Raw genomic sequence first — 54,627 nt, forward strand, 5'->3', positions numbered from 1 at the left:
GTGCGGGATCGTGCCCGCCCTGGTCGCCTGCGAAGGCGCGGTCGCCGTTCCCCTGGCCGGCGCGGCCACCGACGTCACCATGACGTGGCGGCGGCGCGACGAACGGAAGCCGAACGTCGCCGCGCTGCTCGCCACCGCCTACGCGTTGTCCGGCAATGACAGCCCGAAGCCCGCGGTGGTCCGGCGGGCGATGACAACGGCTTGACCTGGTTGCCGCCTTCTCAAACGGCCGCCGATGTGCAAGGCTGCCGAACAGCCCGACAACGTTGTCACCTGGGAGGTGCGCGCCCCATGGGGTCGCCAAGCAGACAACTGATCGCCGCGGCGGCCGTGGGGCTCGTGGTCGCCGCCACGACCCAGGCCACCGCGCACGCCGCCGCGCCGGTCGATCCGGTGAGCCTGGTCAACCCGTTCGTCGGCACGCAGAACTTCGGGAACACCTTCCCCGGTGCCAGTGCGCCGTTCGGGATGGTGCAGGTCAGCCCGGACACCGGCGGGCAGGGCGGCTACGACTACCTGCAGAACTCGATCCACGGCTTCAGCCAGACACACCTGTCCGGCGTCGGCTGCGGCGTGATGGGCGAGCTGCCGATCATGCCGACGACCGGCGCTGTGGACAACGTTGACAAGAACGCCTACCGGTCCGAATACGGCCACGACGACGAGCACGCCGAGCCCGGCTACTACCGCGTCGGCCTCAAGAAGTACGGCATCGACGCCGAGCTGACGGCGACCGCGCGCACCGGGTGGCAGCGCTACACGTTCCCGTCGACCGGGCAGGCGAACGTCCTGTTCAACACCGGCCAGGCCAACCAGTCCGTCAAGGACTCCGAGATCCACGTCGTCGGCGACCGGACGCTCGAAGGGCGGGTCAAAGCCGGCGGCTTCTGCGCCGGCCACGACGAGCACACCGTCTACTTCACGGCGACCTTCGACCGGCCGTTCAGCTCGTTCGGCACCTGGCGCGGCTCGACGCGCACGCCGGGCGGCCGCGACGCCGCGGGCACCGGCGGCAACGGCGCCTGGGCGAGCTTCGACGCGACCACCGACCACGACGTCGTGCTCAAGGTCGGCCTGTCCTACACCGGGCTCGACGGCGCGCGGAAGAACCTCGCCGCCGAAACCAGGGACTACGACTTCGACGCCACCCGCGCGGCACTGCACCAGCAGTGGGCCGACCGGCTCGGCGCGATCAAGATCGCCGGCGGCACGACCGAGCGGCAGACGGCGTTCTACACCGCGCTCTACCACGCGCAGCTGCACCCGAACCTGGCCGGCGACACCGACGGCGCGTACACCGGCTTCGACGGCAAGGTGCACACGGCGAGCGGCTACACGCCGTACCAGAACTTCTCGCTCTGGGACACCTACCGGCCGCAGAACCAGCTGCTGGAGCTGCTGGAACCGCAGGTCGCGCGGGACGTCGCCCTGTCGGTCGTCGCGATCGGCCGTGACGGTGGGTGGCTGCCGCGGTGGGCGCTGGCCGAGAGCGAAACGAACATCATGACCGGCGACCCGGTGACGCCGTTCCTCGTCGAGGCGTGGTCGAAGGGCCTGCTCGCCGGGCACGAGGAAGAGGCGTACGCGCTGCTGAAGAAGAACGCGACGAGCACGCCGCCCGCCGATTCGCCGTACAACGGCCGCTCCGGCGTCAACTACTACAACGAGCGCGGCTACATCCCGAGCGGGCTGACGCTCGGCACGGACTGCGCGGCCAAGGGCGGCGACAACGACTGCGCGCACCCGGCGTCGGCGACCATGGAGTACGCCGCGGCGGACGCGTCGCTCGCGCTGATGGCCCGCGGGCTCGGCCACGGCGCCGACGCGCGGATGTTCGCCGACCGCGGCCAGTGGTACCGCAACCTGTGGGACTCCTCGATCGGCCAGTTCCGCCCGCGTACCACGGAGGGCACGTTCGTCACGCCGTACAACCCGGTCGACGCCGGCCACCAGTTCCACGAAGGCGGCGCCTACCAGTACCAGTGGCTCGTGCCGCAGGACCCGGCCGGGCTCGTGTCCCTGATGGGCGGCCGGACGGCGACCGAGCAACGCCTGGACTCCTTCTTCTCCTACGGCAACCTCTTGAAGGACCCCGCGGGGACCGCGCGGAAGGACTGGATCGCCAGCCCGTACGACTACTACGGCAAGGCGACGTACAACCCGAACAACGAGCCCGACCTGCTCGCGCCCTACATGTACAACTGGGTCGGCGCGCCGGCGAAGACGGCGACCGTCGTCCGCGCGGCGATGACGTTGTTCACGACCGGCCCCGACGGCATGACCGGCAACGACGACCTCGGCACCATGTCGGCCTGGTACGTCTTCTCGTCGCTCGGCCTGTACCCGACGATGAGCGGCGCGAACTTCCTCGCGCTGTCGAGCCCGCAGTTCGAGTCGGCGACCGTCCGGATCGGACAGTACGGCTCGGCGCAGGGCGGGACCCTGACGGTGTCGGCGCCGGGCGCGAGCGACGCGAACCGCTACATCCAGAGCGTGTCGCTCAACGGCCGGGACGTCCGGCAGACGTCCCTGGACTGGGCGGCACTGGCGCACGGCGGGACGCTTTCGCACAAGCTCGGCTCCCGGCCGTCTTCGTGGGGAACGTCCGTTTCCGCGGCGCCGCCTTCGGTGAACAACGCGGCGGGCGACCCGCGGCGGCACGTCGACGCTTCGTTGCGGCAGACGTCCGTGGTGATCCCGGCCGGCGCCGCCCAGCAGGTGCACCTCGACCTGGACGTGGTGGCGCAGCACCCGGGGCTGCAGCCGGTGACGGTTTCGGTCACGTCGCCGTGGAAAGCGCAGGTCCAGCCGTTGCTCGTGATCCGGTCCGGACGGCTGCCGGTGCAGAAGTCCGTGCCGATCACGCTGAACGTGCCGGCGGGCGCGGCCGTGGGGACGTACCCGGTGCGGGTCGCGGTGTCCGGCCTCGGTGCCAACACCGTGACCCGCTCGGCGAGCGTCGAGGTCCGGACGCCGTCGGCGTGCGTGTCGCCGGGTACGCACTGCGCGGTGGACCTCACCCGCGACCGCAACCACGACGGAACGGCAACCGTGGCCTCCTCGTCGGAAGGCAACTTCGACGGCGGCGGCTGGAGCTACGACGCCGCCCTGCTCCCACCGGCGGGCCCGGTGGCTTGGGACGGCGTCACGTACGCGGCTCCGGACCCTTCGGGGACGTCGCTCAACTTCGTCGAGGCTCGTGGGCAGTCGCTCCTGCTTCCGGCGGGTCGGTACTCGGCTTTGAAGCTGGCCGGGGCGTCGCACAACGGCCCGGTGTCGACGACGGTGACCGCGCACTACACCGACGGGACGAGCGCCGATCTGGCGTTGACGTTCGGCGACTGGGCCGGGTCCGGGAGCCCGGTGGTGCTCGAGATGCCGCACCGGATCAAGGCGGGGAGCGGGGTCGATGGGCCGCCGGTGCGGTTGTTCGGTCTTTCGGCGGGGTTGGACGGCGGGAAGACCGTGCAGTCGGTGAGCCTGCCGAACGATCCGCGGGTGGAGATCTACGCGCTCACCCTGACTTGAACACACTGAGCTGTCGACTGCTACCGTACGTAGCATGCTAATTGACATGTCAATTAGCATGCTGCCGACCGCGAAACACTCGTCGCCTTCGCGAATACGCGAGGTGGCACCCTGATCCTCGGCCGCTAGGGTGGCTCGATGTCGGTCGCGCACATGGCGGCCATGACGCAAGGCAGCTTCGTCCGAGTCGGCGACGGGGACCGCAGGCTCACCGGTTACGAAGTCCAGCTTTCCTGGCGAACCGCGGGCAACCGCGCGACGACGAAGCTCCCGTGCCCGGTACCGGCGTCGCCGACGCCGCCCGTATGCCTTCGGCGAGCTCGATGACATCGCGGCGCTGCGGCGGGCCAAAGCACCGGTCGTCGCCGAAAGCGGCGCTGTCGTCGCCAGCGTGGGCGTTCCCCCAGTTGATGTTGACCTTCGTCCACTACCCGACCGCGGAAGGCGCGAACACGGAAACCGGCGAACGCTTCGTGGACAACGTCGTGGCCGAGGGGCCGATCCCGGTGATGGTCCGAGATGCGCTACTGGCCGTCCGGAAGAACATGACACGACGATCGGTCGTGCGCGGGGCCGGCCGTGCCGACATCTGGCAGTATCCCGAGGCCGCCCTCCGTGAAGCCATCGTCAACGCGCTCGTCCACCGTGATCTCTCACCCGCCGCGCGAGGCACCCAGGTGCAGGTCGAGATGTATCCCGATCGGCTCACCGTCCGGAATCCCGGCGGCTTGTTCGGGCCGGTGACCGAAGAGCGGTTGGGTGAGGAAGGCGTTTCCTCGGCACGGAACGCAAGCCTGCTCCGGCTGCTGGAAGACGTGCCGTGGCCAGGAGTGTCAACGGCGTTTGCGAGAACCGCGGCTCCGGGATCCGGACGATGATCAATGCCCTTCGGGCGGCGCGCATGAGCCTGCCGGAGTTCAAAAACCGCGTGAGCTCGTTCAGTGTCACCTTTCCCAACCACACGCTTCTCGCGGAAGAGACCGTCGACTGGCTCAACTCGCTGGGCGAGCACGGCCTTTCGGAAAGCCAGTGCGTCGGCCTCGCGATCCTCCGGGAAGGCGGCCATCTCGACAACCAGACCTACCGGACGCCAGACCCGCGTCGACTCCCGCGTGGCGACCCAAGAACTCGGCGACCTGATTGCGCGGGAGCTGGTGGTGCAGACCGGCAATCGGCGCTGGGCACGCTATCGGCTCGCACCATCCGCGCTGCCTGCGGCCGGCGCGACCTCGGGTGTCAGTGCGCGTCGGGCGGATCGCCGCCGCGAAATCCTGGACGCCTTGGCGGAAGGCGAACGTTCTCGTGTCGAGCTGGCCGCAGCCACCGGCCTCACCGGCCAAACCGTGGCGCACTGGCTTCGCATCCTCCGCAGCGAAGGCCTTGTGGAAGCAACGGAGGAGAAGGTGCGGAACCCGGGCACCCGATATCGCCGGACCGGCAAGATCGCGCTGGGTGAAGACGGCGAAGCCTGAAATTCACCCGCGGACCTCGGGCGCCTGTGGCGGCCGGTCCAGCTTGCGGAACTCGACCCACTGGCGGCTGGTCTCCTCCCAGACGACCTGGTGCCGGGCGAAGAGCTCCTCGAGCCGTCCGCGGCTGAGCTCCGCCTCGGGTGTCGTGACGATGTAGTAGTCCAACTCGTCGCGGAGGCGGTTGAAGCGGTACCGCGTCTCCGTCATCAGCACCCAGCGCGAACGCCAGTTGAAGAACGTCTCGAGCCCGCCGAGCACCGTCACCAGCGCCACCATCGGCAGGGCGATCGACGCCCGGGCCGGGATCTCCGGGATGCCGAGCACCACCGTCGACGCCGCCGTGAGCAGGAGGGCGCTCACCCGCACGATCGACGCGCGGCGGCGGAACTGGCTCTTGCGGCTGTCCACCCATTCCATGTCGGCCGAGAGGAGGTCCCGGAACGCCAGCAGGGAGTCACGCAGTGAGCGGTCCGGATCCCGGCCGGCGACTTCGAGCAACCCGCGTTCGGAATCGACAGCGCGGCCTGGCGCCGGGCGTTTGAACGGCATCGGGCCAGGGTCGTGGAATCTCAGCACCCCGGCAAGGCCGTCAAGCGACGATCCGGGGCTCGGCCGCCAGCCGCGACAGGACGTGCGTCAGCCGGCGGGCCGCGACCTCCCACTCCTCCAGTGCGCTTCCCCGCCCGAGCGCCGCCGTGCGCAACGACCTGCGCAGCTCCGGGTCCGCGTACCAGCGGTGCAGGGCGTCCGCGAGCACGAACGGGTCGTCCGGCTCGACGAGCAGGCCCGGCATCTCGCCGTCGGCGTCGACGCCCAGTGCGTCGTACACCCCGCCCACCTCGGTGGCCAGCACCGGGATGCCCCTGGCCAGCGCCTGGGCCACGAACATGCCGGACGTCGCCGCGCGGGCCGGGAGCACCAGCAGGTCCGCCGCGTTGTAGGCCGCGCCGAGGTCGACCGCGTCGCCGGCGAGGGTGATGCGGTTGCCGAGGCCGAGGCGCTCGATCGACCAGCCGAGCTCGTCGACGAACGCCCGGTCCGCCTCCAGCGAGCCGGCGAACACGCACGACAGCGCCAGGTGGTCGACCTCGCCGAGGGCCTGGACCAGCACGTCGTGGCCGTTGCGGCGGGTCACGTCCCCCACGCAGAGCAGGCGGGACACGCCGTCCGCGCCCGCCGCCAGCGGGGCCGCGTCCGTGCCGGGCTTGGCGACGTACACCCGGCCCGGGTCCAGGTCGTGGCGGTCGATCAGCAGCCGGGCGAGCCACGGGCTGGTCGCGACGACCATCCCGGCCATCCGCAGCGTCTCGCGCTCGCACGCGTCCAGCTCCGCGGCGTGCGCGGGGGCCAACCCCGGCTCGTCGGCCAGGGCCTGGTGGACCAGCACGGCCAGGCGCAGCCGCCGCGCGTGCGGGACGACGATCTCGGGCACGCCGGAAGCGATCATGCCGTCGAGCAGCACGACCGTCCGGTCCGGCAGCGCGGCGAGCGACCGCGCCAATCTGCGTCTCGACGTCGCGTCGGGCTCCGGCCAGTCGCCGGCGATCGGCAGCTCCAGCACCGGCTGGCCGACGGCGGGCAGGTTCTGGCACATCCGCTTGTCGTAGGTGTCGCTGCCCGGCGGCGCGGCCGGGAGGATGAACACCATCGGGTCGGCGGGCCTCATCGCGCGCGCCGGGGCGAGGCGGTGGGTACGGGCACAGCTACCTCCAGCGTGGGTCGACGGCGGTGACGGCTCATACGTCACACGCACCCCAAGCCGGGACGGTTCAGCTCTGCGCGTCAATCATCCAGATGCCGTTCACCTGGACCATGGTGAAGGTGTCGTTCTCGCCCTGGGCCCCGTCGTAGGTGACGTGCGCCGTGACCCGGCCGGGCCCGACCTCCTTGACGTTGGTCGCCTGCACCGAGCGGTATTGGCTCCAGAAGCTCTTGTACCTGTCGTACGTCTGGTTGCGCGACGCCTTGAACTTGTCCGTGAGCAGGTTCCACGCCGCCTGCGGATTACCCGGGAGCAGCGAGTAGTAGTCGCTGAGGGCCTGGGCCGCCGTCTTCGACGAGGACACCGTCGAAACCGTCGGCGACGTCGCCGGGGTCGAGGGCGCCGACGTCGGTGCCGGAGAAGACGACGGTGTCGACGCCGGGGGCGGCGTCACGGATGCCGAGGCCGACGGCGTCTGCGACGGCGGGGCGGCGACGTTGTCCTGCGGTGGCTTCTCCCGCCCGATCAGCAGGATCACCACGACGACCGCCACGCACAGCAACGCCGCGCCCGCCCCGACGGCGATCAGGCCCTTGCGCGCGCCCGGCGATACCGCCGTGACCTCGCCCGCGGGCACGGCGACCGCGGCCGGCACGACCGGCACCGCCGCGGGCGCGGTTTCGGGCACCGTCGCCGCGAGCACCGACTCGCCGGGCTCCTCGCCCGGCAGCAGCGCCAGCAGCTCCTGCTCGACCTCGTCCATCGACGGGCGCTCGGCCGGCTCGGTGGCGAGCATCCGCAGCAGCAGCGGCGTCAGCCTGCCCGTCTTCTCCGGCGGCACGATCTCCCCGCTGGACGCCTTGTAGAGCAACGCGATCGGGTTGTCGGCGGTGCCGTAGGGCGACTGCCCCTCGACGGCGGCGTACAGCGTGGCGCCGAGCGAGAAGACGTCGGCCGCGAAGTCCACGTCCTCACCGCGGGCCACTTCGGGCGCGAGGTACGCGGGCGTGCCGGCGATCTCGCCGGTCGCCGTCAGCTTGACGTCACCGATCGCGCGCGAGATGCCGAAGTCGGTGATCTTGGCCGTGCCGTCCTCGGCGACCAGGATGTTGGCCGGCTTCACGTCGCGGTGCACGACCCCGGCGCGGTGCGCGCCCGCCAGCGCCGAGCTGATCTGCGCGCCGACGCGGATGGCTTCGTCCACCGTGGCCGGCTTCTCGCCCAGCACGACGGCCAAACTCTTCGACGGCAGGTACTCCATCACCAGCCACGGCCGGTCCTCCTCCTCGAGGACGGCGAACACGGTGATCGCGTGGGAATGCTGTAGCCGGGCGGCGATCCGCGCCTCGCGCATCGCGCGGTTCTTCGCCTCTTGCGTGCGTTGCTCGTCGTGGTCGTGCGGCAGCAGGAGTTCCTTGATCGCCACGGTCCGGTCGAGCTTTTCGTCCTGGGCCCGCCACACCGTGCCCATCGCGCCGCCGCCGACCGGCTCGAGCAGCCGGTACCGATCGCGGATCCGGCGACTTTCCACGAGCATCCACCATTCTCCGAAGTGGCCCACGAGATCCGGTCAGCATGCCAGGCTGGGCGGCCGACCGGTACCAACGTAACCGAAAACCTTGCGCGGACAGCGCAAACCAGCGCTGTGGCGCCGCCCACGGTGTACCCCGGAATCCTAACGAACAACCCCGTACGCGCGATCAAGTGCGTCCACGATCTCCTTGCGCAGCCCGGCGCCGACGGCGATCGTCGCCGCGGAACCGACCGTGTGCTCGCTGCCGTCGCGGTCGACGACGGCGCCACCGGCCTCGCGCACGAGGAGCACGCCGGCCATGGTGTCCCAGGGATTGTTGGACAGGATCAGTGCGGCGTCGAGCTTTCCGTCCGCCACCCAGGCGAGGTCGATGGCCGCCGTGCCGAGCATCCGGATCTTCTGCGCCCGCGCGCCGAGGTCCGCGAGGAGCAGCAGCCGCGCGCGGTTCTTCTCCTCGGCGAGCTCGCCGATCGCGAAGTCCCCGACGGCGATCATCGCGTCGGACATCTCGGTCGCGGTGGACGCGCCGATGCGCTCTCCGTTCGCGAAGGCGCCTTCGCCGCGCGTGGCGGTGTACGTGACGCCGAGGTACGGCAGCGCGATCGCGGCGACCGTGCTGTGTTCGCCGTCCACCAGCGCCAGGGAAATCCCGCAGAGTGGAATTCCGCGGGCGAAGTTCGCGGTCCCGTCGATGGGGTCGAGCGCCCACCACCGGCCGCCGCCGTCCCCGCTGCGGCCGCGCTCTTCACCGAGGATCCCGATCTCCGGCGTCTCGGCGGCGAGGAACTCCCGCAGCGCGTCCTCGACCGCGGTGTCGACGTCGGTCACCAGGTCGCGATCGCCTTTCGCGGAAACGGAAAAAGCCGGGCGCGACCTGACGATCTCCGTCGCCTTCGCCACGGCCTCGCGCGCGACGTCCAGTAGTGCGGCATGCTCGGTCATGCCACCAACCTAGTGAAGGGCCGCGCGCATGACCGATCTGTTCCCGCTCGCCACCACCGCCGACGAGCAGGAGCGGCGGGCGTCGGTCGCGGTGCTGCCGATCGGCAGCTTCGAGCAGCACGGCGCGCACCTCCCCCTGGCCACCGACACGGTGATCGCGGCCACCCTCGCCCGCGCGGTGGCCGCGGCGTACCCGGTGCTCCACCTGCCGCCGGTCACGATCTCGTGCTCACACGAACACGCGGGGTGGGCGGGGACGGTGAGCATTTCGGCGCGCACGCTGCACGCCGTAGTCACCGACGTCGCCGCGTCGCTGAAAGCGTCCGGCGTGAACCGGCTCGTGCTGGTCAACGGGCACGGCGGCAACTACGTACTGTCCAATGTGGTCCAGGAGGCGGCGGGCGCGATGGCGCTGTTCCCGGGCGTCGCGGACTGGCAGGCGGCGCACACCGCGGCCGGCCTGCGGACGTCGCTCGACGACGACATGCACGCGGGCGAGCTGGAGACGTCGATCCTGCTGCACGCCCACCCGCACCTGGTCCGCCCCGGACACGAACAGGCCGACCACGTCACCGACCGGGAGCACCTGCTGACGCTGGGCCTGCGGGCGTACACGGAGTCGGGCGTGGTCGGCCGTCCGTCGCTGGCGAGCGCGGCGAAGGGGCACGTCGTGCTGGACACGCTGGTCCAGCGCTTCGCCGGCGTGCTCGAGGTACTAGGCGCCTGAGAAGGCCTGGTCCAGGTGCGGCAGCAGGTGGGCCATCCGCTCGGCCTTCGTCCGCAGGTACCGCAGGTTCTCCGGATTCGGCGGAACCAGCAACGGGACCTGCTCGCTGATCCGGATTCCGTAGCGCGTGAGCTGTTCGACCTTCTTCGGGTTGTTGGACAGCAGCCGCACCGAGCGGATGCCGAGGTCGGTCAGGATGCCCGCCGCCGCGTGGTAGTCGCGGGCGTCGACCGGCAGGCCCTGCGCCACGTTCGCGTCGACCGTGTCCAGGCCCTCGTCCTGCTGCAGGCGCATCGCCTCGAGCTTCGCCAGCAGGCCGATGCCGCGACCCTCGTGGCCCTGGACGTACACCAGCACGCCCGAGCCCTCCTCGACGATCCGGTCCAGGGCCGCCGCCAGCTGGTCGCCGCATTCGCAGTGCGTCGAGCCGAAGACGTCGCCGGTCAGGCATTCGCTGTGCACCCGGGTCAGTGCGCCGAGCGGGGACACCTCGCCGAACACCAGCGCGACCTGCTCGGTGCCGGTGCGGTCGAGGTAGCCGACCGCGCGGAACGTCCCGTGCCGGGTCGGCAGCCGGGTCTCGACCACCCGCTCGACCACGGCCCGGCGCGGGAGATCCCCCACGAGATCGCTTGCTGTCATCGTCTCCACCTCTCTAAACCGCGGCTTTCACGTGAGGTCGTGCGGCGCTTTCACGTGAAAGCACCGTCCGGCGCACCCCAGCGACGCTCCGGACGAGCAGGACACCGGCACCCGGCAGGCTCGCGACCAGCGTGAGCACGCCGTAGACCACGGCGACGGTGACACCTTGGGCGGCCCCCAGACCGGCCGCGCCGAAGAGCAGGGCGCAGACGCCCTCGCGCGGGCCGAAGCCGCCGACGTTCAGGGGGAGGCCCATCGCGAGCAGCGCGAGGACCAGCAGGGGCACGAGCTGCCCCACCGGCGCGTCGACCCCGGCGACGCGGGCGGCGACGACGAACAGCGCGAGGTGCCCGGCCAGGGTCGCCACCGACAGGAAGCCGACGCTCGGCCAGGTCTCCCTGGTCAGCAGGCCCAGCCGGACGTCGGCGAGGCCGGCGGCGAAGCCGCGGCGCCACTTGGACCCGCTGTGGATCCAGCGCCCGCCGAGCACCCGGCCCACGACCAGCGCGGCGACGGCGGCGAGCACGACGACCACCCCGGCCACCACGACGACCTCGCGGAAGGCCGCGGGCACGACCGACGGCGACGCCAGCACGACGGCGACCGCGGACGCGATCAGCACGACCTGGCCGGCGGTGCGCTCCAGGACGACGGCCCGCACGCCGCGCGGCACGTCACCGCTGTCGCGGCCGTGCTGCACCGCGCGGTGGACGTCGCCGAGGACGCCCGCGGGCAGCACGCCGTTGAGGAACAGCGCGCGGTAGTAGCCGGTGACGGCGGTGCCCAGCGAAAGCCGCAGGCCGAGCCGGGTGGCGACGATCTGCCAGCGGCCCGCGCTGAACACCGTCGTCGCCAAGCCGATGACCAGGGCGGCGAGCACGCCGGGGGCGCTGATCCGGCCGAGCCCGTCGAGGAAGGCGGCACTGCCGAGCTGCCAGACGAGGACCGCGAGGATGCCGGCCGCGCCGAGGATCCGCAGCCAGGCCAGTGCGCGCTTCACGCCGCCGCCTCCAGGCTCGGCGGCAGGACCAGCAGGTCGGCGTGGTGGATCACCGCGTGCAGCTCGCCCGCCGCCGCCTGCTCGAGCCGTCGCCGCAGGTAGACGTCGGCGACCGGGCGCAGGTGGGGCAGCTGCTCGACGGCGGCGCCGACCCAGCCTTCGAGCCACTGCCGCTGCAGTTCCGCCTGGTCCGGGCCGAGCCGCCAGGCGGTCTCGGCACGGCGGACCGTGGCGCCGAGCCGGCGGAACTCGGCCGCGGCGACGTCCACCGCGTTCGGGCCGAGCAGCCGGCGGCCGTCTTCGGTGACCCGCCGCTGGTGCGCGTTGAACGCGGCGGCGATGGCCGGGTCGATCGGGTCGGCGGGCGAGAGCTCCACCCTGCCGGTCACCGAGAGCATCAGCAGCGCCACGCACCCGGCCTCGGCGATCGACGTGGCCAGTGCCGTGATCTCGGCCCTGGTCAGCAGGTCGAGCAGAGCGGACGCGGTGACCAGCGACGTCCCGGCGAGGTCCTCGGCGCGCAGCGCGGTGATGTCGCGCTGCTCGGCGACGGCGGTGACCGGGCTGCCGTCGAGCGCGGACCCCGGGAGGCTCCCCTGCGCGCGGGAGAGCAGTTCGGTGTCGTGGTCGTGCAGGATCCAGCGCTGGGTACCGGCCAGGCGGGCGGCCAGCCAGCGGCCGAGCGAGCCGGTGCCGCAGCCGAGGTCGCGGATGACGACCTCCTCGCCGGCCGGCAGGTGGTCCTGCAGCGGGTCGAGGAGTCCCGTGGCGCGGGCCGCGGCGTCCGCGGGTTCGCGCAGGTAGAGCCAGTCCGGCTCGAATTCACTCATGCCGCCGCCTCCTGCCGGAGAAGAATGTCGGCGATCCGGCGGGCGGTGTCGTCCCAGCCGGTCAGGGTCTCGCGGCGCAGCTTCGCCGACGCGCGCAACCGCGTCCGCAGCGCCGGCTCGGTGAGCCAGCGGCGCAGGGCCGCCCCGAGTGCCTCGGCGTCGTCGCCGGGCACGAGCATCCCCGGCACCGAGCCGTCCGGGGCGACGCCGACCGTGTCGGGCAGCGCGTCGACGTCGGTGGTCAGCACCGGCACGCCGCGGGCGAGGGCCTCGGTGACCACCATGCCGAAGGTCTCGGCGCGCGAAGGCAGCACCAGCAGGTCGGCGGTGTGGTAGGTCGCCTCGAGCGCCCGGCCGGTGCGCGGGCCGGTGAGCTTGAAGCGGTCGCCGAGCCGGTGCTCGCGCAGCCGCTCGACGTACTTGGTCTCGCGCCGGATGCCGCCGACGCATTCGCAGGTCCAGCGTAGGTCGGCGACCGTTTCGAGGGCCTGAGCCAGCACGCCCTGGCCCTTGCGCGGGGTCACGTTGGCGACGCAGACCAGCCGGGACATCCCGTCGGTGCCGACGGCCAGCGGCGCCGGGTCGACGCCCGGCGTCACCGAGTGCACGCGGTGCGGGGCCAGGCCGTGGTGGCCGATCAGCCGGCGCGCGGCCCACTCGCTGGTCGCGACGACCGAGCCGACCGCCCGCAGCGTCTCGCGTTCGAGCGCGTCGAGCTCGGCGGCGAGCGCGGGCGGCAGGCCGGTCTCGTCGGCCAGCGGCAGGTGCACCAGCACCGACACCGACAGCCGCCGCGCCTGCGGGACGACGACCTCGGGCACCCCGCAGGCGACCAGGCCGTCGAGCAGCACGGCCGAGCCGGTCGGCAGCGCGGAGAGCAGGTGGCCGAGGACCGCGCGGGCCTCGGTGTCCGGCCGCGGCCAGCTGCCGGAGACGGCGATCTCGTGCACGTCGAAGCCGGCGTCGGCGAGCCTGTCGCACATGCGGCGGTCGTAGGTGTTGCCGCCACTGGGGACGGACGTGTCGTCGACGTCCCCGGGCAGGACCACGTAAAGAGTGTTCACAGTGCACGCTCGTAACTCGCCCAGGCGACGTGCGATTCGTGCAGCGAGACGGCGATCCCGTCGAGGCCTCGCGCGCCTTCGCCGAGGCGTCCGGCGTGGACGGCGTCGGCCAGGCGGTCGGCGATGACCTTCGCGAGGAACTCGGTCGAGGTGTTGATCCCCTTGAACTGCGGCTCGTCGTCGAGGTTGCGGTAGTTCAGGTCGCTGAGCACCGCCCCGAGCTCTTCCGTGGCCTTGCCGATGTCGACGACGATGTTGTCGTCGTCGAGCTCGGTGCGGCGGAACGTCGCATCCACCACGAATGTCGCGCCGTGCAGGCGTTGCGCGGGTCCGAAGACTTCCCCGCGGAAGCTGTGGGCGACCATCACGTGGTCACGGACGGTGATGCTGAACACCAAGACCTCCGATGCGTTCGGGTGGACGTGGTCACTGCGGCTGATACATGACACGGAGGCACAGGGCGGAAAGTTCATTCGCGACCAGCCGGGGTAACACGGACGGCAGATCTTCAAACATGCACTCGCCGCTGACCAGCGCTTCGAAGGCGGGATCGGCCAGCAGATCGAGCGCGACGGCGAGGCGCTGGGCGTAGCTGCGGTCCGGGCGCGCGACGGTCCCGACCTGGCTGCTGCGGATCACCAGCCGTCGCGAATGGAAGTTCTCCCCGAGCGGGACGCTGACCCGGCGGTCGCCGTACCAGGACAGCTCGACGACCTCGCCTTCCGGCGCGAGCAGTTCCAGGGCTTTGGCGAGGCCTGCTTCGGACGCGCTCGCGTGCACGACGAGGTCGCAGTCGCCAAGCGCTTCCTCCGGCGTCGAGAAGCCGACACCGAGCGCGGCGGCGATGTCCGCTTTGGCCGGATCGACGTCGACCAGCTGCACCCGCGTCGCGGGGAAGCCGCTGAGCAGCTTGGCGACGCTCGCGCCGACCATCCCGGCGCCGATGACGGCGATCCGGTCGCCGAGCCGCGGGCGCGCGTCCCACACGGCGTTCACCGCCGTCTCGACCGTGCCGGCGAGGATCGCCCGTCCGGGTGGGACGGAGTCCGGCACCGGAGTCACGGCGGACGCCGGGACGACGTACGCGGTCTGGTGCGGGTAGAGGCAGAAGACGGTCTTGCCCTCCAGGTGCGCCGGCCCTTGTTCGACGACGCCGACGTTGAGGTACCCGTACTTGACCGGGCCGGGGAACTCGCCCTCCTGGAAGGGGGCCCGCATGACGTCGTGCTGGCTCGCCGGGACACCGCCGCGGAAGACGAGGGTTTCGGTGCCGCGGCTCACCCCGGAGCACAGCGTCCGGACGAGCACGTCGTCCGGCCCGGGCGTCGGCAGCCGCTCCTCGCGCAGCTGTCCCGAGCCGGGACTTTGAACCCAGAAAGCCTGTTCCACGTGTTTCTCCTCAGCGGGCGACCGGAGGCTGGTGTCGCCACCCTATGAGCAATTCGCGGAGTCGACGATGATCAAACAGGACCTTCTCCTGCGCGCGGTGGTTCCGGCGCCGGTGCTCGCCGCGGGGGTCTTCGCGGGCGGTTTCTCGCCGCTCGCCTGGGCGACCGGCGTCGTCTACGTGCTGGCGCTGGTGCTGCTCACCGAGTGGGGGCTGCGCCGCAGCGGCCGCGGCGCCTTCGGGCCGGCCGACTGGATCACGTTCGCCCGCGCGCTCCTCGTCGGCTGCGCCGCGGCGCTGATCGCCGAGGGTGGTTTTTCCCTCGGCTGGCTGGTCGGGCTGGTCGGCGTGGCCCTGCTGCTGGACGGCCTCGACGGCCAGGTGGCCCGCCGCACGGGAACGGCGTCGGAGTTCGGCGCGCGCTTCGACATGGAGGTCGACGCGTTCCTGATCCTGCTGCTGTGCATCCAGGTGTCCCGCACGCTGGGGCTGTGGGTGCTGGCGATCGGCCTGATGCGGTACGTCTTCGTCGCCGCCTCGTGGACGATGCCCTGGCTGACGGCGCCGCTGTACCCGAGCATGGCCCGCAAGACGGTCGCGGCCGTGCAGGGCGTCGTGCTGGTGGTCGCGGTCTCGGAGCTGCTGCCGTCCCCGGTGACGTTCGCCGCGGTCGCGCTGGCGCTGGCGTCGCTGGTGTGGTCGTTCGGCCGCGACGTCGTGTGGCTGGCCCGGCACCGCGTCGAGCACCGGCCGGCCCGGATCGTCGCGCTCACCCGCGCCACCCTGCGCCGCCCCCTCGGCTACGGCCACAACCAGGCCGCCTGACCCAGCTCGCCCCAAGCGCCCCAATGTGGCCTTGGTTGCGCTCAACGCACCGAAGGCCACATTGGGTGCGTTCAACGCACCGAAGGCCACATTGGGGCGCTCCCGTTACGCGGAGTCGCCTGACTCGCGGGCCGCGCGGGCCCGGCGCTTGCCCTCGTGCATCGCGACCACCCGGGCGATCGGGATCGTGTGCCCCTCCTCGACCAGGTCCGCCGGCAGCACGAACGGCTCCGGCATCTCCGCCGTCCACGGATCGCTGCCGGCCAGCAGGTCCGGGACCGTGTGCACGGTGAAGTCGGCCGGCTGGACGCCGTCGAGGTCGGCCCACGCCACCGGGAACGACACCGGCGTGCCCGGGCGGTGGCGCGGGCTGTAGACCGAGACGACCGTCGCGCCGCCGGCCCGCGTCGAATCCAGGAACACCTTGCCTTCCCGGCGTTCGACCACGAACTCCGTCGTGCCCAGCGCCGGGTCGATCCGCTCGGCGCGGGCCGCCACCGCGCGGGTGGCCGCCGCGATGTCCTCCGTCGGCTGCCCCGGGGCGAGCGGCACGAAGACGTGGACGCCCTTCGAACCGCTGGTCTTCACCGCGCCGTCGAGACCGTCCTTGCGCAACGCCTCCCGCACCAGCTTCGCGGCGCCGACCGCCAGCGAGAACGGGGCGTCCGCGGGCGGGTCGAGGTCGAGGATCAGGTGCGTCGGCCCGGTCGCGGGCTCGCCGCGGAACAGCGACGTGTGGTACTCGATCGCCCGCTGGTTGCCGAACCAGATCAGCGTGCGCAGGTCGTTGCAGAGGGCGTAGGTGACTTCGCGCCGGGACCGGTCGGCCCACAGCGCCCGCCGCGCCACCCACTCCGGGGTGTACTTCGGCAGGTTCTTCTGCATGAACGGCCCCTGGCCGCGCAGCACGCGCACGACGCTGAGCAGCCGGTCGCGCAGCTCCGGCAGCATCCGGCCGGACACCGCTTCGAGGTAGTCGAGCAACTCCCGCTTGGTGACGCCCGCGTCGGGGAAGACCTCCTGGTCGAGACTGCTCAGCTTGACGCCGTGCCGCACTTCGTCGCCGCTCATCGACCCACCCTCGCGTTCCCGCGCGAAGCGGTCAACTCTCAAACGAGCGGACGTCCGGTGCGCAGCCGCCACCGCAGATCGCCCAGGCAGGCGTTGAACGGGAACCGCCGCAGCGGGCCGGGCAGCACGCGGACGACCCGGCCGAGCGCGCCGAGGAGCGCGTCGAAGCGGCGCTGGTCGGCGGTGGTCCACGGCAGCCGCATTTCGTCCCGGAAGCGCTGCGGGAGGAACCCGGTGGTGACGAACCGGTGGAACCGCCGTCCGGGCACGGCGAAGACCGGTGGCAGGAACTCCAGGTCGACGATCCGGGTGAGGTAGCGGCGGACGTCGTCGTCGAGGCGCACCTCGGCCAGCCCGCGGGCCCAGTACTCCGCGAAGGCCGCCCGGTCCGCGGGCCACATCTCGGGACGCACCTGCAGCGTGGTGCCGAGCGACGCGGCCTCGGCGTAGAACCGCTCCGGCTCGCCGCCGGCGAAGGCCAGGTAGACATCTTCGAAGCCCTTGTACAGGCAGGCCGCGACCCACAGCTGCAGGTCCGTGTCGAAGGCGTCGTAGGCGACCGGGCTGGCCGCGGTCGCGTGCACCTGCGCGTGGGCCCGGTTGACGCCCTTCCGGTAGGCGGCGCGCTCGGCGTCGGTGCCCATCGTCGCGACCGCGAGGTAGGTCAGCGTGGTCCGGGTCCGCTTGACCGGGTGGCGGAAGAGGTTGCCGCTGTCGACCCGGCTCTCCAGGACGCCGTGCCCGACCGGCGCGCGGGACAGCTGCATGATCACGTTCGCGCTGCCGGCCAGCAGCCCGGCGCCGATGACGGCGTCGCGAAGGGCGGTCTCGGTCATCATCCGAGGGAACGCCGCTGTTGACGATCTGTCAAGAGTGCTGGGCCGCCCGGGCGAACGCGATCAGCGCCCGCGCGGCCGGGCTCAGTGGCCCGGCCGTCCGCCACGCCAGCGCCAGCATGCCCCGCAGTCCCGGGCCGCGGAGCCCGACGACATGCAGCTCCGCCTGGTGGTACCGGGCCAGCGACTCCGGCACGATCGCCACCCCGAGGCCGCGCATCGCCAGTTGCACCAGGAAGTTCGGGTCGGCCGCCTCGAACGCGATCCGCGGTGTCAGGCCTGCCCGCGCGAAGGCCGCGTCCAACGCCGTGCGCAGGCCCGTCCCTTGGGGCAGCGCCATCAGCGGCAGGCCGTCGAGGTCGGGGATCTCGACCTCGACGCGGCCGGCGAGGGGACCACCCGGAGCGGTGATGGCCAGGAACGGCTCCTCGAGCAGCACCTGTGTCGCGATGCCGGGCGGCGGGGCGGTGGAGATGCCGACGACGGCGAGGTCGAGCCGTCCCTCGCGCAGCGCCGCGAGCATGGTGTCGGAGTCGGCTTCCGAGAGCGTGATCTCGACCGCCGGGTACCGCTCGTGGAAGCCGGCCAGCAGATCGGGCAGGCCGATCGGCCCCACCGACGTCACCATGCCGATCGCCACCTGCCCGCGGACCAGCCCGGCGAGCTCGTCGACGGCTTCGCGCACGCCCTGCACCGCCGCTAGCGCGGCCCGGGCGTGCGGGAGGGCCGCGGCGCCGACGTCGGTGAGCCGGACCGTCCGGCCGGAGCGGTCGAGCAGTTCCTGCCTCAGCTCTCGTTCCAGGCGTTTGACCTGCGCACTCACGCCGGGCTGGGCGACGTGCAGCCGTTCTGCCGCCCGCGTGAAGTTGCCTTCCTCCGCGACGGCGACGAAGTACGCGAGCTGATGCAGTTCCATAAGCACTGATTCTAGTTGGTAGAAAAACCAGATCTTGGACTTCTGATCGCGGTCGCTCGAAGCTGGAGGCATGAACCTCCTCCACCCCGGCCAGGACGGGTACGCCGAAGAAGTCGCCGGATTCCAGACGGCGGTGCCCAGCACGCCCGCGGCCGTCGTGGCCGCCGAAAGCGCCGAGGACGTCGTCGCGGCGGTGCGCTACGCGACCGAGCACCGGCTGGCCGTCGCGGTCCAGGCCACCGGGCACGGCCTGACCGCGGGCACCGACGGGCTGCTGATCAGCACTCGCCGGATGACCGGCGTCGAGATCGACGCCGCCGCCCGCACCGCCCGCGTCGAAGCCGGTGCCCGGTGGGAAGCGGTGATCGCGGCCGCCGGCGCGCACGGCCTGGCACCGCTCAGCGGCTCGTCCCCGGACGTCGGCGTCGTCGGCTACACGCTCAGCGGCGGGTTCGGGCTGCTGGCCCGCCGGTACGGCCGCGCCGCCGACCACGTCCGCGCCCTCGACGTCGTGACCGCCGACGGCGAGCTCCGGCGCGCCGAGCCGGGCTCGGACCTGTTCTGGGCGCTGCGCGGCGGCCGGGACGGCTTCGGCGTCGTGACGGCGATCGAGTTCGGCCTCCTGCCGGTCGCCGAGCTCTACGGCGGCAGCCTCACCTTCGACGGCGCCGACGTGCCGGCCGTGCTGCGCGCCTGGCGGACGTGGTCGGCGGCCGCGCCGGACACGCTGACGACGTCGCTGGCCATGATCCGGTACCCCGACCTGCCGATGGTGCCCGCGCCCGTGCGCGGCCGGCACGTCGCCCAGGTCCGGGTCGCCTACCTCGGCGAGGACGGCGACGACGTCGTCGCGCCGCTGCGGGCCGTCACCCCCGCCCTGGCGGACACGCTGCGGCGGCTGCCGTTCACCGAGTCCGGGTCGATCGCGGCCGAGCCGCGGCAGCCGCACGGCTACCACGGCACCAACGCGACCGTCTCGCAGCTGAACGACGCCATGCTCGACGCGATCGTCGAGCACGCCGGCCCGGGCGCGGCCGCGCCACCGGTGCTCATCATCGACCGGCTGGGCGGCGCGCTCGCCCGGACGCCGGAGACGCCGGGCGTGGGCTGGGACTCCTCCGCCGAGTTCGTCGTCCGGGCGTTGTCACTGGTCGGCGACGACGGCGTCCCGGCGATCCGGCGCGCGCACGCGAAGCTGTTCGACGCGCTGGCGCCGTGGACGACCGGCCGGCTCCTGCCGTTCGTCTATGGCGAGCACGCGCCGGAAGAGGTCGCGGAAAGCGTCTTTCCGGCCGCCGACCTGCGGCGGCTCCGCGAGCTGAAGCGCAGGTACGACGCGGGGAACGTCTTCCGGGCGGGCTGAGGCGGCGAAATGGCCCGGAATCGGGAGCCATATACTCGGCCGGCCTGATCACACCGATAGGGGAACCGTCTTGCGCACGATGAGCCACGAGGACTACCTCGGCATGCGGCGGTTCCCCGGGCTCGACGGCCTGCGGGCGCTCGCCGCGACGATGGTCATCTTCTTCCACTTCGGCGGGCCGAACTGGACGTGGCTGTCGGGCTGGGTCGGCGTCTACCTCTTCTTCGTGCTGTCCGGGTTCCTGATCACGACGCTGCTGCTGCGCGAGCAGGACCGCACCCACCGGATCTCGCTGTCGAACTTCTACATCCGGCGCGTGTTCCGGATCCTGCCGCCGTACCTGGTGATTCTCGGCGGCATCGTCGCGTTCGTCGTCCTGCGCGGCGAGTTCTATTCGCGCGACTTCCCGCAGGCGCTGAAGTACTACCTGACGTTCCTCAACGAGTTCCTGCCGGCGGCCACCACCGGCGCGGACAACTTCTTCAGCGGCTCGTGGACGCTGGGGATCGAGGAGAAGTTCTACCTGGTCTGGCCGTTCCTGCTGGTCGCGATCGGGATCGGCGCGGCGAAGCGCAAGTTCCTGCTGGTCGGCGTGGCGATGGTGGCGCTGCTGGCGCTGGTCCCGCTGACGACCGGCGGCTTCGTGCTCGAGTACTCGCAGACGGCGATCTACCGCTCGACGATCCACTACTTCATCCTGGCGGGCGGCTGCCTGCTGGCGATCCTGCTGCACTACCGCCGCGGGTACGAGCTGCTGAAGCCGCTGACGCACCCGCTGGCCGCGATCCCGATCGTCGCGGCGTTCGCGCTGCTGCACACGAACTTCGACCGCCTCTGGCAGGAGACCCGCAACAACCTCTGGCTGCTGGTCGCGTACGCGGCGATGACGATGCTCCTGCTGATCGTCCTGGTGAGCCCGGGCCCGCTGCGGTGGCTGCTGAGCACGGCCCCGATGCGGTTCGTGGGCGAGCGCTCGTACTCGCTGTACCTGCTGCAGGGGCCGGTGCACTTCGTCGTGGTGCAGGCGGTGCCGGGCCTCGCGCCGCATCGGACGGCCTCGGCACTGACGGTGTTCATCGTCGGCCTGGCGATCGCGGACCTGATCCACCGCTGGGTCGAGAAGCCGCTGATCGACGTCGGTAAGCGGCTCATCGCCCGCAAGGAGGCCCGGCGCGCGGAGCGGCAGGAGCCGGAGCGTCCTGCCGAGACACGCGCCGAGCCCGCGGCGGTCGGGTCCTAGCGCTCCAGGACGACGATCGGGATGAGCCGGTCGGTCTTCTTCTCGTAGTCCGCGAAGCCCTCGGCGTGCGCCACCATGCCCGCGTACAGGCGGTCGCGCTCGGCGCGGTCGGCGATCACGGTCGCCGTGGCCTCGAACTTCTCGCTGCCGACCTCGACCGTGACCTTCGGGTTGGCCACCAGGTTGTGGTACCAGGCCGGGTTCTTCGGCGCGCCGCCCATGGACGCAGCGACGACGTAGCGGTCGCCGTCCTTGGTGTAGACGAGCGGGGACAGGCGCTCCGCGCCGCTCTTCGCGCCGATCGTCGTGAGCAAGAGCACGTTCTTGCCCTCGAAGTAGTTGCCGACCTTGCCCCCGTTGGCACGGAACTCCTCGACGACCTGCTTGTTGAAGTCGTTCATTTCGGCTGGCGTGGTCATGGGACCCCCTGTTTCTGGCCGGTAGGCTCGACCGGACGCGAGTAGGCTCACAAGTGTTTGCTTTGCAAACAAAGCTACCGACGGGAGGTGAGTGGTGTCAACGGAGGCCGGACCGACCGTCGAGGACGGCGTGCGGCAGTTGTTGCTGCTCATGCCACGCCTGGTCGGCCGCGCGAAGCGCACACCGGTGCCGGCCGAGCTGGACGGCTGCGCACTCGCGCCGAGACACCTTTCGCTGCTGTCCTACCTGCTCTTCGACGGCCCGATGACGGTCACCGAACTGGCCACCCGCCTCCAGGTCGCGCCGACGACGGCGAGCCTGATGGTCGGCGACCTCAGCCGTCAGGGCGTGCTGAACCGCGACGAGGACCCGGCCGACCGCCGCCGCACGATCGTCAGCATCGCCGAGGACAAGCGCCCGGCCGTCGACGCCTGGCTGGCCCGCGGCGCGAAGGCCTGGAGCGACGCCCTGACGCCGTTGACCCCGGCCGAGCGGCAGCTGGTGATCACGACGCTGGAAGCCTACGAACGCGGCACCTGCGACGGCCCGGCCTGCTAGCGCCCCAATGTGGCCTTGGTTGCGTTCAACGCACCGAAGGCCACCTTGGGTGCGTTCAACGCACCGAAGGCCACATTGGGGCGCTTGGGTCAGGCGTCGTCGCGCTTTTCGCGGGCCAGCTTGCGCTGAGCCTCCGCGCGCTCCCGGCACTGGCGGAGGAATTCCTCGTCGTCCGCTGGGCTCGTCGCCGCGAACCGGCCCGGCCGGTCGTACTCCGGGAACGCCGATGCCTCGCGCTCGTACGGGCCGCGCGCCCGCGCCACCCGCTCCGGCCGGCCCGCCACCAGCCAGATGATCGAGCCGACCAGCGGCACCACGAGCACGAGCAGCAGCCACAACCCCTTCGGCAGGTTGCGGCACGAAGATTCGTCCGTGGTGATCACGTCGACCAGGCAGAAGATCCACAACCCGAGCGTGACGATGCCGAGCAGGCCGTTGAAGTACAGCAATTCCCCACCTTCCCCCGAGAATGAATGCGGTAAGTCTTAGCAGAACCCACCGGCAGTTTCACCGCGGGTCACCCGCAGTACCGCGGGCATCCGGAGATTCGGCGCCGAAAGCCACGAGATTTCCGTTTCTGTCAGGCGGAAACCGCGCAGCGCCTCGAGAACGCCGGCCGCGAGGGCGAGCGCGTGCCGCGACCCCGGGCACGCGCGCGGCCCGGCCCCGAACGGCGTCCCGGCAAGGGACACCGTGACGTCTGAGCCGTCGACCCGGCGGCGCGTGGCGAGCACCGGTTGCCCGGCGGGTTTTCCGGTCAGCGACGCGAAAAGCCTGTTGCCGACGAGGCCCGCGGTGGCGTCACAGGCCTGGACGAGCAGGCCGATCCGCGCCGCCGCGAGTTCGGTCGGCCCGCCGCACACCGCGATCAGCCGCGTCAACGCCGCTTCGGCGGCCGCACCGGGCGAAACGTGCGGGTGGTACGCCGCCGCGACTGCGGCGACGTCGGCCGAGACGTCCGGCAGGCCCAGCGCCTCGGCGAGCACCCCGACCGGCACCGGCCGCGCGATCCGGGCCATCACCTCGACGACGTCGAGTTCGGCCACGATCCGCCGGGTACGCGTGAAAGCGTTGCGCTGCAACGAGTCCGCGTCGACCGAAGCCAGCAGGTCCACCGCGAGCGCCCGCCGCCGGACGTGGTCGGGGCCGTTGCTGAAGCGGGCCACGGACGCGCGCAACCAGGCGACGCTCCCGAGCGGAACATCGGCGGGCACGGGCGGTACCGGAGCGGAAAGCGAAGTCATGCGGCGAAGTTAGCCGCGGAAAACGTCGGCGCGGACCGAAGCTTTCAGAACACGGAAGACGCCGGAAACCACGTCGCCTGCGGACCGCCGCACTGCGTCGGCCTCGGGACGTCGTGCTGGAACCACCACGCCTCGGTGACCCGGCCGTCCGGCAGCCGGTACGTCGGCGGGCCGGCGACGCGGACGAGCCCGGCGGCCTGCAGCGACCGCGCGCTGGCGACGTTGCCGACCTCCGCGCCGGCCCGCACCCGCGCCAGGCCGAGGTGGTCGTGCGCCAGCGTCAGCCCGGCCGCGAAGAGCACCCGGACGTAGCCGCGGCCGCGGTAGCCCGGCGCCAGGTAGCCGCCGGTCTCCGGACCGCCGTCCTCGCCGGTGTGCACGCTCACCAGCCCGGCGCAGCGGTTGGCCTCGACGTCGATCATCACCAGGTCGACGGACTGCGGATCGGGTGACGCCCAGTCCGGCCCGGTGCCGGGCACGACCCGCAGCGCGTCGGCCCGCGCCGGCTCGGCGACGATCGAATCGCGCTGCCAGCCCAGCCACCGCTGCGCGCCCGGATCGCTGCCCCCGGCCACGGCGGCGGCGTACTCCCACGCGGTCGGCGTGCGGAAGAGGAAGCGCCCACTGCGCAGCACGTGGCCCTGCCGGTCGCAGGTCCGCTTGGTCATCAGGCGGCCGCGGCGGGTGAGCCGGTCGAAGATCCCCTTGGTGGCTGGCAGCATCGCGGCGAAATCGTAGCGGAGCGATCCGGGCGGGAGTTGCTATCGTGGCGCGATGACGGCCGTACCCGAGGCAACCGAACTGGACGGCTCCGGCCGCTCCGCCCAGCCTCGCCAGCTCATCGTGACGGTGTACGGCCTCTACTCGCGCACCGAAGGGGGCTGGCTCTCGGTCGCGTCGCTGATCGACCTGCTGGCTGCCGTCGGCGTCGACGAGCCCGCCGTGCGCTCGTCGATCTCCCGCCTGAAGCGGCGCGGGATCCTCGAAGCGGTGCGCCGCGACGCGACGGCGGGCTACGAGCTGTCCGCCGAAGCGCGCGAGATCCTGCGCGAGGGCGACGAACGGATCTTCCGCCGCGAGCGCGCGACCCCGGCCGACGGCTGGCTGCTCGCGGTGTTCTCGGTGCCCGAGACCGAGCGCCACAAGCGCCACCTGCTGCGCACCCAGCTCGCCCGGATGGGCTTCGGCACCGCGGCCTCCGGCGTCTGGATCGCCCCCGCCCACCTGCACGCGGCGGCCGAGGAAGCGCTCACCCGGCTCGGCCTGGCCGGGTACGCCGACCTGTTCCGCGCCGACCACCTGGCCTTCGGCGACGTCGCCGCGAAGGTCCGCGACTGGTGGGACCTCGAGCGGCTGGACGAGCTGTACACGACGTTCCTCGACGAGCACGGCCCGGCGCTGCGCCGCAAGTCCGTGACCGACGAGCAGGCCTTCGCCGACTACGTCCGCGTGCTGACCGGCTGGCGGCGGATGCCCTACCTCGACCCGGGCCTGCCCGCCGAGTTCCTGCCGCGCGACTGGTCCGGGATCCGCGCGGCCGAGCTGTTCTTCCAGCTGCACGCCCAGCTGGAGACGCCGGCCCGCGCGTACGTCGCCAAGGCGATCAACCTCGGCTGAGCACCGCGAAGCCCTGGACCTCGACGAGCGCCTCCTCGTCCCACAGCCGGGCCACGCCGATGCCCGCCATTGCCGGGTACTCCGTGCCCGCGAGCCGCTTCCAGACACGGCCGATCTCGCGCGCGTGGGCGCGGTAATCCGCCATGTCGACGATGTAGATCGTCACGCTGCACAGATCCGATGGTGTCCCGCCCGCCGCGCGCAGCGACGCCAGCAGATTGCCCAGCGCACGCTCGAACTGCTCCACGACGCCGTCGCCGACGATCTTGTTCGACGCGTCCAGCGCGGTCTGCCCGGCGAGGAAGACGACCCGGCCCTCGGCCACCACCGCGTGCGAGAACCCGGACGGCTTGCCCAGCTCCGGCGGGTTGATGCGTTCCATGCGGGACACCGTACGCCATCTTTCGCGTTATTGACGGTCGTAGTCACCACGACATACCCTGGACGGCGTGCGAATCGCGGTCATCGGTGGCGGCCCGGCGGGTCTGTACTTCGCCGCGCTCGCGAAACAGCTCGGTCCCGGCCACGAAATCACCGTCTGGGAACGCAACGCGCCGGACGACACCTTCGGCTTCGGCGTCGTGTTCTCCGACGAGACGCTCGGGGGCATCGAGCACGCCGACGCGGCGGTGCACGAGGCCATGAAGGCCGAGTTCGCCCGCTGGGACGACATCGACGTCCACTACCGCGGCACGGTCACCACCTCGGGTGGGCACGGCTTCGCCGCGATGAGCCGCAAACGCCTGCTCGGCATCCTGCAGAGCCGCTGCGGGGAACTCGGCGTCGGCCTGCACTTCCGGGAGGAAGCACCCACCGACCTCGCCGGGTACGACCTCGTCATCGCCGCCGACGGCGTCAACTCCGCGGTGCGCGCGCGGTACGCCGAGACGTTCCGGCCGAGCGTCGAGACCCGCCGGTGCCGGTACATCTGGCTGGGCACGGACCTGGTGTTCGACGCCTTCAAGTTCTACGTCCTCGAAACGCCGGCCGGGATCATGCAGATCCACGGCTATCCGTACGGCCGCGACGGCAGCACGTTCATCCTCGAGGTCTCCGACGACGTCTGGCAGCGGACGTTCGGGCCGATCGCGGCGACCTCGCTGAAGCCCGGCGAGAGCGACGAGAAGTCGATCGCGCTGATCCGCGAGCTGTGCGCCGACGTCCTCGACGGCCACCAGGTGATGGCGAACAACTCGAAGTGGGTGTCGTTCGGCACGGTCCGCTGCGAGACGTGGGTGCACGAGAACGTCGTCCTCCTCGGCGACGCCGCGCACACCGCGCACTTCTCGATCGGCTCCGGCACCAAGCTGGCGATGGAGGACGCGCTCGCGCTCGCCGCGTGCCTGCACGAGAACGACGGCGTCGCGGCGGCGTTGAAGGCCTACGAGCTGGAACGCCGACCGGTCGTCACGTCGACACAGCGCGCCGCGCAGGCCAGCCTGGAGTGGTTCGAGAACATCGCGCAGTACGCCCACCAGGAGCCGCCGCAGTTCGCGTTCAACATCCTCACGCGCAGCCGCCGCGTCACCTACGACAACCTACGCCTGCGCGACCCCGAGTTCGCCGCCGAACTCGACCACTGGTTCGCCCGAAAGCTCGGGACGACGTCGCGGCCGCCGATGTTCCAGCCGTTCTCCCTGGGCGGGCTGGAGCTGCCCAACCGGATCATCGTGTCCCCGATGGACATGTACTCCGCGGAAGACGGCGTGCCGGGCGACTTCCACCTGGTGCACCTGGGCAGCAAGGCCCTCGGTGGCGCCGGGCTGGTGATGACGGAGATGGTCTGCGTCTCCCCCGAAGGCCGGATCACCCCGGGCTGCGGCGGGCTGTACACGCCGAAGCAGGAAGCGGCGTGGAAGCGGATCGTCGATTTCGTGCACGCGCAGACGCCGGCCCGGATCGGTGTCCAATTGGGACACTCGGGGCGCAAGGGTTCGACGAAGCTCATGTGGGACGGCATCGACGAGCCGCTCCCGGACGGCAACTGGGAGATCTGCGCACCGTCACCCCTGCCGTACTCGGACCGGAACCAGGTCCCACGTGAACTGTCCACTTCGGAGCTGTCAGAAATCCGCGATCAGTTCGTCGCCTGCGCGGAAGCGGCCGCACGCGCCGGGTTCGACGTCCTCGAACTGCACTGCGCGCACGGCTACCTGCTGTCGTCGTTCCTCTCGCCGCTGACGAACCACCGCACGGATGCCTACGGCGGCTCGCTGGAGAACCGGCTGCGGTTCCCGTTGGAAGTCTTCGACGCCGTGCGTGCCGTCTGGCCCGCTGAGCGGCCGATGACCGTCCGGATTTCGGCGACCGACTGGTGCGAGGGCGGCATCGACGCCGATGACGCCGTCGAGATCGCGCGGGCCTTCGCCGCGCACGGTGCCGCGGGCATCGACGTCTCGACCGGGCAGGTCGTCAGCGAGGAGCGTCCACAGTACGGCCGCAGCTACCAGACACCGTACGCCGACCGGATCCGCAACGAAATCGGCGAGGAGTACGGGATCGCGGTGATCGCGGTCGGCGCGATTTCGTCGTACGACGACGTCAACTCGCTGATCCTGGCCGGCCGCGCGGATCTCTGCGCGCTGGGCCGGACGCACCTCTACGATCCACAGTGGACGTTGCACGCGGCGGCCGAGCAGGGCTACCCGATGGCGTGGCCGAAGCCGTTCGCCGCGGGCAGCCGCAAGCCGCAGACGGGCCGCTCCGACGGGCCGGAGCCGCGTCTCGGCCTCGTCCGGTCCGGGCCCACCGGAACCGCCCATGCCCGCTGGCGACCGGGAGCGTCCTCATGACTTTCACCCTGGATTCCGCTCAGCGGGCCTTCGCCGCCGAGGTGCGGCAGCTGGCGACCGAGCAGCTGCTCCCCCTCGCCGAGTCTGGTGTGGAGGGTGTGGTCAACCGCCCGCTGCTCAAGGCGATGGGCGCGCTCGGCCTGCTCGCGCGGCTCTTCCCGGGCGTTGCTTCGGGCACGCCGTCGCGGCAGGCGGCCGCGACGGACCTGTGCATCCTGCGCGAGAACCTCGCCACGGTGAGCACGGAGGCCGAGACGGCGCTGGCGTTGCAGGGCTTGGGAAGTTACCCGATCCTCCAGTCCGGGCAGGACGAGCAGGTGGCGCGGTGGCTGCCCGCGGTGGCGGCGGGCGACGCGGTGGCGGCGTTCGCGCTGACCGAGCCGGACGCGGGTTCGGACGCGGCGGCGCTGTCACTGGCGGCGGAGCCCGACGGCGACGGCTGGCGGCTGACGGGGTCGAAGATGTGGATCTCGAACGCGCCGGAAGCCGACTTCTACACGGTGTTCGCCCGCACCACACCGGGCGCGGGCGCGCGCGGGGTGAGCGCGTTCGTCGTCCCGGCCGACCGGCCGGGCCTGGGCGGCGAGCACCTCGACCTGGTGAGCCCGCACCCGATCGGCACGGTGACGTTCGACGGCGTCCCCGTGCGGCGCGAGGAACTGCTCGGCGAGGAGAACCGCGGCTTCGCCGTGGCCATGCGAACGCTGGACCTGTTCCGCCCGAGCGTCGGCGCGTTCGCCGTCGGCATGGCCCAGGCGGCGTTGGACGCCACGGTGTCCCACACGAGTTCCCGCGAGGCCTTCGGCGGCCCGTTGATCAAGCAGCAGGCGGTGGCGCACACGCTCGCCGATATGGCCACCCGTACGGAAGCGGCACGGCTCCTGGTCTACGCGGCGGCGGGCGCGTACGACGCGGGCGAGCCGAACCTCGGCGGCCGGGCGGCCATGGCCAAGCTGTTCGCCACGGAGGCGGCGCAGTTCGTGGTCGATTCGGCGGTCCAGCTCCACGGCGCCCGCGCACTGCGGCGCGGGCACCTGCTGGAGCACCTGTACCGGGAGGTCCGCGCACCGAGGATCTACGAAGGCGCGTCGGAGATCCAGCGCACGATCATCGCCCGCTGGCTGGCCTCGGCTTCGGCTTCCGGTCAAGCCACCACTGGCTGAGCAGCAGCAGGGTCAGGACGCTCATCGTGCCGGACAACGTCGACGCCGCTTGGATGAGCACGTCCTCGTCCGGGTACCACGGGCCGAGGCCCAGGAACGCGAACGGCGCATAGACCCGGCTGAGCAGGGTGTTCATGGTCATCGCGAAGCTGCGGATCATCCATTTCCGGTGGTCGGCGAACCGGCGCTGCCGGACCGCCCGCCACCCCGCGATCGTGAAGCCGAGCCACAACAGTGCGGCAGCGACGTTGAGTACGCCGGCGGCGGGCCCGAACGGGCTGAACAAACCGATGGTCAGCGCCATCAGCGCCGACGGGATCGCCCCGGCGAAGACGTAGACGCGGCCGATTCTGCGGTGCACTACGGGGTGCGTCCGCCGCAGCCACGGCCAGACTTGCAGGATGACACCGACGATGGCGACGCTGCCGAAGAGGATGTGCCCGACGAGGAACCAGTAGTGCGCGGCGAACCCGGCAGGCGCGGGAACCCTCGACTGCGCCGGGTCCAGCGTGAGATAGGGCGGAACGGAGTAGGCGAGAAAGACGGCGACGACCAGAGCGAGCGGCACCACCCAAGGGCGTCGCCACCACTGCGTCGTCGTTCCGGCAGGTCTCACTTCGGTCTGAACGCTCACGGCTTCCCCCGGGATCGGCTTTTCCTTCCGACGTTAGGGAAAGCCCCGGGAGGGAGCCATGGGGTGAGCCACCAGCACCATGGTGGGGCCCACCCCACCACCGACGGCGTTCGCGCGCCGGACCGGCGTGACTCAGCTCCCCCGCACCCGCCGGACGGTGTCGCGGTAGAAGTACCCGCTCTGCTTGATCGTCCGCTCCTGCGTCTCGTAGTCCACCCGGATCAACCCGAACCGCTTCGCGTACCCGTAGGCCCACTCGAAGTTGTCCAAAAGGGACCAGGCGAAATAGCCCCGCACGTCCACCCCGGCCTGCCGAGCCACCGCCACCGCCGCGATGTGCGAAGCCAAGTACGCGGTCCGCCCGTCGTCACGCACGAATCCCGACGAGTCCGGGTCGTCGTCGAAGGCCGAGCCGTTCTCCGTGATGTACATCGGCAGGCCCGGGTAGTCGCGGCCCAGCCGCGTCAGCAGCTCCGTGAACTTGCCCGGCAGGATCTCCCAGCCCATCGCCGTCGTCGGCTCGCCGAACGGGATCACCCGCGAGGCCGGCGCGCCGTCCGCGTCCACCGACGACCCCCGCTCGTCCACGCCCGAAAACTGCTGGCCGAAGTAGTAGTTCACGCCCAGGAAGTCCAGCGGAGCAGAAATGACCGAGAGGTCGCCGTCCTGGATCGGGAGACGCACGTCGCGTGCGGCCAGGTCCGCCACGACGTCCGCGGGGTAGTGGCCGTGCACCAGCGGGTCCAGATAAATGCGGACGCCGAGACCGTCCGCCTGACGCGCGGCCCGCACGTCTTCCGGTGAGTCCGTCGCCGGGTCGGCCGTGCACATGTTGAGCGTGATGCCGAACTGCGTGTCCGCCGGGGCCGCCTCGCGCATCCGCTGCGTCGCCAGCCCGTGGCCGAGCAGCAGGTGGTGCACCGCGTGGAGCCCCGCCGCGTAGTCACGACGGCCCGGCGCCATCACGCCGTGCACGTACCCGTGCATCGCCGAGCACCACGGCTCGTTCAACGTCGTCCAGTGCCGGACGCGGTCCTTCAAGGAATCGAACACCAGCATCGCGTAGTCCGCGAACCGGTACGCCGTGTCGCGCGCCGGCCAGCCGCCCGCGTCCTCCAGCTCCTGCGGGAGGTCCCAGTGGTACAGCGTCAGCCACGGCGTGATGCCGCGGCCCAGCGTCTCGTCCACCAGCCGGTCGTAGAACCCGATGCCCGCCTCGTTGACGCCGCCGCGGCCACGCGGCTGCACCCGCGGCCACGAAACGGAAAACCGGTAGGTGTCCGCCCCGAGCGCGCGCACCAGCTCGATGTCCGACGGCATCCGGTGGTAGTGGTCGCACGCCACGTCGCCGGTGTCGCCGTTGTCGATCGCCCACGGCTCCCGGCAGAAAGTGTCCCAAATGGACGGTGTGCGCCCGTCTTCCGCGACCGCGCCTTCGATCTGGTACGCGGCGGTCGCCACGCCCCAGCGGAAGTCCGGCGGCAGGGTGTCGATCAGCGCCTGCTGCTCGGCGGTCGCGGCGGTGGTCTCGGTCAAGGCGGCTCTCCTCCAGAGGTACGGTCAGGAAGTTGCGACGGGGTGGAGCCAGCACGCCACCTCGCGCGCCGGGTCGCCGGGTGTGCCCAGCAGCGGCACGCGGTCGGGGCACGGCTCGAAGGCCTTCGGGCACCGCGGGTGGAACGCGCAGCCGGACGGCATCCCCCGCGTGTCCGGCGGCGAGCCGGGGATCCCGGCCAGCTCGCGCCGCGGCCCCCGCAGCGCAGGGAACGAGTTCAGCAGGCCGTGGCTGTACGGGTGCAACGCGTCCCGGTAGAGGTCCGCCGCCGGCGCCTGCTCGACGATCCGGCCGCCGTACATGATCGCGATCCGGTCCGAGAACTCCACCAGCAGCGAAAGGTCGTGCGTGATGAACAGGACCGAGAAGCCCAGCCGTTCCCGCAGTTCCACGAGCTGGCCGAGGATCTGGCGCTGCATCACGACGTCGAGCGCGGTGGTCGGCTCGTCCATGATGACGATCCGCGGTTCCAGGGCGAGCGCCATCGCGATCATCACGCGCTGCCGCATCCCGCCGGACAGCTGGTGCGGGTACGCCTCCAGCCGGTCGGCCGAAATGCCGACGAGCTTGAGCAGGTCGCGGGCCCGCGCGACCCGCCCTGCGCGGGTGGTCCGCGGCTCGTGCGCCTTGATGACGTCGACGAGCTGCGTGACCACCTTGTGCACCGGGTTCAGCGAGTTCATCGCACCCTGGAACACAATGGACGTTTCGGCCCACCGGAAATCCCGAAGCTGCTTGTCGGTCAAGCGAAGCACGTCGTACGGCTCGCCGTCGGCCGGGTGGTAGATCACCTCGCCGCCGCGGATCACGCCCGGCGGCGCGAGCAGCCGCGTCAGCCCGTAGGCCAAAGTGGACTTTCCGCTGCCGCTTTCCCCGGCCAGGCCGAGGACTTCGCCGCGATGCAGCGTCAGGTGCACGTCCCGGACCGCGCGCACGGCTTCGTCGCCGACGCCGTAGTCGACGTCCAGGCCCTTGATCTCCAGCACCGGGTCCATCATGGCTTTTCCTCTCGCCCGAGCACCGGCGTGAAGCCCACGCGCATCCGATGCGTCCGCCCGTCGGCGCCCTTCACGCGCGCCTTGCCGCTGCCGCGCAGCCGCGGGCTGACGAACTCGTCGATGCCGAAGTTGAGCAGCGACAGCGCGGTGCCGAGGATGGCGATCGCCAGCCCGGCGGGCACGAACCACCACCACGCACCCTGCGCCAGGGCCTGCTGGCTCTGCGCCCAGAACAGGATCGTGCCCCAGTTCCAATTGGACAGTCCGGAGACGCCGACGAACGCGAGCGTGATCTCCGACATCACCGCGAAGATCACTGTACCGACGAAACTGGACGCGATCACCGCGGTCAGATTCGGTAGGATTTCGAAGAAGATGATCCGCCACGTCGATTCGCCGGTCGCCCGGGCTGCCTCGACGTACTCGCGCCCGCGCAAGGAAAGCGTCTGTGCTCTGAGGACTCGCGCTCCCCACGCCCACGACGTGAAGCCGATGATCACCGCCACCAGGATGTCGCCACCGGTGGGCACCGCGCTGCCGATGATGATGATCAGCGGCAGGGCCGGGATCACCAGGAACACGTTGGACAGTGCGGAGAGGCCCTCGCCCGGCGTGCCGCCGAGGTACCCGGACGTCACGCCGACGATCACCGCGAGGATGGTCGCCACGATCCCGGCGGCCAGCCCGACCAGCATGACGCTGCGCGTGCCGACCACGACCTGGCTGAAGATGTCCTGGCCGAGGTGGGTGGTGCCGAACCAGTGCCGCGCCGACGGTGCTTCCAGCAGGTCGCTGCTGCGCGCCGACGGGTCGTAGGGCGCGATCCAGTCCCCGATGACGGCGATCACCAGGAAGAAGCCGATGACGGCGACACCGGTGACGGTCTTGCCGCCGGAGAGGAACCGGAAGCGGCGCCGGCGCGCGACCGCTTCGAGCGGGAGGGCCTGGGCGGCCTTGACGTCCGCCGCGGGTACGGCCATGTCAGCCCTCCTTCCGGGTGCGCGGGTCGAGTGCCAGGTAGGCGACGTCGGCGAGCAGGTTCGCCGCCAGCACCGACAGCGTGATGATGAGGAAGATGCCCTGCATCAGCGGGTAGTCCTGCGAGCCGACGGCCTGGAACAGCTGGTAGCCGACGCCGGGGTAGGAGAAGACGATCTCCACCAGCAGCGTGCCGCCGACGATGAACCCGAGGGCGAGCGCGAAGCCGGACACGCTGGGCAGCAGGGCGTTCCGCGCGGCGTACCCGACCATCACCCGGCGTTCCGGCAGGCCCTTGGCGTGCGCGACGGTCACGTAGTCCTCCGACGCGACGGTCACCATCATGTTGCGCATGCCCAGGATCCAGCTGCCCATCGAGCTGATCAGGATGGTCAGCGCGGGCAGCAGGCTGTGCTGGATCGCGCTGCCGATGAACGCACCGTTCCAGCCCGGCACGGTACCCGGGTCGTAGCCGCCGGACGACGGGAAGAAGCTGCCCGGGCCGGCCAGCAGCGTCAGCGCGATCAGGCCGAGCCAGAAGTACGGGATCGACGAGAGGAACGTCGTCACCGGCAGCAGGCCGTCGACCCACGAGCCGCGCTTCCAGCCGGCGACCACGCCCAGGCCGGTGCCGATCGCGAAGCCGACGACCGTGGTGATACCGACCAGGATGATCGTCCACGGCAGACTGTCTCCGAGCAGTTCGGACACCGGCGTCGGGAAGAACGTGAACGAGATCCCGAGGTCGCCGCGGAACAGCTGGCCCCAGTAGTCGAAGTACTGGGAGATCAGGCTTTCGTTCTTGTCCAGTCCGAACAGGACGTAGAGCGACTCGATCGCGTCCGCGCTGATCATGCCCTGGTTCTTGGCGATCAGCGACTGCACCGGGTCGCCCGGGATCATCCGCGGGATGAAGAAGTTGATGGTGACGGCGGCCCACGCGGTGAAGGCGTAGAAGCCCAGCCGTTGCAGCAGGTACCTCATCGGGCGGCCCCGTCGTACAGCCAGCACGCGGCCCAGTGGCCGGGTGCGTCGCCGACGTCGAAGCGCGGCGGCAGGTCGGTCTTGCACCGGGCCAGCGCGACCGGGCAACGCGGGTGGAACCGGCAGCCCGGCGGCGGGTCGATCAGGCTCGGCGGTTCTCCACCCGCCGCTTTCACGGGAAGGTGCCGGTCCGGGTCGGGAGCGGATTCGATGAGCAGCCTGGTGTACGGGTGGGCAGGTTGCTGGGTGACGGATTCGCTGTCACCACCTTCGACCATCCGGCCCGCGTACATCACCATCGTCTCGTCGGCGAAGTAGCGCGCGGACGCGATGTCGTGCGTGATGTAGAGGATCGCCAGGTGCATGCGTTCCTTCAGGTCCCGCAACAGGTTCAGCACGCCGAGCCGGATCGAGACGTCCAGCATGGACACCGGCTCGTCGGCCAGCAGGGCCTCCGGGCCGGCACCGAGCGCCCGCGCGATCGCGACACGCTGGCGCTGACCGCCGGACAGCTCGTGCGGGAACTTGTCGATGTAGCGCTCGGGCGGCGTCAGCTGGACGCGGGAGAGCAGCTCGTGCAGTGACTTCTCGAGGTCGTCGCCGGCCCGGCCGTGGATCTTCAGCGCCCGGGTCAGGTGGTAACGCACGGTGTGGACCGGGTTCAGCGACGCGAACGGGTCCTGAAAGATCATCTGCACCTGGCGGGCATAAGCTCGGAACGCCTTCCCGTGCTTGACGTTCACCTTTTCGCCGTGCAGCCGGATGTCGCCGCCGGTGCGCGGGTGGAGGCCCGCGAGCAGTCGCGCGACTGTCGACTTGCCCGAACCGGACTCGCCGACCAGCGCGGTGACGCGGCCGCGCCGGAGCGTCAGGGTCACGTCGTCGACTGCCTGGATGGTGCGGCGTGCCCGGCCGCGGCGCCGCACCGGAAAGTGCTTGGCGAGGCCCGCGGCTTCGAGGACCACGGGGAGGTCCCCCTCCGACCCGACGGCGACGGGGTCGGAGGGGGACTGCTCGGTCGTCACGGCTGAGTCCGCCATCGTCAGACCGCGGGCTTGAGGTGCAGGACGATGTCGAGCGCGTTGCGCAGCGTCGGCTGGGCCGGCGCGTACGGGTTCGCTTCGTCCGGCCAGCCGACCCAGTTCTTCGTGCTGTACTCGCCGCCGGAGTTGGCCGCCGACGTGGGGATCATCGGCTGCTGCTCGATCATGATCCGCTGCAGCGTGGCCATGGCCGCGGTGCGGGCACCGTCGTCCTCGGCGTTCGCGTAGGTCTCGAGCGCCTTGGTCGCCTCGTCGTTCTTGTAGCGGCCGTAGTTGCCGTTGATGCCGCCCTGGCCGGTCGGCTTGTAGCGGTTGCCGTCCATGACGTCGCGGTACATGTCGTACGGCGTCGCGCCGTCGTTGGTCCAGTGCATCAGGCCTTCGAAGTCACCGGTGTCGACCGACTTCATCCACGCGTCCTGGTTCATCTTCTCGACCGTGGCGGTGATGCCGATCTGCGCCAGGTTGTCCTTGATGATCTCCAGGTCGGTGACGTAGTCCGACCAGCCGGACGGGACGGTGAGCTTGATGGTGACCGGCTTGCCGCTCGGGTCGGCCAGCTTGTCGCCGGTGAACTTGTAGCCCGCGCCGGTCAGCAGCGACTTCGCGCCCGGGACGTCGAGCTGGACCGACTGGCCCTTGTACTGCGGCGCGATGAACGGGTCGCCCGCCGGCGTCGGGATGCCGGTGACCTGGTCGTTCTTCGGGTAGAAGTAGCCGGCCTCGCCCTGGTTGAAGATGTCGTCGCGGTTGATCACCTTGTTGATGGCCTGGCGCAGCTTCGGGTCGTTCCACGGCGCCTTTTCGGTGTTGAACCACAGGCCGTGGATGGCCAGCTGCGCGGGGAACCACAGCTTGTAGTGCTGCGGGTCCTTGCTGGTGTAGACGGCCTTGTAGTTCGGGATGAACACGAAGCTCCACTCGGATGCCCCGTTGACCAGCGCGTTGACCTGCGCGTTGTTGTCGGTGTAGGAGGTGTAGCGGATCTCCTTGACCTTCGGCGCTTCCTGCCAGTAGCCGCTGTCGCGCCGCACGACGATCATCGTCTGCGAGGTCGCCGACTTGAGCGTGTACGGGCCGGTGCCGATCGGGTTCTTCACGAGGTCGAGCGCCGGGTCCTTGATGCCCTGCCAGACGTGCTTCGGCACGACGAGCGTCTGCAGGATCTTGACCTGGTTGACGAACTGGGACGTGTCGAAGCCCAGCGTCACCTGGTTGCCGGCCGGGGTGATGTCCTTGTACGGCACGGCGTCGACGTTCAGGGCCTTGTTGTCGCGCAGCAGCTGGAAGGTGTAGGCGACGTCTTCGGCGGTCATCGCCTGGCCGTCGGAGAACTTCACGCCGTCACGGACGGTCAGGACCAGCTTCTTGTAGTTGTTCGACCAGTCCCACTTCGTGGCCAGCCACGGCTTGCCCGGCTCCTGCGGCTTGACGCGGTTGAGCATGACGAGGGGCTCGTAGATCATCCACCGGTAGCCCATGTTGGACAGGGCGGACGTCTCCAGGAACGGGTTGTTGTTCTCCGCCTGCGGGCCGTCCGGCTTGCCGACGTTGAGCACGGCGTCCGGGTTGCCCGGGGCGGCGGTGGAGCTCCCGCCCGAGCACGCGGTGAGCCCGCTCAAGGCCGTGACGGCTATCAGCGCTGCGGCGATGGAGCGCTTGACTCGCATCGGTTCCTCCTGGTCATCGACGACTTTCGTGCTGTCGACTGGTAGCGAGCCCCGACCGCCGGCGACCGAACGACGTCCGCAGTCAACCCGGGTGACTCGGGTCACGTCAATAACACGGCGGTAACGTTTTGTACCTAAGTTTAAGTACTGAAAGAATGGGCGGTCTGGACCTCTTGATCGACCTACTCCTTGCCAGGCAAGGGTTTCAGCCGGTGCGGCCACCGTTCGCGAGCAGCTGCGCGATCGGCAGGGTCGCCGCGCCGAGCGCCACCGCCTCGGGCCCGAGCCTGCCGAGGACGACCTCGGTGCGCTCGGCCAGGTAGCCGAGCGCGTGCCTGCCCACGGCGTCACGCACCGCGGGCAGGATCGCCGGTCCCATGATCGCCCCGGCCGAGCCGGCGAGCACCACCCGATCGGGGCTGAGCAGGTTGATCAGGTTCGCGATGCCGATCCCCAGGTACTCGCCGGTCTCGGCGAGCACGTCGGCGGCCGGGCCGCCACCCTCGGCTTCGGTCACGATCCGCGCCAGCTCGACGTCGCTTTCGTCCCCGATGACCGGTTCCGTGCCGACGCGTCCGGCGTAGCGGCGGACGACCGCCTCGACACCGACGTAGGCCTCCAGGCAGCCGTGGGAGCCGCACCGGCAGGCCGCCCCGGCCGCCTTGACGACGGTGTGGCCCCACTCGCTGGTAGTGATGCCGGGGTGCGAGCGCCCGGCCGTCGCGACGGCGGCCCCGACGCCGACGCCGAGGAGCGCGACGATGGCGCGTTCGGCGCCCCGGCCGGCCCCGCGCCAGGTCTCGGCCTGGCCGAGGGTGCGGGCGCGGTTGTCCAGGTGGAGGGGCGCTTGGATGTGCGGGTGGATCAGCTCCGCGAAGTTCACACCCCGCCAGCCGAGGGTGGGCGCGTGCACGATGCCGCCGTCTCGGACCGCGCCCGGGACGCCGATGCCGACGCCGAACACCGTGTCCGGATCGCCGCCTTCGAGCACTTCGGCGATGCCGGTGCGCACCAGGCCGGCCACTTCGTCGGGGTCGAGCCGGGTGCCGACGAGCGGGTGGCGCACGGTGCCGAGGGTACCCAGCGCGCAGTCGAAGAGGCCGACCTCGACGTGCGTCTCGCTGACGTCGACGCCCACGACGTGCCCGAAGTCGGCCCGCACCGCCAGCAGCGTCCGCGGCCGCCCGCCGTCCGATTCGACCGATCCGGCCTCGGCGACGACGCCGTCCGCGATGAGCTCGGAGACGACGTTGGTAACGGTGGCGGCCGACAGTCCCGATTCAGCTACCAGTTCCAGTCTGCTGACGGGACCGCGGAGGTAGAGCGAGGAGAGCAGCGCCGCGCGGTTGTGCCGCCTGAGGTCACGGGTCGTCTGGCGCACCACCTGGGTCACCGGGAGGATTCTGCCAGACACACCCGGTTCGGGCCTTAGTTCACTACTTAATACATAGCCACAACTTACGGCGATCAGGCATCCTGTCAGTGAGCCGGTAAGAAGTTAGATGGGTTGCCCATGGCGAGCAAGCGCACCACCGTCCGTGATCTGCGGCGGCACAACCGATCCCTGCTGCTGTCGAAGCTGTACTTCGACGGCCCGCTGTCGAGGCACGAACTCAGCCAGCTCACCGGATTGAGTGCCGCCACGGTGAGCAACGTGACCGCCGAGCTGGGCGAAGAGCGCCTGATCACCGAAGCGGGCCAGGTCGAATCGGACGGCGGCCGGCCGCGCGTCCTGCTGCGCGTCGACCCGGCGTACGGGCACGTGGCGGGCGTCGACATCGGGGAGACCGGGGTCAAGGTCGAGCTGTTCGACCTGGCGATGAACCGCCTGGCGACGGTCGAGCACCCGCTCCCGAAGGCCCCCGACCCGGCGACGGCGGTGGAGCAGGTGACGTCCGGCCTGCGCGAGGTGTTCGCGAGCGCGGGCATCGAAGAGCCAGGAGTGCTGGGCGTCGGCATCGGCGTACCGGGAGCGGTCGAGCAGGGCGAGCAGGTGCTGGTCCACGCCCCGACGGTGGGCTGGGACGGGGTGCCGTTCGCCGCGCTGTTGTCGGACGCCGGCGTCCGGTTGCCGCTGTTCATCGACAACGGTGCGAAGACCCAGGGCCAGGCGGAGATGTGGTTCGGCGCGGGCCGCGGAGCCAAGCACGCGGTGATAGCCCTGATCGGCTCGGGCGTGGGCGCGGCGGTGGTGACGGACGGGACAACGTACCGGGGCTCGACGAGCAGCGCGGGCGAGTGGGGCCACACGACGATCGCGTACGGCGGTCAGAAGTGCCGCTGCGGGGCCCGAGGGTGCCTGGAGGCGTACATCGGCGCGGGGGCGGTGCTGGCCCGCTACCGCAGGGCACGCGGCAAGGACATCACGGGCGAGGACGAGCAGGCCCGGTTCGCGGCCCTGCTGGCAGCGGCGGCGAAGTCCAAGACGGCGGCAAAGGTGCTCGACGAAACGGCGGGCTACCTCGGCGCGGGCATCGCGAACTTGATCAACTTGTTCAACCCCGAGCGCATCGTGATCGGCGGCTGGGCCGGGTTGGCGTTGGGCGAGCAGCTCCTGCCGAGCATCCGCGCGGCGGCGGGCGAGCACGCCCTGCGGCACCCGTTCAGCCAGACATCGATCCAGCTGGGCTCGCTGGGCCTGGACGCGGTGGCGACCGGTGCGGCAACGCTCCCGGTGGCGGACCTGCTGGAGCAGGGAGCGACGTCGCGGATCGCCAAGCCGGGAGCACCCGACTCCGACGCGGCTTAGCTCCAGGAGCACCGCCGAGAACCCAGCCCTCCCCCGCACCCCGAAGGCCACAGCCGAACCAGTCCCGGACGCCGTCGGAAGCCCGTGCCCCGCTGAGCGGGAACCACCGTCCACGCCTTAATTCGGGTTGAAAAAAAATGACCGCCCGACGGTTGCCCGGCTTGTCTGGACCATGCATACTTTGTTGCCAGGCACAACAAAGCGCCGGCCAAGTCCGCCCGCCACGGACCGCGGCCGATCGGTCGCGCCTGCCGCCGCCCCGGCACGCACGGCCTTCTCCCCTTCCCCGCGTTCCGTGCTGCGCGCGGAACGCCGGTCCCCACGGTGAAAAGAGGCGACAACGATGTCCACCTCAAAAAAGAACCGCTGGGCGGCACTCCTCGCCGCCTGTTCACTGCTCCTCCTCGGGCAGCAGGCCATCACCCCCACCAAGGCCGAAGCAGCGGCCACCTTCACCGACGACTTCAACGGCCCCGCGGGCGCCGCCGTCGACGGGTCGAAGTGGCAGCTCGAAACCGGCGACAACGTCAACAACCACGAACGGCAGTACTACACCTCCGGCACCAGCAACGCCCAGCTCGACGGCCAGGGCCACCTCGTCATCACCGCCAAGAAGGAGAACCCCGGCAACTACAACTGCTGGTACGGCCGCTGCGAGTACACCTCCGCCCGGCTCAACACCGCCGGCAAGTTCAGCCAGGCCTACGGCCACTTCGAAACCCGCATGAAACTCCCGCGCGGGCAAGGCATGTGGCCCGCCTTCTGGATGCTCGGCGGCGGAAACTGGCCCGCCGACGGCGAAATCGACATCATGGAGAACGTCGGCTTCGAGCCGAACACCGTGCACGGCACCCTCCACGGCCCCGGCTACTCCGGCGCCGGCGGCATCGGCGCCGCCTACAGCGGCCCGAACTTCTCCGACGACTTCCACACCTACGCCATCGACTGGGCCCCCAACCAGATCAAGTGGTACGTCGACGGCAACCTCTACCAGACACGCACGCCGGCGGACCTGAACGGCAACCGCTGGGTCTACGACCACAGCTTCTTCCTCATCCTCAACCTCGCCGTCGGCGGGTACTGGCCCGGCGATCCCAACAGCAGCACGCAGTTCCCGCAGCAGCTGATCGTCGACTACGTGCACGTCACGAACACCTCGAGCAGCGGCGGCGGCCGGACCGGCACCATCACCGGCATCGGCGGCAAGTGCGTCGACGTCGCCGGCGCGAACAGCGCCAACGGCACGCCGATCCAGATCACCGACTGCAACGGCAATGCCGCGCAGAACTGGACCGTCGGCACCGACGGCACCCTCCGCGCCCTCGGCAAGTGCATGGACGTCTCCGGTGCCGGCACCGCGGACGGGACACCGGTGCAGCTCTACGACTGCAACGGCACCGGCGCCCAGCAATGGGTCGTGACCGGCGCGAAGGACATCGTGAATCCCAACGCGAACAAGTGCCTCGACGCCACCGGGAACTCCAGCGCGAACGGCACCCGCCTGCAGATCTGGACCTGCGGTGGCGGCGCGAACCAGAAGTGGACCACTCCCTGAACCGATGAGGAGAATCAAGTGCGGCGAATCCTCGTCGCGCTAATGGGGTGTGCCCTGTTAGCGCTTTCCCTCACCACCGGCTCGGCCCAGGCCGCGGTCGAAGCGGGCCCCTCCGCGAGCCAGCTCCTCGCCAAAACCCAGAATTGCCAACAAATTTCCAACGGCAGATATTCCTTCGACGAAGGCGGCGCGGCCACCGTGCCCGTCTGCCAGGCCAACGGCGCGGTCTTCTTCACCGCCGACATGGACATCGACTGCGACGGCGTCCGCACTACGCAGTGCAACGAGAACACCGACTGCTGTTTCTACCCCGACACCGCGTTCCACACCTCGACCGACCAGCCGCTCAACGCGGCCCAACTGCCCTTTGTGGTCCTTCCCCAGCCGACGTCCACCTGGGACTACCGCAACTACGGCATCGACGGCGGCTCGGTCGTGGCGGTGATCTACCACAACCAAGTCACCTACGCCGTCGTCGGCGACACCGGTCCGGCGAGCATCATCGGCGAGGCCTCCTACGCCACCGCCGTCAGCCTCGGCATCGACCCCGACCCGAAGACCGGCGGCACCGAAGGCCCGGTGACCTACATCGTCTTCCCGAACACGCACGTGAACCCCATCGAAAGCCACGCGAACGCGGTCAGCCTCGGCGAACAGGTCGCGACGCAGTTCGCCGGCGGCACCACACCCACGACCGCCGGGCCGATCACGGGCATCGGTGGCAAGTGCGTCGATGTCGCCGGCGCGAACAGCGCCAACGGAACCGCCGTCCAGCTCTACGACTGCAACGGCACCAACGCTCAACAGTGGACAGCCGGCACCGACGGAACCCTGAAAGCCCTCGGGAAGTGCCTCGACGTCACAAGCGCGGGTACCGCCAACGGCACGACGACGCAACTCTGGGACTGCAACGGCTCGGGCGCCCAGAAGTGGTCGGCGAACGGCTCACAGAACCTCGTGAACACCGGATCCGGCAAGTGCCTCGACGCCACCGGCAACTCCAGCGCCAACGGAACCCGGCTCCAGATCTGGACCTGCGGGTCCGGCGCGAACCAGAAGTGGACGCTCCCATGAGAAAACGCGCTCTCCTGGCGATGATCGGGGTGACCGCCGTCGCCGCGGCCACCCTCGCCGCCCCGGCGCAGGCCGCGGGCGAGACCGTGAACATCTGGCTCACCACGACCAGTGACTCCGGCGGCCGCACCGTCACCCGCGGCCTGCAGCAGCAGACGCCGGTCACCTTCGCCGCGGGCACCGGCAGCGGCGGCGTGACCATCAACGTCAACGAGAACACCACCTACCAGCAGTTCGAAGGCGGTGGAGCGTCCTTTACGGACACCGCGGCGTGGCTGATGAACTCCAGCGGCGCGTTGAGCCAGGCCACCCGCGACGACACCATGCGCAAACTGTTCGACCCGAACAGCGGCATCGGGCTGAGCTTCATCCGCAACCCGCTCGGCGCGTCCGACCTGGCCCGCTACAGCTACACCTTCGACGACATGCCGGCCGGTCAGACCGACCCGAACCTGACGCGTTTCTCGATCGCCCACGACCAGGCCGACGTGCTGCCGCTGACCAAGCAGGCCAAGCAGCTCAACCCGCAGGCCAAGGTGATGGCGTCGCCGTGGACCGCGCCGCCGTGGATGAAGGACAACGACAGCTACCTGCTCGGCTGGGTCGAATCGCAGTACTACCCGGCCTACGCGCAGTACTTCGTCAAGTACATCCAGGCCTACCAGGCGGCCGGCGTGCCGATCGACTACGTCTCGATGCAGAACGAGCCGACGTGCTGCGCGAGCTACCCGTCGACCAACTGGAACGGCGCCGGCCTGGCGTACTTCGCGAAGAACAACCTGCTGCCCGCACTGCAAAACGCCGGACTGTCCACGAAGGTCATGGCGCTCGACTGGAACTGGGACACCTACGCGGCCTACGGCGCGCCCACAGTGGACGATCCGGCCATCCGCAACCACCCGAACTTCGGTGGCATCGCATGGCACGGCTACGGCGGCGACGTCGCGCAGCAGACGACCGTCCACAACCAGTACCCGAACGTCAACGCCTACTCGACCGAGCACTCCGGCGGCACCTGGATCTCGAACCAGCAGGCCGAGGACATGAACAACATCGTGGACTACACCCGGAACTGGTCGAAGAGCTTCGTGAAGTGGAGTCTCGGCGTCGACCAGAACATGGGCCCGCACAACGGTGGCTGCGGCACCTGCACCGGCCTGATCACCGTCCACAACGGAGACTCCCGCAGCGGGCAGGTCGACTACACCGTCGAGTACTACACGATGGGTCACCTGACGAAGTTCGTGAAGCCGGGCGCGTACCGGATCGACTCGAACGACAACCCGACCGTCCGCAACGTCGCCTGGAAGAACCCGGACGGCTCGAAGGCGCTGATCGCGTACAACTCCAGCACCGGCAACCAGAGCGTCCGGGTCAACTGGGGCGGCTCGTCGTTCACCTACACGCTGCCCGGCCACACGTCGGCGACGTTCACCTGGAGCGGCAACCAGGGCAACAGCGGCGGCAAGACCGGCCCGATCACCGGTCTGGGCGGCAAGTGCGTCGACGTCGCCGGTGCGAGCAGCGCCAACGGAACGGCGGTCCAGCTCTACGACTGCAACGGCACCAGCGCTCAACAGTGGACAGTGGCCACCGACGGAACTCTGAGGGCACTCGGCAAGTGCCTCGACGTCACCGGTCAGTCCACTGCGGACGGAGCACAGCTCCAGCTCTGGGACTGCGGCGGCACGGCCAACCAGCGCTGGGCCGCCACCGCGGCCAGGGAGATCGTCGGCGCGGGCTCGAACAAGTGCGTCGACGCGACCGGCAACTCCAGCGCCAACGGCACGCGGCTGCAGATCTGGACCTGCACCGGCGCCGCCAACCAGAAGTGGAACGTGCCCGCATGAGGAAACGAGCAGTATTCGGCGCCCTGATCGCCGCCTCGGCGGTGGTCCTCGCCCCCGGCGTCGCGCAGGCGGCGACCGGCCCGATCACCGGCTTCGGCGGCAAGTGCGTCGACGTCGCCGGCGCGAGCACCGCCAACGGAACCGCGGTCCAGCTCTACGACTGCAACGGCACCAGCGCTCAACAGTGGACAACCGGCACCGACGGTTCTCTGCGGGCGCTGGGCAAGTGCCTGGACGTCACCAGCGCGGGCACGGCGAACGGCACCCAGATCCAGCTCTGGGACTGCAACGGCTCGGGCGCCCAGAAGTGGACGGCCAACGCGGCGAAGAACCTGGTCAACGCCGGGTCCGGCAAGTGCCTCGACGCCACCGGCAACTCCAGCGCCAACGGCACCCGGCTGCAGATCTGGACCTGCGCGACCACGGCGAACCAGCAGTGGACGCTGCCGGGCGGCACCACGACACCGCCCGGGCCGGGCGTGCTGGCCGTCGCGCCGTACCTCTACAACGGCTGGGGCGACCCGCCGAACCCGGCGACGATCATGAGCGCCACCGGCGTCAAGTGGTTCACGCTGGCGTTCATCCTGTCCAACGGCTACTGCAACCCGCAGTGGGACGGCGGCCGGGCACTCACCGGCGGCGTCGACCAGAACACGATCAACACGATCCGCGCGAACGGCGGCGACGTCATCCCGTCGTTCGGCGGCTACTCCGGCAACAAGCTGGAGTCGTCGTGCGGCAGCGCGGGCGAGCTGGCGGCGGGCTACCAGAAGGTGATCAACGCCTACGGTCTCAAGGCGATCGACATCGACATCGAGGCCGACGCCTACAGCAACCCGGCGGTGCAGCAGCGCACGGTCGACGCGCTGAAGACGGTCCGGGCGAACAACCCGGGCATCAAGCTGTACGTCACCTTCGGCACCGATCAGTCCGGGCCCGACAACAGCCTGGTCAACCGGGCGGCGCAGGCGGGTCTCACGGTCGACGGCTGGGTCATCATGCCGTTCGACTTCGGCGGCGCGGGCCAGAACATGGGCACGCTGACGCTGCGGGCGGCCGAGGGCCTGAAGAACGTCGTCAAGAGCGCCTACGGCTACGACGACGACACGGCCTACCGGCACATGGGCATCTCGTCGATGAACGGAATCACCGACGTCGGCGAGACGGTCACGCTCACCGACTTCACCACCATCCTGGGCTACGCCAACACGCACCACCTGGCCCGGTTGACGTTCTGGTCGGCGAACCGCGACCGCCCGTGCCCCGGCGCGTACCCGAACAACGACACCTGTTCCGGCGTTTCGCAGCAGGCGTGGGACTTCACGAGGATCTTCGCCCGCTACGCCGGCTGAGCGAGGGCTGCCGGGCCGCGGCCCTGGGGAAGCGGCGACCCGGCAGCGTGGGGTCCCGCCTGCCACTGGGGGTCTCCGGCGGCGGAACCGCCCCCGAGGTTATCGACCGGAGGTCGCGTCCGGCTCGTGCTCGGACCGTACGGACGCGAACGCTGCCCAAACGGCCCCAATGTGGCCTTGGTTGCGCTCAACGCACCGAAGGCCACCTTGGGTGCGTCCAACGCACCGAAGGCCACATTGGGGCGCTCTGGTCACTCCGCCGCGATCGCCGCCCGGGCCGCCGCCGCGCGGTCTGCGTACGCGCCCACCAGCTGCTCCTCCGCGTCGTCGAGGTACTTCATCAGCAGCTGCTCCGCGCCCGGGCCGTCGCCGGCCTCGACGCGGTCGAGGATTTCGTGGTTGCGCGGCAGGTAGCGCTCGTGGAAGCGCCGCGGCTCGGCCATGATGTGGAACACCAGCCGCAGCTCGGCGGTCAGCCTGCCGACCAGCTCGTTCACCCGCTCGCTGCCGGACAGCGCGGCCAGCTCCTGGTGGAACCAGACGTTCGCAGTGCCCAGGTCCTTCCAGTTGCCGGTGCGGGCGGCCTCGTCGCCGATGTCGACCTTCTCCTTGATCCGCGCGAAGGTCGCCGGCTTGGCCGTCACCCCGCGGACCGCCGCGCACTCGATGATCTTGCGCACCCGGTAGATGTCGACGACGTCCTCGACGCTCGGGATGCGGACGAAGACCCCTCGGTTGAGCTCGTGGGCGAGCAGCCGCTCGTGCGTGAGCAGCCGGAACGCCTCGCGCAGCGTGTTGCGGGAGACGCCGAGCGCGTTGCCGATGTCGTGCTCCGACAGCCGGCCGCCGGGCAGGAAGAACCCCTCCGCGATGCGGTTGCGGAGGACGCCGGCGACCCGCTCGGCCGTGCTCTTGCGCGTGACCAGGCCGCGATCGGCTTCGAGGCCCGTGACGCCGCTGTCTTCGATGACCACGTCATCGATGGTACTCGCCACGCAGAGGACGATCTAATTGCCGTCTTGTGGAATTGTTCAACAATCTCTACCGTGTGAGGCACGACACGATGAGAGACACTGGCCAGGAGGTGCCCATGACTGCCACAGCCACTACCGAGGCCCGGCCGTTCGACTGGTTCCGCACACTCGGCAAACGTGGCCGCCGCGCCTTCGCCGGCGCGTTCGGCGGGTACGGCCTGGACTCGTTCGACTACCAGACCCTGCCGCTCGGCCTGGCCGCGATCACCGCGTACTTCGGCATTTCGAGCGGTGAAGCCGGCCTGCTCGGCACGACGACGCTGGTCGTGTCGGCCATCGGCGGTGTCGGGGCCGGCATCCTCGCCGACCGGATCGGCCGCGTGCGCACCCTGCAGATCACCATCGCGATGTACACGATCTTCACCGTGCTCTGCGGCTTCGCGCCCAACTTCGAGACGCTGCTGGTCTTCCGCGCCCTGCAGGGCCTGGGCTTCGGCGGCGAGTGGGCGGCCGGCGCGGCGCTGGTCGCCGAGTACTCGCAGGCCAAGTACCGCGGCCGGACCGTGGCCTTCGTGCAGAGCGCGTGGGCGGTCGGCTGGGGTCTCTCGGTGATCGTCTACACCGTCGTCTTCAGCTTCGCGAGCGACGACGTCGCCTGGCGGATCATGTTCTGGACCGGCATCATCCCGGCGGTGCTCGTGCTGTGGGTCCGCCGCAGCGTGCAGGACGCCCCGCGCGCGGAAGAGCGCCGGACCGCCGTGCGCTCCCGGGGCTCACTGGTCAAGATCTTCCAGGGCGGCCTGCTGCGCACGACGTTCTTCGCCTCGCTGCTGGCCACCGGCGTCCAGGGCGGCTACTACGCGATCAACACCTGGCTGCCGTCCTACCTGAAGAAGACGCGTGAGCTGACCGTGATCGGCACCGGCGGCTACCTCGTCTTCCTCATCACCGGCGCCTTCGTCGGGTACGTCTGCGGCGGCTACCTGACCGACCTGCTGGGCCGCAAGAAGACCTTCATGACGTTCGCGGTCCTCTCCGCCGTGCTGATCGTCGCGTACACGCAGATCCCCAAGGGCGCCAACGGCCTCGTGCTGGTGCTCGGCTTCCCGCTCGGCTTCTCGATGTCCGCGATCTTCAGCGGCTTCGGCGCGTTCCTCGCCGAGCTGTACCCGACGGCGCTGCGCGGCACCGGACAGGGCTTCACGTACAACTTCGGCCGCGCGGTCGGCGCGATCTTCCCGACCATCGTCGGCTTCCTCGGCGCGGGCGGCGCGATCGTGTTCGGCGCGATCGGCTACGGCATCGCGGTCCTGGCCTTGCTCGGGCTGCCGGAAACCCGCGGTATCGAACTCGTGGACTGAGGGGGCGAGATGACGACCTTCGACGAACCGGCCACCTACACGCCGGCGCAGGCCCGTGCGGCGTTCCGCACCGGCACCGCCCACCCCACGACCGGCTGGGCCAACGGCTTCACCCAGACCAACCTGATCGCCGTGCCCGAGGACTGGGCCTACGACGTCCTGCTGTTCTGCACCCGCAACCCGCAGGCGTGCCCGCTGCTCGACGTCACCGACCCCGGCGATCCGGCCACCCGCCTCGCCGAGGGCGCCGACCTGCGCACCGACCTGCCGCGTTACCGCATCTGGCAGAACGGCGTCCTGGCCGGCGAGGTGTCGGACGCGACCGGCCTGTGGCGCAGCGACATGGTCGCCTTTTCGATCGGCTGCAGCTTCACGTTCGAGACGGCGCTGGCCGCCGAGGGCGTCCCGCTGCGGCACGTCGACCAGGGCCGCAACGTCGCCATGTACGTGACGAACCGGCCGTGCGAACCCGCCGGGCGGCTCTTCGGGCCGATGGTGGTCTCGATGCGGCAGATCCCGGAGGACCGCGTCGCCGACGCCATCCGGATCACCCGCGCGATGCCCGCCGTGCACGGCGCCCCGGTGCACGTCGGCGACCCGGGCGCGCTGGGCATCGACGACCTGTCCCGGCCGGACTTCGGCGACCCGGTGGCCGCCGAACCCGGTGACGTCCCGGTGTTCTGGGCCTGCGGGGTCACGCCGCAGGCGGCGCTGATGGCGTCGCGGCCTCCCTTTGCGATCACCCACGCACCGGGGTACATGTTCATCACCGATCGGTACGACAGCGAATACCGGGTGGACTGAAATGGATCTGAACAGCGATCTCGGCGAGGGCTTCGGCGCCTGGAAGATGGGCGACGACGAAGCCATGCTCGACATCGTGACCAGCGCGAACATCGCGTGCGGCTTCCACGCCGGCGACCCGTCGGTGATGCGGCGGGTGTGCGAGCTGGCGGCCGGACGCGGTGTCGCGATCGGCGCGCACGTCGGCTACCACGACCTGGCCGGCTTCGGCAGGCGTGCGCTCGCCATCGCGCCGGACGATCTGGCGAACGAAGTGCTTTACCAGATCGGCGCGCTCGACGCGTTCGCCCGCGCGGCGGGCAGCCGCGTGACCTACGTGAAGCCGCACGGCGCGTTGTACAACACCGCGGCGGTGGACGCCGAGCAGGCGGCGGCGATCGTCGACGGCCTGCGCCGCTACGACCCCGCGCTCGCGCTGCTCTGCCTGCCGGATTCGGAAATGCAGCGGGAGGCGGAGAAAGCGGGCGTCGTCGCGTACGCGGAGGCGTTCGCCGACCGCGCGTACACCGCCGAAGGCCGGCTCGTCTCGCGCAAGCAGCCGGGTGCTGTCCTGCACGACGCCGCGGCGGTGGCCGAGCGGGCGGTGGCGATGGCCACCGGCGGCGGCGTCGTGACGGCCGACGGCAGCAAGCTCGACCTGCGGCCGGATTCCCTGTGCGTGCACGGGGACACCCCGGGCGCGGTCGAGCTGGCCCGCCGGATCCGCGACGGCCTGACCGCGGCGGACGTCCCCCTCAACGCGTTCACCGGATGACCGTCCGGCTCCTGCCGTGCGGCCGGCGCGCGTTGCTCGTGGAAGTCGACGACGTCCTGGGCTTCCAGGCGGCGTTGTCCCGCCTCGATCCGGACGGCGTCGAAGAGCTGGTCCCGGCGGCCCGGACCCTGCTGGTGCGGTACGACCCGGCGGTGACGAACGCGGAACGGCTGGGCGCGTTGCTGCGTCAGGTGTCCCCTGTGGACAGTGCACCGGCCGAGGCGGGCGAGGTGGTGATCCCGGTGGTGTACGACGGCGAAGACCTCGCCGACGTCGCCGCGGAGACGGGGTCGAGCGTGGCGGCGCTGGTCTCGCGGCACACCGCGGGGACGTACGTCTCGGCGTTCTGCGGGTTCGCCCCCGGGTTCGCCTACCTCACCGGATCGGACCCCGCGCTGCACGTGTCCCGCCGGTCTTCGCCGCGCACGCGGATACCGGCGGGCTCGGTGGCGATCGCCGGCGAGTACAGCGCGGTCTACCCGAGCGCGTCACCGGGTGGCTGGCGGTTGCTGGGCCGGACGGACGTGCCGGTGTGGGACGTCGAGCGCGACCCGCCGAACCTGCTGCCGCCGGGCACCCGGGTCCGGTTCACGGCGGTGCGGCCGTGAAGCTCGAAGTGGTGCGGCCCGGGTTCGCGACGACGGTGCAGGACCTCGGCCGCCCGGGCCACGCGGCCCTCGGCGTCGGCCGGTCCGGCGCGGCCGACCGCGGGTCGTTCCGGCTGGCCAACCGGCTGGTCGGAAACCCTGCCGGAGCCGCGGCGCTGGAGGTCACGCTCGGCGGGCTGGTGCTACGCGCGTCGGGCGTGACCACGGTGGCGGTCACCGGCGCTTCGTGCCCGCTTTCGAAGGGCGGCCTCAACGGGCCGATCACGTTGTGGCCCGGGGAGGAGCTGGCGTTGGGCACAGCGGTGTCGGGGTTGCGGTGTTACGTCGCGGTGCGCGGCGGGATCGACGTGCCACCGGTGCTCGGCTCCCGCGCGACGGACACGCTCGGCAAGCTGGGCCCGCCGCCGGTGACGGCCGGGATGCTGCTGCCGATCGGCCCGGCTCCGAGTGCTTTTCCCACGGTGGACCTCGCGCCCCGGGCGGCGTTGCCCGCGGAGCCGGTGTTGCGCGTGACGCCGGGACCGCGCCGCGACTGGTTCACCGCACCGGACGACCTGCTGTCCGCTGTGTACACGGTGTCCCCGGACTCGGACCGCGTCGGCATCCGGCTGACCGGGCCGGCACTGGCTCGCGCGCGGCACGGCGAGCTGCCGTCGGAGGCGTGCGTGCCGGGCTCGCTGCAGGTACCACCGTCGGGCCGGCCGATCCTGTTCCACACCGACCACCCGACGACGGGTGGTTACCCGGTGATCGCGGTCGTCGAGGAGGAAGACCTCGACCTGGCGGCCCAGCTGCGGCCGGGCCAGACAGTGCGCTTCCGGCCGGCGTCCTAGCTTCCCTCCAGCGTCGGGGGGGGGGGGGGGGGGGGGGGGGCCCCCCCCCCCCCCCCCCCCCCCCCCCCCCCCCGGGGGGGGCGCGGCCGGCGGGTCTGGCCCGCCGGCCCCCCACGACCACCAGCCAGGCGACGTTGGTGACCGCGATCGCGAGCCACGCCACCCAGGCCGCGCCCGGGGCCAGCCAGGTGGTGGCGACCCCCAGTGCCACCGTCACCACCACCGGCCACGCGCGCCGCGGCCGGCGCGGCCGCGAATCCGCAAGATCGGCGAGGTAGGCGTCCATGGCCTCCGCGACCTGGTCGTCGATCTCGTCGCGCAGCCGCGCGTCGAGCTCAGACATGCGCCGGCACCGGCCGCGGCACGGCCACCGCCAGGCAGGCCAGCGCCAGCGGCACCTCCAGACCGGCCATGAGCAGCGAAAACACGACGTCGTCACCGGCCGTCACGACGTCGAACCAGGCGTCGGCCAGCAGCAGCGTCGCGGTGGCCGTGGCGACCAGCGGCGTCCGCGCGTCGCCCCGGCCCAGCAGCCAGGCCGTGAGCAGCAGGCCGACGGCTTCCGCCGCGTCGAAGCCCGTCCAGGCCAGGCGCCAGTGCTGCGCCGCCACGACGTCCGGCAGCGTCGTCCCCAGTACCGCGATCCACGGCAGCAGGCCCAGCCCCGCCGCCCAGAACAGCTTCTTCATGGCAACCCCCGATCTCCCGGCCCACGGTAGCCGATTGCAGAGATTCTTTGCAAACAGTCTCTGTAGTACGCTCGCGGCATGGTCGAACGCCCCGAAAAACGCGTGCTCACCGGCCCGGACCTCAAGGCCTTCTCCAAAGCACTGGCCAACCCGGTCCGCCGCGACATCCTCAACTACCTGGGCAAACACGGCGAAGCGAACTCGACGAGCGTCGCGAAGGCCCTCGGTGAGAGCACCGGGACGACCAGCTACCACCTCCGCAAGCTCGCCGACCTGGAGCTGATCGAAGAGCTCACCGAACGCGGAGACGGCCGCGAACGCTGGTGGAAGTCGCAGTCCAAGGACATCCACACCCCACCCGGCCTCGACCTGGCGCCCGACGAGCGCGAAGCGATGCTCAAGCTCGGCGCGCTCAAGCTGAGTCACGACCTGGGCCTGGTCACGCGGGCGTACGCGGGCTATGACAGCTCGGAGGGCTGGAACCGGATCGAACGCGCCGGGCTGCACCTGACGAAGGAGCAGCTCACGTCCTTCGTCGAGGAGTACCAGAACCTGCTGTGGAAGTACGCCACCGAGCCGGGGCAGCACCCGGAAGGCTCGCGGGCGGTGGCCGTCCGGTTCATCGTGGTGCCGGAGGAAGAGGAGTCCACAGAGGACTAGAAGCCGGACACCCGCAGCGTGATGTTCAGCCGCCCGTCGAGGCCCAGTGCCGGGTCCGCCGTGCCCGGCAGCGTCTTCGGCACGCCGTGGTAGGCGAGCCGGGACGGGCCGCCGAACACGAACACGTCTCCTGAGCACAGCTCGACGTCGGTGTACGGCCGGCCGCGGGTTTCGGTGTTGCCGAAGCGGAACACGCACGCGTTGCCGAGGCTGAACGACACGACCGGCTCGAGGCTGCGCTCGTCCTTGTCCTGGTGCAGTCCCATTTTCGCGGTGGCGTCGTAGAAGTTGACCAGCGCGATGTCCGGCGCGTACGTCTCCGCCGGCTCGCCGTACGCGGCCGCCAGCGCGCGGCGGCCGAGGTCGCCGAGCCAGTCCGGGAACGGCAGCACCGGCGTTCCGTCGCCGGTCGTGCGCGAGTAGCCGTACGGGTACCAGTGCCAGCCGAGGCAGACCGACCGCACCGACATCACGCCGCCGTTGGGCAGCCTCGTGTGGCGGTAGCCGGTCCAGCCGCGGCAGGCCGTGACCAGTTCGCGCTGCTCGTCGAAGCCGACCCAGCCGGGCAGGTGCACCGCCCCGGGCGCGAGCTCGGCGCGCGGGCGCGGCAGGAGGGCGTCCATCACCTCGATTGTGCCGGAGACCCCCGACGCACACGTTCCGTCATCATGGAGGGCACCGCGCGATGACCGCGGAACGTGACGTCCGCGGTGGTGAACAGCCGCAGAAACCGCCCGAACGGACCAACGGGACGTCCCTGCGGCCGCATCCCCTCGCCCTGGGCCACCATGGATTCGACGTTCTCACACCTGAATGTCACAAACCAGCGAGGATCAGCTACGAACCGGTCTCTTGACCGCGGTGCCGCCGATCAGTCACGGAAAGTCACCACGGTGACGCCCGCCTGCGCCGGCACGGGGTCGTTCATCGCGGCCAGCGCCGCCGGGACGTCGTCGAGCCCGATCCGCCTGCCGATCAGCGCGGCGAGGTCGATGCCCGCGGTCTCGACGACGCGCAGCAGCTCCGGGTACTCGTGGGCCTGGAGCCCGTGGATCCCGACCAGCTCCAGCTCGCCGCCGACGACCCGGTGCATCGGGATCGGCGCGAGGCCCTGCGCGGGCGGCATGAGCCCGGCTTGGACGTGCCGGCCGCGCTTGCGGAGGCTGCCGACCGACGCCGCGCAGGTCGACGGCGAGCCGAGGCAGTCGAGCGAGACGTGCGTGCCACCGCCGGTCAGCTCGCGCACGTGCGCGGCGACGGCTTCCGCGCCGTCGAACCCCGAAGAATCCACCGTGACGGCGGCACCCGACTTCGCGGCGAGCCGCAGGGCCGCCGTCGAGACGTCAACGGCGACGACCTTCGCGCCGGCCGCGACGGCCAGCAGCACCGCGGAGATCCCGACGCCACCGCAGCCGTACACCGAGACCCACTGGCCCGCGGTGACGCGCCCCTGCCGCAGCACCGCGCGGAACGCCGTCCCGAACCGGCAGCCGAGGGCGGCGGCCTCGGCTGCGCCGAGCGAGTCCGGCAACGCGACCAGGTTCGTCTCGGCGTGCTCGATGGCGACGCGCTCGGCGAACGACCCCCAGTGCGTGGCGCCCGGCTGGAACTCGCGGTCGCAGATCTGCTGGTCGCCGCGGGCGCACTGGGCGCACGTCCCGCAGGCGCAGACGAAGGGAACGGTGACGCGGGCGCCGAGCTCCCACCCGCGGACGCCCTCGCCGAGCGCGACGACCCGGCCGGCGAGCTCGTGCCCGGCGACGTGCGGCAGCGTGACGGCGGCGTCGTGCCCCTGCCAGGTGTGCCAGTCGCTGCGGCACACCCCGGTGGCGTCGACCTCGATCACCGCACCGCCCGGCGCGGCGACCGGCTCCGGCACGTCCCGCACGACGGGCGGGACGCAGAACTCCTCCATCACGACAGCTCGCATGGCGCGAGCCTAGTTGTCGCTCAACTGAGCGCGTGGAACCTCGTTCTCACCCGCGGCGGACCGAGCAGTTTGCTGAGCGAGCCGTCAGGCACGTTCAGGATGTCCTCGAGATTCCGCAGGGCCTCCAACGATTCCGGCCGCTCGGGCCGGCACCGTCCTGATTGCCAGTGGCTGAGGGTGGCCAGGCTGACCGTGGTTCCCCTGCCGCGCAAGCGATAGCGGATCCGCTCGAGGCCGAGGCCGCGGGCCCGGATCGCCGCCCGCAGGGCCACGTCGAACGGTCCGGCCGCCAGCAGCCGGCTCAGCTCCGCCTGTTCCCCCCGGTCGATGGTGCGTGTTCGCTGACCGGTCATCACAACGCTCCGAAGCACTCCCGTTTACAGAACATTGGAGCGTAGGCGCCGGTTCGCAAGATCGGAAGGGCCCTCACCCACCTGCCTTGCGCACCGCGCCGGCGATCGCGGCGAACGGTTCCGCGTAGCCGGAGTTGATCGTCACGTAGGAAATCCCCCACCGTTCCCGCCACCGGAGAAGGGTTTCCGCCGCCGCGCCGGGCTCCTCGGGCAGCACGGTCACGGCACCCCCGGCGACGAGTTCGGGCACGTCGACCTTGGCAAAGCGCGCGATCACGGGCGACGGTTCGCTGCCGACGGCCATCAGGTTCAGTCCGAGTTCGATCTCCGGCAGCCGCGGCCCGGC

The 54,627-nt window shown here is 70.9% G+C and carries 55 protein-coding genes (2 of these 55 running past the window's edge); 23 read left to right on the forward strand and 32 right to left on the reverse strand.

Annotated features, from left to right (window positions below; all coding sequences use genetic code 11):
- The 4 genes from I4Q55_RS06440 to I4Q55_RS50520 all read left to right on the forward strand — a co-directional run.
- Nucleotides 1–205: the 3' end of a LysR family transcriptional regulator gene (locus tag I4Q55_RS06440; RefSeq protein WP_206785105.1), read on the forward strand. The gene continues 695 nt to the left of window position 1, outside the view; 205 of the gene's 900 nt are visible here — the last part of the coding sequence; the start codon falls outside the window, past its left edge; its stop codon occupies nucleotides 203–205.
- Nucleotides 206–291: 86 nt separating this feature from the next.
- Nucleotides 292–3,528: a GH92 family glycosyl hydrolase gene (locus I4Q55_RS06445; RefSeq protein ID WP_206785106.1), complete on the forward strand. Its 3,237-nt coding sequence runs from the start codon at nucleotides 292–294 to the stop codon at nucleotides 3,526–3,528.
- A gap of 272 nt (nucleotides 3,529–3,800) precedes the next feature.
- Nucleotides 3,801–4,406 carry an ATP-binding protein gene (locus I4Q55_RS50515; protein WP_206785107.1) on the forward strand — a complete coding sequence of 202 codons (606 nt, stop codon included), beginning with the start codon at nucleotides 3,801–3,803 and terminating at the stop codon, nucleotides 4,404–4,406.
- Nucleotides 4,407–4,640: 234 nt separating this feature from the next.
- Nucleotides 4,641–5,000 (forward strand): winged helix-turn-helix domain-containing protein, encoded by a 360-nt coding sequence (locus tag I4Q55_RS50520; RefSeq protein WP_307793138.1) that lies wholly within the window; start codon nucleotides 4,641–4,643, stop codon nucleotides 4,998–5,000.
- A gap of 3 nt (nucleotides 5,001–5,003) precedes the next feature.
- On the opposite strand, the gene I4Q55_RS06465 is transcribed toward I4Q55_RS50520, so the two are convergent.
- From I4Q55_RS06465 to I4Q55_RS06480, 4 genes are all read right to left on the reverse strand, one after another.
- On the reverse strand, nucleotides 5,004–5,549 hold the full coding sequence (locus tag I4Q55_RS06465) for a DUF4231 domain-containing protein (RefSeq protein ID WP_206785108.1): 546 nt from the start codon (nucleotides 5,547–5,549) through the stop codon (nucleotides 5,004–5,006).
- 40 nt (nucleotides 5,550–5,589) lie between these two features.
- Entirely contained in the window at nucleotides 5,590–6,648 is a 1,059-nt protein-coding gene (locus I4Q55_RS06470; protein WP_206785472.1) for a glycosyltransferase family 4 protein, read from the reverse strand.
- Between the two features lie 121 nt (nucleotides 6,649–6,769).
- Nucleotides 6,770–8,239 (reverse strand): serine/threonine-protein kinase, encoded by a 1,470-nt coding sequence (locus I4Q55_RS06475; RefSeq protein WP_206785109.1) that lies wholly within the window; start codon nucleotides 8,237–8,239, stop codon nucleotides 6,770–6,772.
- A 138-nt stretch (nucleotides 8,240–8,377) separates the two neighbouring features.
- Nucleotides 8,378–9,178, reverse strand: a complete 801-nt coding sequence (locus I4Q55_RS06480; RefSeq protein ID WP_206785110.1) for an inositol monophosphatase family protein — start codon at nucleotides 9,176–9,178, stop codon at nucleotides 8,378–8,380.
- Between the two features lie 28 nt (nucleotides 9,179–9,206).
- On the opposite strand from I4Q55_RS06480, the gene I4Q55_RS06485 reads away from it, so the two are divergent.
- Nucleotides 9,207–9,905: a creatininase family protein gene (locus I4Q55_RS06485; protein ID WP_206785111.1), complete on the forward strand. Its 699-nt coding sequence runs from the start codon at nucleotides 9,207–9,209 to the stop codon at nucleotides 9,903–9,905.
- Here I4Q55_RS06485 and ribA read toward each other — a convergent pair.
- Genes ribA through I4Q55_RS06515 form a run of 6 tightly spaced genes read right to left on the reverse strand, consistent with a single transcriptional unit; the run spans nucleotide 9,894 to nucleotide 14,830 of the window.
- Nucleotides 9,894–10,547, reverse strand: coding sequence for a GTP cyclohydrolase II (gene ribA / locus I4Q55_RS06490; protein ID WP_206785112.1), 654 nt, complete (start codon nucleotides 10,545–10,547; stop codon nucleotides 9,894–9,896). The genes I4Q55_RS06485 and ribA overlap by 12 nt on opposite strands.
- Before the next feature lie 13 nt (nucleotides 10,548–10,560).
- On the reverse strand, nucleotides 10,561–11,547 hold the full coding sequence (locus tag I4Q55_RS06495; RefSeq protein ID WP_206785113.1) for a lysylphosphatidylglycerol synthase transmembrane domain-containing protein: 987 nt from the start codon (nucleotides 11,545–11,547) through the stop codon (nucleotides 10,561–10,563).
- Nucleotides 11,544–12,377 carry a class I SAM-dependent methyltransferase gene (locus I4Q55_RS06500; RefSeq protein ID WP_206785114.1) on the reverse strand — a complete coding sequence of 278 codons (834 nt, stop codon included), beginning with the start codon at nucleotides 12,375–12,377 and terminating at the stop codon, nucleotides 11,544–11,546. The genes I4Q55_RS06495 and I4Q55_RS06500 overlap by 4 nt, the downstream gene beginning before the upstream one ends.
- Nucleotides 12,374–13,441 carry a glycosyltransferase family 4 protein gene (locus tag I4Q55_RS06505; RefSeq protein ID WP_206785115.1) on the reverse strand — a complete coding sequence of 356 codons (1,068 nt, stop codon included), beginning with the start codon at nucleotides 13,439–13,441 and terminating at the stop codon, nucleotides 12,374–12,376. Before I4Q55_RS06505 ends, I4Q55_RS06500 begins: the two co-directional genes overlap by 4 nt.
- On the reverse strand, nucleotides 13,438–13,836 hold the full coding sequence (locus I4Q55_RS06510) for a 6-carboxytetrahydropterin synthase (RefSeq protein WP_206785116.1): 399 nt from the start codon (nucleotides 13,834–13,836) through the stop codon (nucleotides 13,438–13,440). The genes I4Q55_RS06505 and I4Q55_RS06510 overlap by 4 nt, the downstream gene beginning before the upstream one ends.
- A gap of 31 nt (nucleotides 13,837–13,867) precedes the next feature.
- Nucleotides 13,868–14,830 (reverse strand): zinc-binding alcohol dehydrogenase, encoded by a 963-nt coding sequence (locus tag I4Q55_RS06515; protein WP_206785117.1) that lies wholly within the window; start codon nucleotides 14,828–14,830, stop codon nucleotides 13,868–13,870.
- A gap of 67 nt (nucleotides 14,831–14,897) precedes the next feature.
- On the opposite strand from I4Q55_RS06515, the gene I4Q55_RS06520 reads away from it, so the two are divergent.
- Complete coding sequence (locus tag I4Q55_RS06520; RefSeq protein ID WP_206785118.1) at nucleotides 14,898–15,653, forward strand: CDP-alcohol phosphatidyltransferase family protein; 756 nt, start codon at nucleotides 14,898–14,900, stop codon at nucleotides 15,651–15,653.
- Between the two features lie 105 nt (nucleotides 15,654–15,758).
- Here I4Q55_RS06520 and I4Q55_RS06525 read toward each other — a convergent pair whose 3' ends face one another.
- The 3 genes from I4Q55_RS06525 to I4Q55_RS06535 are packed head-to-tail and all read right to left on the reverse strand — an operon-like array spanning nucleotide 15,759 to nucleotide 18,476.
- Nucleotides 15,759–16,724 carry a DNA polymerase domain-containing protein gene (locus I4Q55_RS06525; protein ID WP_206785119.1) on the reverse strand — a complete coding sequence of 322 codons (966 nt, stop codon included), beginning with the start codon at nucleotides 16,722–16,724 and terminating at the stop codon, nucleotides 15,759–15,761.
- A gap of 38 nt (nucleotides 16,725–16,762) precedes the next feature.
- Nucleotides 16,763–17,560, reverse strand: a complete 798-nt coding sequence (locus I4Q55_RS06530; RefSeq protein ID WP_206785120.1) for an oxygenase MpaB family protein — start codon at nucleotides 17,558–17,560, stop codon at nucleotides 16,763–16,765.
- Nucleotides 17,561–17,591: 31 nt separating this feature from the next.
- Nucleotides 17,592–18,476 carry a LysR family transcriptional regulator gene (locus I4Q55_RS06535; RefSeq protein ID WP_206785121.1) on the reverse strand — a complete coding sequence of 295 codons (885 nt, stop codon included), beginning with the start codon at nucleotides 18,474–18,476 and terminating at the stop codon, nucleotides 17,592–17,594.
- 70 nt (nucleotides 18,477–18,546) lie between these two features.
- On the opposite strand from I4Q55_RS06535, the gene I4Q55_RS06540 reads away from it, so the two are divergent.
- Nucleotides 18,547–19,839 carry an FAD-binding oxidoreductase gene (locus I4Q55_RS06540; RefSeq protein WP_206785122.1) on the forward strand — a complete coding sequence of 431 codons (1,293 nt, stop codon included), beginning with the start codon at nucleotides 18,547–18,549 and terminating at the stop codon, nucleotides 19,837–19,839.
- A 79-nt stretch (nucleotides 19,840–19,918) separates the two neighbouring features.
- On the forward strand, nucleotides 19,919–21,079 hold the full coding sequence (locus tag I4Q55_RS06545) for an acyltransferase (protein ID WP_206785473.1): 1,161 nt from the start codon (nucleotides 19,919–19,921) through the stop codon (nucleotides 21,077–21,079).
- Here I4Q55_RS06545 and I4Q55_RS06550 read toward each other — a convergent pair.
- Entirely contained in the window at nucleotides 21,076–21,498 is a 423-nt protein-coding gene (locus I4Q55_RS06550) for a nitroreductase family deazaflavin-dependent oxidoreductase (protein ID WP_206785123.1), read from the reverse strand. The two genes, I4Q55_RS06545 and I4Q55_RS06550, sit on opposite strands and share 4 nt — an antisense overlap.
- Nucleotides 21,499–21,592: 94 nt before the next feature.
- Here I4Q55_RS06550 and I4Q55_RS06555 point away from each other — a divergent pair, with 94 nt between their 5' ends.
- Nucleotides 21,593–22,057 (forward strand): MarR family winged helix-turn-helix transcriptional regulator, encoded by a 465-nt coding sequence (locus I4Q55_RS06555; RefSeq protein ID WP_206785124.1) that lies wholly within the window; start codon nucleotides 21,593–21,595, stop codon nucleotides 22,055–22,057.
- An 89-nt stretch (nucleotides 22,058–22,146) separates the two neighbouring features.
- Here I4Q55_RS06555 and I4Q55_RS06560 read toward each other — a convergent pair whose 3' ends face one another.
- Genes I4Q55_RS06560 through I4Q55_RS06570 form a run of 3 tightly spaced genes read right to left on the reverse strand, consistent with a single transcriptional unit; the run spans nucleotide 22,147 to nucleotide 24,023 of the window.
- Nucleotides 22,147–22,506, reverse strand: a complete 360-nt coding sequence (locus tag I4Q55_RS06560; protein WP_206785125.1) for a PLDc N-terminal domain-containing protein — start codon at nucleotides 22,504–22,506, stop codon at nucleotides 22,147–22,149.
- Nucleotides 22,507–22,542: 36 nt separating this feature from the next.
- Nucleotides 22,543–23,301: a cytochrome P450 gene (locus I4Q55_RS06565; protein ID WP_242545465.1), complete on the reverse strand. Its 759-nt coding sequence runs from the start codon at nucleotides 23,299–23,301 to the stop codon at nucleotides 22,543–22,545.
- Between the two features lie 44 nt (nucleotides 23,302–23,345).
- Complete coding sequence (locus tag I4Q55_RS06570; RefSeq protein ID WP_206785126.1) at nucleotides 23,346–24,023, reverse strand: GNAT family N-acetyltransferase; 678 nt, start codon at nucleotides 24,021–24,023, stop codon at nucleotides 23,346–23,348.
- Between the two features lie 52 nt (nucleotides 24,024–24,075).
- Here I4Q55_RS06570 and I4Q55_RS06575 point away from each other — a divergent pair, with 52 nt between their 5' ends.
- Nucleotides 24,076–24,918, forward strand: coding sequence for a PaaX family transcriptional regulator C-terminal domain-containing protein (locus I4Q55_RS06575; RefSeq protein ID WP_206785127.1), 843 nt, complete (start codon nucleotides 24,076–24,078; stop codon nucleotides 24,916–24,918).
- On the opposite strand, the gene I4Q55_RS06580 is transcribed toward I4Q55_RS06575, so the two are convergent.
- On the reverse strand, nucleotides 24,905–25,300 hold the full coding sequence (locus tag I4Q55_RS06580; RefSeq protein ID WP_206785128.1) for a RidA family protein: 396 nt from the start codon (nucleotides 25,298–25,300) through the stop codon (nucleotides 24,905–24,907). The two genes, I4Q55_RS06575 and I4Q55_RS06580, sit on opposite strands and share 14 nt — an antisense overlap.
- A 67-nt stretch (nucleotides 25,301–25,367) precedes the next feature.
- On the opposite strand from I4Q55_RS06580, the gene I4Q55_RS06585 reads away from it, so the two are divergent.
- Together I4Q55_RS06585 and I4Q55_RS06590 are read left to right on the forward strand one after the other, a co-directional pair.
- Entirely contained in the window at nucleotides 25,368–27,710 is a 2,343-nt protein-coding gene (locus I4Q55_RS06585) for a bifunctional salicylyl-CoA 5-hydroxylase/oxidoreductase (RefSeq protein ID WP_206785129.1), read from the forward strand.
- Entirely contained in the window at nucleotides 27,707–28,873 is a 1,167-nt protein-coding gene (locus I4Q55_RS06590; protein WP_206785130.1) for an acyl-CoA dehydrogenase family protein, read from the forward strand. The genes I4Q55_RS06585 and I4Q55_RS06590 overlap by 4 nt, the downstream gene beginning before the upstream one ends.
- Here I4Q55_RS06590 and I4Q55_RS06595 read toward each other — a convergent pair.
- The 8 genes from I4Q55_RS06595 to I4Q55_RS06630 form a co-directional block, all read right to left on the reverse strand.
- Nucleotides 28,818–29,444: a DUF2306 domain-containing protein gene (locus I4Q55_RS06595; RefSeq protein WP_206785131.1), complete on the reverse strand. Its 627-nt coding sequence runs from the start codon at nucleotides 29,442–29,444 to the stop codon at nucleotides 28,818–28,820. The genes I4Q55_RS06590 and I4Q55_RS06595 overlap by 56 nt on opposite strands.
- Nucleotides 29,445–29,639: 195 nt before the next feature.
- A complete protein-coding gene (locus tag I4Q55_RS06600; RefSeq protein ID WP_206785132.1) occupies nucleotides 29,640–31,043 on the reverse strand; it encodes a GH1 family beta-glucosidase in 1,404 nt (467 codons plus the stop codon).
- 24 nt (nucleotides 31,044–31,067) lie between these two features.
- Nucleotides 31,068–32,060, reverse strand: a complete 993-nt coding sequence (locus I4Q55_RS06605; protein ID WP_242545466.1) for an ABC transporter ATP-binding protein — start codon at nucleotides 32,058–32,060, stop codon at nucleotides 31,068–31,070.
- Nucleotides 32,057–33,040, reverse strand: a complete 984-nt coding sequence (locus I4Q55_RS06610) for an ABC transporter permease (RefSeq protein ID WP_206785133.1) — start codon at nucleotides 33,038–33,040, stop codon at nucleotides 32,057–32,059. Before I4Q55_RS06610 ends, I4Q55_RS06605 begins: the two co-directional genes overlap by 4 nt.
- A gap of 1 nt (nucleotide 33,041) precedes the next feature.
- Nucleotides 33,042–34,022 carry an ABC transporter permease gene (locus tag I4Q55_RS06615; RefSeq protein WP_206785134.1) on the reverse strand — a complete coding sequence of 327 codons (981 nt, stop codon included), beginning with the start codon at nucleotides 34,020–34,022 and terminating at the stop codon, nucleotides 33,042–33,044.
- Nucleotides 34,019–35,047, reverse strand: a complete 1,029-nt coding sequence (locus I4Q55_RS06620; protein WP_206785476.1) for an ABC transporter ATP-binding protein — start codon at nucleotides 35,045–35,047, stop codon at nucleotides 34,019–34,021. Before I4Q55_RS06620 ends, I4Q55_RS06615 begins: the two co-directional genes overlap by 4 nt.
- A gap of 17 nt (nucleotides 35,048–35,064) precedes the next feature.
- Nucleotides 35,065–36,735 carry an ABC transporter substrate-binding protein gene (locus I4Q55_RS06625; protein ID WP_206785135.1) on the reverse strand — a complete coding sequence of 557 codons (1,671 nt, stop codon included), beginning with the start codon at nucleotides 36,733–36,735 and terminating at the stop codon, nucleotides 35,065–35,067.
- Nucleotides 36,736–36,940: 205 nt separating this feature from the next.
- A complete protein-coding gene (locus tag I4Q55_RS06630; protein ID WP_206785136.1) occupies nucleotides 36,941–38,128 on the reverse strand; it encodes an ROK family transcriptional regulator in 1,188 nt (395 codons plus the stop codon).
- A gap of 120 nt (nucleotides 38,129–38,248) precedes the next feature.
- On the opposite strand from I4Q55_RS06630, the gene I4Q55_RS06635 reads away from it, so the two are divergent.
- From I4Q55_RS06635 to I4Q55_RS06655, 5 genes are all read left to right on the forward strand, one after another.
- The gene (locus I4Q55_RS06635; protein WP_206785137.1) at nucleotides 38,249–39,484 is read left to right on the forward strand and encodes an ROK family transcriptional regulator; all 1,236 of its coding nucleotides are present in this window, start codon (nucleotides 38,249–38,251) and stop codon (nucleotides 39,482–39,484) included.
- A 343-nt stretch (nucleotides 39,485–39,827) separates the two neighbouring features.
- Nucleotides 39,828–41,039 (forward strand): glycoside hydrolase family 16 protein, encoded by a 1,212-nt coding sequence (locus I4Q55_RS06640; protein ID WP_206785138.1) that lies wholly within the window; start codon nucleotides 39,828–39,830, stop codon nucleotides 41,037–41,039.
- Between the two features lie 18 nt (nucleotides 41,040–41,057).
- Nucleotides 41,058–42,113: an RICIN domain-containing protein gene (locus I4Q55_RS06645; protein WP_307793140.1), complete on the forward strand. Its 1,056-nt coding sequence runs from the start codon at nucleotides 41,058–41,060 to the stop codon at nucleotides 42,111–42,113.
- Nucleotides 42,110–43,963 carry a ricin-type beta-trefoil lectin domain protein gene (locus tag I4Q55_RS06650; protein WP_242545468.1) on the forward strand — a complete coding sequence of 618 codons (1,854 nt, stop codon included), beginning with the start codon at nucleotides 42,110–42,112 and terminating at the stop codon, nucleotides 43,961–43,963. Before I4Q55_RS06645 ends, I4Q55_RS06650 begins: the two co-directional genes overlap by 4 nt.
- Nucleotides 43,960–45,315, forward strand: coding sequence for a chitinase (locus I4Q55_RS06655; protein WP_206785139.1), 1,356 nt, complete (start codon nucleotides 43,960–43,962; stop codon nucleotides 45,313–45,315). The genes I4Q55_RS06650 and I4Q55_RS06655 overlap by 4 nt, the downstream gene beginning before the upstream one ends.
- A 251-nt stretch (nucleotides 45,316–45,566) precedes the next feature.
- Here the strand turns inward: I4Q55_RS06655 and I4Q55_RS06660 are convergent, their stop codons facing one another.
- Entirely contained in the window at nucleotides 45,567–46,289 is a 723-nt protein-coding gene (locus tag I4Q55_RS06660) for a GntR family transcriptional regulator (protein WP_206785140.1), read from the reverse strand.
- A 116-nt stretch (nucleotides 46,290–46,405) separates the two neighbouring features.
- Between I4Q55_RS06660 and I4Q55_RS06665 the strand changes: the two genes are divergently transcribed.
- From I4Q55_RS06665 to I4Q55_RS06685, 5 genes are read left to right on the forward strand one after another with little or no spacing between them, the layout of a single operon-like run.
- The gene (locus tag I4Q55_RS06665; protein ID WP_206785141.1) at nucleotides 46,406–47,650 is read left to right on the forward strand and encodes an MFS transporter; all 1,245 of its coding nucleotides are present in this window, start codon (nucleotides 46,406–46,408) and stop codon (nucleotides 47,648–47,650) included.
- Nucleotides 47,651–47,659: 9 nt separating this feature from the next.
- Nucleotides 47,660–48,454: a putative hydro-lyase gene (locus I4Q55_RS06670; RefSeq protein ID WP_206785142.1), complete on the forward strand. Its 795-nt coding sequence runs from the start codon at nucleotides 47,660–47,662 to the stop codon at nucleotides 48,452–48,454.
- Between the two features lies 1 nt (nucleotide 48,455).
- Complete coding sequence (locus tag I4Q55_RS06675) at nucleotides 48,456–49,208, forward strand: LamB/YcsF family protein (RefSeq protein WP_206785143.1); 753 nt, start codon at nucleotides 48,456–48,458, stop codon at nucleotides 49,206–49,208.
- Entirely contained in the window at nucleotides 49,205–49,816 is a 612-nt protein-coding gene (locus I4Q55_RS06680) for an allophanate hydrolase subunit 1 (protein WP_206785144.1), read from the forward strand. The genes I4Q55_RS06675 and I4Q55_RS06680 overlap by 4 nt, the downstream gene beginning before the upstream one ends.
- Nucleotides 49,813–50,649, forward strand: a complete 837-nt coding sequence (locus tag I4Q55_RS06685) for a biotin-dependent carboxyltransferase family protein (RefSeq protein ID WP_206785145.1) — start codon at nucleotides 49,813–49,815, stop codon at nucleotides 50,647–50,649. Before I4Q55_RS06680 ends, I4Q55_RS06685 begins: the two co-directional genes overlap by 4 nt.
- A 335-nt stretch (nucleotides 50,650–50,984) precedes the next feature.
- On the opposite strand, the gene I4Q55_RS06690 is transcribed toward I4Q55_RS06685, so the two are convergent.
- A complete protein-coding gene (locus tag I4Q55_RS06690; protein WP_206785146.1) occupies nucleotides 50,985–51,338 on the reverse strand; it encodes a hypothetical protein in 354 nt (117 codons plus the stop codon).
- A gap of 78 nt (nucleotides 51,339–51,416) precedes the next feature.
- Between I4Q55_RS06690 and I4Q55_RS06695 the strand changes: the two genes are divergently transcribed.
- Nucleotides 51,417–51,998 carry a transcriptional regulator gene (locus I4Q55_RS06695; RefSeq protein WP_206785147.1) on the forward strand — a complete coding sequence of 194 codons (582 nt, stop codon included), beginning with the start codon at nucleotides 51,417–51,419 and terminating at the stop codon, nucleotides 51,996–51,998.
- Here I4Q55_RS06695 and I4Q55_RS06700 read toward each other — a convergent pair.
- The 4 genes from I4Q55_RS06700 to I4Q55_RS06715 form a co-directional block, all read right to left on the reverse strand.
- Nucleotides 51,995–52,621 carry an alpha-ketoglutarate-dependent dioxygenase AlkB gene (locus I4Q55_RS06700; RefSeq protein WP_206785148.1) on the reverse strand — a complete coding sequence of 209 codons (627 nt, stop codon included), beginning with the start codon at nucleotides 52,619–52,621 and terminating at the stop codon, nucleotides 51,995–51,997. The genes I4Q55_RS06695 and I4Q55_RS06700 overlap by 4 nt on opposite strands.
- A 248-nt stretch (nucleotides 52,622–52,869) precedes the next feature.
- On the reverse strand, nucleotides 52,870–53,928 hold the full coding sequence (locus I4Q55_RS06705) for a zinc-binding dehydrogenase (RefSeq protein ID WP_206785149.1): 1,059 nt from the start codon (nucleotides 53,926–53,928) through the stop codon (nucleotides 52,870–52,872).
- Nucleotides 53,929–53,948: 20 nt separating this feature from the next.
- Nucleotides 53,949–54,281, reverse strand: a complete 333-nt coding sequence (locus I4Q55_RS06710) for a transcriptional regulator (RefSeq protein ID WP_206785150.1) — start codon at nucleotides 54,279–54,281, stop codon at nucleotides 53,949–53,951.
- A 73-nt stretch (nucleotides 54,282–54,354) separates the two neighbouring features.
- Nucleotides 54,355–54,627, reverse strand: partial view of an LLM class flavin-dependent oxidoreductase gene (locus I4Q55_RS06715; RefSeq protein ID WP_206785151.1) — the end only. Its footprint extends 546 nt past the window's final position; only the last 273 of its 819 coding nucleotides appear in the window; its start codon lies beyond the right edge, outside the window — the gene reads right to left on this strand; its stop codon occupies nucleotides 54,355–54,357.

It is taken from the genome of Amycolatopsis sp. MtRt-6 (genome assembly GCF_017308975.1).
GTDB lineage: Bacteria > Actinomycetota > Actinomycetes > Mycobacteriales > Pseudonocardiaceae > Amycolatopsis.

What these genes read in the sequence shown, in the direction of transcription:
- I4Q55_RS06445 (WP_206785106.1), top strand. Translation starts at nt 292, where the DNA reads ATGGGGTCGCCAAGCAGACAACTGATCGCCGCGGCGGCCGTGGGGCTC.
- I4Q55_RS06465 (WP_206785108.1), bottom strand. Translation starts at nt 5,549, where the DNA reads ATGCCGTTCAAACGCCCGGCGCCAGGCCGCGCTGTCGATTCCGAACGC.
- I4Q55_RS06470 (WP_206785472.1), bottom strand. Translation starts at nt 6,648, where the DNA reads ATGGTGTTCATCCTCCCGGCCGCGCCGCCGGGCAGCGACACCTACGAC.
- I4Q55_RS06475 (WP_206785109.1), bottom strand. Translation starts at nt 8,239, where the DNA reads ATGCTCGTGGAAAGTCGCCGGATCCGCGATCGGTACCGGCTGCTCGAG.
- I4Q55_RS06480 (WP_206785110.1), bottom strand. Translation starts at nt 9,178, where the DNA reads ATGACCGAGCATGCCGCACTACTGGACGTCGCGCGCGAGGCCGTGGCG.
- I4Q55_RS06485 (WP_206785111.1), top strand. Translation starts at nt 9,207, where the DNA reads ATGACCGATCTGTTCCCGCTCGCCACCACCGCCGACGAGCAGGAGCGG.
- ribA (WP_206785112.1), bottom strand. Translation starts at nt 10,547, where the DNA reads ATGACAGCAAGCGATCTCGTGGGGGATCTCCCGCGCCGGGCCGTGGTC.
- I4Q55_RS06500 (WP_206785114.1), bottom strand. Translation starts at nt 12,377, where the DNA reads ATGAGTGAATTCGAGCCGGACTGGCTCTACCTGCGCGAACCCGCGGAC.
- I4Q55_RS06520 (WP_206785118.1), top strand. Translation starts at nt 14,898, where the DNA reads ATGATCAAACAGGACCTTCTCCTGCGCGCGGTGGTTCCGGCGCCGGTG.
- I4Q55_RS06525 (WP_206785119.1), bottom strand. Translation starts at nt 16,724, where the DNA reads ATGAGCGGCGACGAAGTGCGGCACGGCGTCAAGCTGAGCAGTCTCGAC.
- I4Q55_RS06530 (WP_206785120.1), bottom strand. Translation starts at nt 17,560, where the DNA reads ATGACCGAGACCGCCCTTCGCGACGCCGTCATCGGCGCCGGGCTGCTG.
- I4Q55_RS06535 (WP_206785121.1), bottom strand. Translation starts at nt 18,476, where the DNA reads ATGGAACTGCATCAGCTCGCGTACTTCGTCGCCGTCGCGGAGGAAGGC.
- I4Q55_RS06540 (WP_206785122.1), top strand. Translation starts at nt 18,547, where the DNA reads ATGAACCTCCTCCACCCCGGCCAGGACGGGTACGCCGAAGAAGTCGCC.
- I4Q55_RS06545 (WP_206785473.1), top strand. Translation starts at nt 19,919, where the DNA reads ATGAGCCACGAGGACTACCTCGGCATGCGGCGGTTCCCCGGGCTCGAC.
- I4Q55_RS06550 (WP_206785123.1), bottom strand. Translation starts at nt 21,498, where the DNA reads ATGACCACGCCAGCCGAAATGAACGACTTCAACAAGCAGGTCGTCGAG.
- I4Q55_RS06565 (WP_242545465.1), bottom strand. Translation starts at nt 23,301, where the DNA reads ATGACTTCGCTTTCCGCTCCGGTACCGCCCGTGCCCGCCGATGTTCCG.
- I4Q55_RS06570 (WP_206785126.1), bottom strand. Translation starts at nt 24,023, where the DNA reads ATGCTGCCAGCCACCAAGGGGATCTTCGACCGGCTCACCCGCCGCGGC.
- I4Q55_RS06575 (WP_206785127.1), top strand. Translation starts at nt 24,076, where the DNA reads ATGACGGCCGTACCCGAGGCAACCGAACTGGACGGCTCCGGCCGCTCC.
- I4Q55_RS06580 (WP_206785128.1), bottom strand. Translation starts at nt 25,300, where the DNA reads ATGGAACGCATCAACCCGCCGGAGCTGGGCAAGCCGTCCGGGTTCTCG.
- I4Q55_RS06590 (WP_206785130.1), top strand. Translation starts at nt 27,707, where the DNA reads ATGACTTTCACCCTGGATTCCGCTCAGCGGGCCTTCGCCGCCGAGGTG.
- I4Q55_RS06605 (WP_242545466.1), bottom strand. Translation starts at nt 32,060, where the DNA reads ATGATGGACCCGGTGCTGGAGATCAAGGGCCTGGACGTCGACTACGGC.
- I4Q55_RS06610 (WP_206785133.1), bottom strand. Translation starts at nt 33,040, where the DNA reads ATGGCCGTACCCGCGGCGGACGTCAAGGCCGCCCAGGCCCTCCCGCTC.
- I4Q55_RS06615 (WP_206785134.1), bottom strand. Translation starts at nt 34,022, where the DNA reads ATGAGGTACCTGCTGCAACGGCTGGGCTTCTACGCCTTCACCGCGTGG.
- I4Q55_RS06625 (WP_206785135.1), bottom strand. Translation starts at nt 36,735, where the DNA reads ATGCGAGTCAAGCGCTCCATCGCCGCAGCGCTGATAGCCGTCACGGCC.
- I4Q55_RS06635 (WP_206785137.1), top strand. Translation starts at nt 38,249, where the DNA reads ATGGCGAGCAAGCGCACCACCGTCCGTGATCTGCGGCGGCACAACCGA.
- I4Q55_RS06640 (WP_206785138.1), top strand. Translation starts at nt 39,828, where the DNA reads ATGTCCACCTCAAAAAAGAACCGCTGGGCGGCACTCCTCGCCGCCTGT.
- I4Q55_RS06650 (WP_242545468.1), top strand. Translation starts at nt 42,110, where the DNA reads ATGAGAAAACGCGCTCTCCTGGCGATGATCGGGGTGACCGCCGTCGCC.
- I4Q55_RS06655 (WP_206785139.1), top strand. Translation starts at nt 43,960, where the DNA reads ATGAGGAAACGAGCAGTATTCGGCGCCCTGATCGCCGCCTCGGCGGTG.
- I4Q55_RS06665 (WP_206785141.1), top strand. Translation starts at nt 46,406, where the DNA reads ATGACTGCCACAGCCACTACCGAGGCCCGGCCGTTCGACTGGTTCCGC.
- I4Q55_RS06670 (WP_206785142.1), top strand. Translation starts at nt 47,660, where the DNA reads ATGACGACCTTCGACGAACCGGCCACCTACACGCCGGCGCAGGCCCGT.
- I4Q55_RS06675 (WP_206785143.1), top strand. Translation starts at nt 48,456, where the DNA reads ATGGATCTGAACAGCGATCTCGGCGAGGGCTTCGGCGCCTGGAAGATG.
- I4Q55_RS06680 (WP_206785144.1), top strand. Translation starts at nt 49,205, where the DNA reads ATGACCGTCCGGCTCCTGCCGTGCGGCCGGCGCGCGTTGCTCGTGGAA.
- I4Q55_RS06690 (WP_206785146.1), bottom strand. Translation starts at nt 51,338, where the DNA reads ATGAAGAAGCTGTTCTGGGCGGCGGGGCTGGGCCTGCTGCCGTGGATC.
- I4Q55_RS06695 (WP_206785147.1), top strand. Translation starts at nt 51,417, where the DNA reads ATGGTCGAACGCCCCGAAAAACGCGTGCTCACCGGCCCGGACCTCAAG.
- I4Q55_RS06700 (WP_206785148.1), bottom strand. Translation starts at nt 52,621, where the DNA reads ATGGACGCCCTCCTGCCGCGCCCGCGCGCCGAGCTCGCGCCCGGGGCG.
- I4Q55_RS06705 (WP_206785149.1), bottom strand. Translation starts at nt 53,928, where the DNA reads ATGCGAGCTGTCGTGATGGAGGAGTTCTGCGTCCCGCCCGTCGTGCGG.
- I4Q55_RS06710 (WP_206785150.1), bottom strand. Translation starts at nt 54,281, where the DNA reads ATGACCGGTCAGCGAACACGCACCATCGACCGGGGGGAACAGGCGGAG.